We start from the raw sequence: 56,755 nt of genomic DNA on the forward strand, positions 1-56,755 counted from the left end.
AGCTCGGTAGCTCGCTGGGCTCATAACCCAGAGGTCGCAGGTTCAAATCCTGTCCCCGCTACTGCTCACCAAGGCCGGATCCACTGCAGATCGTGCAGCGGGTCCGGCCTTGCGGCGTTTCCGGGCTCCGGGGCCGGTGGCCGGAGGCCCGGACGGGGGCTACGGCAAGATGGGGCGCGGGCCGGTCCGTACCGGAGCGGCCGGGAAACGTGCTGGTGGGAGGCGGTAAGTCGATGTCGGGGTCAGTGTCCGAGGCGATGGCCGGGGCGGGAACAGAGTCGGGGGCAGCGACCGAAGCGAGCTCGCCGCCCGGGTCGAGGGCGACCCAGGAGTGCTGGGTGGTGGCGGGGCTGGGCAACCCCGGGCCGTGGTTCGCCCGGACCCGGCACAACGCCGGGTTCCTGGTCCTGGACCGGCTCGCCGAGCGGCACGGGGCGCGGTTCCGGCTGCGTGGGCTGCGCAGCCGCGTCACGCAGGTCGAGGTCGCGGGCCGGCGGGTGGTGCTGGTCAAGCCGCAGTGGTCGATCAACCTGTCGGGCGGCGCACTGGCCGCCGTCGTGCGCGCGCACGGGGTGGCCGCCGAGCGGGTGCTGGTGGTGCAGGACGACCTCGACTTCCCCTTCGGTGCCGCCAGGCTGAAGCGCGGCGGCGGCCCGGGCGGGCACAACGGCGCGCGCTCGGTGGAGAAGGCGCTGGGCGGCCGTGACCACGCCCGGCTGCGGGTGGGGATCGGACGTCCGCCCAAGGGCCAGACGATCGGCTCGTTCGTCCTGCAGGCCTTCTCCCCCACCGAGGAGGAGCAGCTGCCCGTGCTGCTGGACCGCTGCGCCGACGCCGTCGAGGCACTGATCGCGCGCGGCCTGAACCGCGCACAGGACGCACTGCACGTCGCCGCCGAGGACGCCGAGGGGTAGGGCCCGTTCGCGTCGGCGTCGCCGGCGGGCGCGGGGGCGGTCAGGATGGAGGGGACCGTGCCGCACCACGTCCCGGGAGGCAGGCAGATGTGCCGTCTGTTCGGCATGAGCAGTGCCCCACACCGCGCCCGCGCCACGTTCTGGCTGCTGGACGCGCCCGACAGTCTCAGTGACCAGAGCCACCGCGAACCCGATGGGACGGGGCTGGGCTTCTTCGACGAGGACGGGCGGGCGCAGGTGCGCAAGGCGCCGATCGCCGCCTGGCAGGACCGTGACTTCGCCCGCGAGGCCCGCCAGGTGCGCTCCACCACCTTCGTCGCGCACGTCCGCTACGCCTCCACCGGGGCGCTGGAGACGCGCAACACCCACCCGTTCGAGCAGGACGGGCGGCTGTTCGCACACAACGGGGTGATCGAGGGCCTGGAGGCGCTGGACGCGCAGCTCGGCGCGGACCGCGCGCGGGTGGGCGGCGAGACCGACTCGGAGCGGTTCTTCGCCCTGATCAGCCGCGAGACCGCCGCGCGCGACGGCGACGTCGGCGCCGGGATCGAGGCCGCCGCCGGCTGGATCGCGGCCCACCTGCCGCTGTTCGCGCTGAACCTGGTGCTCGCCACCGCGCGCGAGCTCTGGGCGCTGCGCTACCCCGACACGAACGACCTCTACGTGCTCGAACGGGCGGCCGGCGGCCACCACGGCATCCGCCACCTCGACCACGCGGGCACCGCCGGTCGGCTGCGCGTGCACAGCGCCGACCTGGCCCGCAGGCCCGCCGTCGTGATCGCGAGCGAGCGGATGGACGACAACCCCGCCTGGACGCAGCTGCGTTCGGGGGAACTGCTGCACGTCGGCGCCGACCTGACGGTCGCCCGGCGCCTGGTGCTGCCCGAACCACCCGCACAGCCGCTGAGCCTGGCGGACCTGCACCCCGACGCGGCCGCCTCGCAGCGCGCACGATGAGGCGCGTGGCACCCACCTCTCCACCCATGGCTGTGGCCCGTGCGGCGACGCACCGGGCCACAGCCATGTACAGGGGCGGTTACCAGAGGTAGCCGTCCGCGGGCTTGGGGGCGGCGGGCAGCCGGTCCTCCTGGCCGGTGAGTTCGAGCAGGTCACGCTCCAGCAGCGTGCCGATCGCGGTCACCGGCAGGTCATGGATCGTGTTGCCGAACGGCGACTCCACCACGTGACCGATCTGCTCCAGGATCCGGAACGCGAACGCCACCACCAACGTCGCCGGAATCACCGTCCAGCGGTCGACCGGCAGCGCGGAGATCACCGCGAACGGGAACACCACCACGTACAGGTGCACCAGATACCGCGAGAACACGTCATACGCACGCGGCACCGGCTGCTGCGTCAACCGCTCCGCCAACGCCGTCTGTGTGGACAACGCCGCCAGCGCCGTCTCCATCTGGAAGTTGTCCAGACCCGTCAGGATCTGCTCGACATACGACGCGTGGATCCGGTGACTCTGCAGCGCCAGCAGCATGCTCGCCTTGTTGTCGATCCCCTCCAGCGCCGCACGATCGGCCACACTCAGCCGCGCCTCCAGCTCACGATCCACATCCAGACCACGCAACTGCGCCCGCAACGCGACCGCGTAGGCCACCTGACGACGCGCGATGTCATGCTGGAACGTGCGCACCGCCTTCGGATCCGCGTCGTGCTTGGCAGCCGTCACCGTCACCACCACACGCACCAGGTTGCGCGACAGACCCGTGATCGAACCCCAGATCGCCGACGCCTCCCACCACCGCTGATAAGCCGTGTTGACCCGCACCGCCAACAGGATCGACAACGAGGTACCCAGCACCGTCGCCAGCAGCGAGGGCAACATGAAACCCGTGAACCGGTTCTGATCGATCAACTCCCACGCACACACCGAACTGGCCGCCCCCAGAACCAGCTCGAACCGCGCATAGGGCCACATCGAGACCGGGGTGAACTGACGCTTGAGAATCATGCAGACTCCGGGATCAGGCAGGCGGACACACCAACAGCGCAACCGTACGGCCAGACCCGATCACCGGTCGACTGCGCCGATCAGCTGCTGAAACCGCCAACTCCCGTTATTCACAGCACTTCTGACGGCTCATCAACACGCCGGACAGGATGCGATTCGCTGGTGCTACGTCATGAACGTTTCGCCGCGGTGGCCCGACTCCACGGCCCGGCCCGGCCGAGCCCGGCCCGGCAGCTTGGTGGCAGCTCGGCGGCCGATCGGCGCGGCGCGCGGTCGGCACATGGCAAAGGCAAGGAGGTCGCCCACTCCTTGCCACTCTCAACTTATAGCGCACCGGGGGCCTTGCGGCAAGGCCCCGGTCATGCCGCAGAATCTCCGATCGAAGCCGGGACCTGCGGCAACGCGGGCGGCCGACGGAATGTGATCTTGGTGAAGGGGCGTCTCTCATGATGGCTGACAGTGATACCGACGTGATCGTCGCCGGTGCCGGGCCGACCGGGTTGATGCTGGCGGGCGAGTTGCGGCTGCACGGCGTGCGCGTGCTCGTGCTGGACAAGGCGGCCGAGCCGAACGAGCGGTCCCGCGCGCTCGGCCTCCACGTGCGCACCATCGAGGTGATGGACCAGCGCGGTCTGCTGGAGCGGTTCCTGGCACTCGGCACGCAGTACCGGGTCGGCGGGTTCTTCGCGGGCCTGGGCACGTCATGGCCCGAGCACCTGGACACCGCGCACTCGTACGTCCTGGGCATTCCGCAGCAGAGCACCGAGCGCCTGCTGACCGAGCACGCCGAAGAACTCGGCGCCGAGCTCCGGCGCGGCTGCGAGCTGATCGGCCTGAGCCAGGACGAGGACGGCGTGACCGTCGAGCTCGCCGACGGCACACGGCTTCGCTCGCGCTACCTGGTGGGCTGCGACGGCGGTCGCAGCACCGTGCGCAAGCTGCTCGGCATCGGGTTTCCCGGCGAGCCCTCGCGGATGGAGACGCTGCTGGGCGAGATGGCGGTGACGGCGCCGCCGGAGGAGCTGGCCGCCACGGTGGCCGAGGTGCGCAGGACCCAGCTGCGGTTCGGCGCGATGCCGCTGGGGGACGGGACGTACCGGGTCGTGGTGCCCGCCGAGGGGGTGGCCGAGGACCGCGCCACACCGACCCTGGAGGAGTTCAGGCAGCAGCTGCGGGCGATCGCCGGCACCGACTTCGGGGTGCACTCGCCGCGCTGGCTCTCCCGCTTCGGCGACGCCACCCGCCTGGCCGAGCGCTACCGCAGCGGCCGGGTGCTGCTGGCGGGCGATGCGGCGCACGTCCACCCGCCGATCGGCGGGCAGGGGCTCAACCTCGGTGTCCAGGACGCGTTCAACCTCGGCTGGAAGCTGGCCGCCGAGGTGGCCGGCTGGGCGCCGGCGGGGCTGCTGGACAGCTACCAGGACGAACGGCAGCCGGTGGCCGCGGGCGTACTGGAGCTCACCCGCGCCCAGATGCTGCTGACGTCCACCGAGCCGGGTCCGCAGGCGCTGCGCCGGCTGCTGTCGGAGCTGATGGAGTTCGAGGAGGTGAACCGGCGCGTGATCGAGAAGCTCAGCGCGATCGGGCTCCGCTACGACTTCGGCGACTCCCCCGACGCCGGTGACTCCGGTGAGGGGCATCAGCTGGTCGGCCGGCGGCTGCGGGACGTCGCGCTGAAGCACGGCCGCCTCTACGAGCTGATGCACGGCGGGCGCGGGCTGCTGCTCGACCAGACCGGCCGGCTCTCGGTGGCGGGCTGGGCCGACCGGGTGGACCACGTCGCGGACGTCAGCGAGGAGTTGACGGCCCTGGACGTGCCCGCGGTGCTGCTGCGCCCGGACGGCCACGTGGCGTGGGTCGGTGAGGACCAGCAGGAGCTGCTCGACCGACTGCCCCAGTGGTTCGGCGCCGCCGCCGACGGTGCGGGCGCACTGCCCGACGGTGCGGGCGCACGACCCAATGGTGCGGGCGCACTGTAGCGGGCAGGCTCGGCGTGGCGGGCGCATATGGGCCGAACTCGCCGAACTGGGTGGACTGGACTCCGGGTGGCACCAACCCGGAGGACCATGGACGCGTGGTTGACATGAACGAGCACGACGAGCGTGACGGCAGTTCCATGACGCTGCGGACGTACCGCGTCACCGCGACCGGGCAGCGGATCGAGCTGTCGCGGATCGAGGTCTCCGCGCAGGAGCCGTACGAGCTGCCGATCACCGACCGGTGGCCCGACTGTTCCTGCCCGCGCTGCGATCCGCTGGGCCGCCGCAAGGCCGCCCGCGAGGAGCAGACGGCGGCGCGGCTCGACTGAGCGCCGGCCCCGTGCGGGCCGTCAGCGGCGCACGGCCAGCAGCAGCGCGATGTCGTCGGTGCGCTGCGCGGTGCGGGTGGCGTGCGCGATGAGCAGGTCGGCGAGGGCGTCGGGGGTGGTGGCGGTGTGGTGGGCCAGGGTGGTGCGCAGGCGGTCGATGCCGGTGTCGATGGCGGCGCCGGCCTCCTCCACCAGGCCGTCGGTGTAGAGCGCGAGGATGCTGCCGGGGGTGAGGGTGAGGCAGGTGGCCGGGTAGTCGGCGGTGGGGTCCACGCCCAGCAGCGGGCCGCCGTCCAGGTCGAGGATGTCGGTGTGTCCGTCGGGGTGGCGCAGCAGGGGCGGCAGGTGGCCGGCGCGGGCGCAGCGCACCTGGTGGTTGTGCGGGTCGGGGTCCAGGCGCAGCAGCAGGCAGCTGGCGAGCAGGCCCGGGTCGAGGTCGAGCAGCAACCGGTTGGTGCGGGTCAGGACGGCCTCGGGCACCTCGCCGCTGGCGGCGAACGCGCGTACGGCGGAGCGTAGTTGGCCCATGGTGGCGGCCGCCGCGGTGCTGTGGCCCTCGACGTCGCCGATCACCAGGCAGAGCCCTTCGGGGGTGGGGATGGCGTCGTACCAGTCGCCGCCGATCTCCATGCCGTGGGTGCCGGGCAGGTACCGGGCGGTGATGACCAGGTGGGGCTGGTGGGGCAGGCGGTGTGGGAGCAGGGCCTGTTGGAGGCCGCGGGCCAGTTCGGTCTGGGTGTCGAAGAGACGGGCGCGTTCCAGGGCCTGGGCGATGAGACCGCCGAGGGCGGTGAGCACCGGGCGTTCGGCGTCGGTGAAGCGGCGGGGGTGGTCGAAGCCGAGGATGCAGCTGCCGACGGGGTGACCGGAGGCGATCAGCGGCAGGAAGGCCCAGGCGCCCATCTCGTCCTGGGGGATCCCTGGGTAGGCGGCGGTGAGTTCGCGGGCGGATTCGAAGAAGATCGGGGTGCCGGTGGCCAGCGTCTCGGTGCCGGGCAGGCGGGCCTGGATCGGGGTGCCCTCGAAGCCGTCCAGGAAACCCTCGGGGTAGCCGCGTTGCGCGGCCAGGTGCATGCGGGCGTCGGTGACCTGGTAGATCGCCAGTTCCTGGCCGCCGAAGGCCGGCAGGATCTGGTCGGCGACGGCGTCACAGACCTCGCGCACGGTGGCGGCCTCGGTGAGGATGCCGGCGAGCTGGAGCAGGTGGTGGGTGGCGCCGACGGCCGGCGCGGGCGGTGGGGCCGGGGGCGGTGGCGCGGTGCGGGGGGTGCGCGGGGCGCCGGAACGGTCCGGGCCCTCCTGGCTGCCCGGCCGGTCGTCGGTGGCACCGGCGGTGGTGGCGGCCGGGGTGACGCGGCCGGTCAGGCCGCGGGCGTCGGGGTGCAGGGAGACGGCGAGCCACTGGTCGGGCGGGCGGTGGGCGAGGAAGGCGGTCGGGCGCTGGGTGAGCGCGGCCGAGCGGTAGGCCTCCTCGAAGGCGGCGGCGCCCAGGCCGGGCAGCTCCTCCCACGGGCGCCGGCCGAGCAGGCGTTCGCGCGGGGTGTCCAGGAGGGCTTCCAGCGCGAGGTTGGCGTACCGCAGGCGGCCGTCGGGGTCCAGGGCGAAGAGGCCCTCGGGGAGGCGGTCGAGCGCGGCGGCGGCGTGCGCGGTCGCGGCGGCGTCCAGCAGGGCGCCGTGCACGCGGGTGTGCTCGGGGTCGGTGCGGGCGTAGAGGTCCAGGGTGCGCGGGGCGCCGGTGGCGGGATCGGGCGGGTGTACGGTCCGGGTCAGCCGGCCGGTGGCACGCAGCGCGGCGAGGTCGGCGGAGGTGAGCAGCGCGGCAGGGTCGGCGACGGGGTCGGCGGGGTCAGCGGCGCCGGTGGTGGGGGTGGTGGGGCTGAGCGGCAGCGGGGCCTCGAAGAGCGTGACCTGGATCGCGGGGGCGTCCTCCGCGAGCGCGACCTCCAGCGGCGGGCGGTGCGGGGCTGCGGGCGGTGCGGGTGACTGGGCCAACTGGGTGCCGATCCGGTTGGCCAGCGCCCGCAGGTGGCGGCGCACCGGCGGGGGCGGCGGGCCGGTGGTGGCCGGTCCCAGCACAACCAGCACGCCCAGGGTCCGGTCGGCTCCGGTGATCGGCACGCTCGCCGAGGCGAAGTCGTAGGGCAGTCCGACGGCGGCCTGCGGGAACCGGCGCATCCGCTCCTCGCTGCCGGCCACGAAGACGCTGCGCGCGCTGCGGAACGCGAGCGCCACCGGCAGCCCGCCGGAGACCGGGACCTGCCGGAAGGCACCCAGCACGGCCGGTGCCACCCCCGCGACGGCGGTGAGGGCCAACGCCCGGCCATCCGGCAAGACCAGGTACACCAGCCCACCGTGCCCACCGGCGTCGGCGACAGCCTTGCGCAGCGCGGGGGCCAGCACCGCCTCCCGCGGGTCCTCGGACGCGGCGGACGCGGCAGGGGGTGCGGGCGGGTCCGGGCGCTGCGGTGGCCGGGGCGGGCGCGGACCGGGGTGCTCCGCACGGCTCGCCCTGGGACCGCCGCCGGCGTCCGGGTCCTTCGACCCGCCCGGCCTGCCCTGACGCACCTTCCCTCTGTACGCCGCCGCGCGCAGGGGTGTCAACCGGACAGCCGCCCGGCCGGGCCACACTTCCCCCGCCCCACGAGCAGCCCCTCCCGCCTCCAGCGCTCTCCCCGCCCCGCCTCCCGCGCCCCGTCACCCACCGCCTGCCGCTGCCTCCCGTGCCCCACCTCCCTGACACCCGCGCTCTCCCCCGCCCTCGCCTAACGAGCCCGACCGCCCGCCGCCTGCCTGCCACCTCCCGCACCCCGCCGCCTGCCCCTGCCCCCACACTCGCCCAGCGAGCCCCACCGCCCACCGCCTGCCCCCTGCTTTCCCGCGCACCACCTCCCCGGCACCCGCGCTCTCCCCCACCCCCGCCCCGCGCAGACGGGCGCACGGGCGGCGGCGCAGGCGTGGCGCGCCGAGCGGCGGGGGCGGTGGGCGGTACGGTCCCTGTGGCCGGGGCCGCCTGGGCCGTCAGTCAGGTGGAGGGCACAGCCGATGAGCAGCCGGGCACAGGGCGAGGGCAACCGGGTACGCAACGGTGCACTGTCGGCCGCAGCGGCCGCCTGCACGCTGCTGGGCTGCCTGCTGAGTGCTCCCGCCACCGCCCGGACCACCCCCACCCCCGCCTCCGCCCCCGCCCCCGCCCCCGTCTTCGACGTGGCACCGGCAGCGGCCGCCGTCGACCGGCTGCTGCCCGGGCGGGCCGAACAGTTCGAGCTGGTGCCACTGGCGCGCGACGAGGGCGGCGCCGACCGGTTCGAGGTCAGCGGTGGCGGTGGCGGGCGGGCCGTACGCGTGGCGGGGACCTCGGGGGCGACGCTACTGCGCGGGGTGGGCCGGTACCTGGAGCAGGTCACCGGGGTGGACGCCGGCTGGCCGGGCGACAGCCTGGCGCGGCTGCCGGCGGTGCTGCCCGCGGTGCCGGTACCGGGCACGCTGAGCGGCGGCGCGGCGCTGGCCCACCGCTACGCGCTCAACGACACCGACGCCGGGTACTCCGGTGCCGGCGCCTACCGCGACTTCGCCGCCTGGCAGCACGAGATCGACCTGCTGGCGCTGCACGGGATCAACGAGGTGTTCGTCCAGACCGGCGCCGAGGTGCCGTACCTGCGGGCGCTGCAGGGCTTCGGCTACGGGCAGGACGAGCTGCGCGCCTGGGTCCCCGCGCCGGCGCACCAGAGCTGGTGGCTGCTGCAGAACATGTCCGCCTTCGCCGCGCCCGTCTCCGAGCAGCTGGTCGAGCAGCGGGCCCGGCTGGGGCGCCGGATCGCCGACCAGCTGCGGGCGCTGGGCATGACGCCGGTGCTGCCCGGCTTCTTCGGGACCGTGCCGCCCGGCTTCGCACAGCGCAACCCCGGCGCGCGGGTGGTGCCGCAGGGCAACTGGGTGGGGTTCGCGCGGCCCGACTGGCTGGACCCCACCGGGCCGGTGTTCGCGCGACTGGCGCAGCGCTACTACCAGGCCCAGGCCGAGGAGTTCGGCCCGAGCACGATGTTCAAGATGGACCCGCTGCACGAGGGCGGGAATCTCGGCCCGGTCGACGCCACCGCCGCCACCCGCGCCATCGGTGCCGCGCTGCAGGCCGCGCACCCGGGCGCGACCTGGGTGCTGCTGGGCTGGGAGAACAACCCCACCCCCGCCGAGCTGGCCGGCCTGGATCCGGCGCGCACCCTGGTCCTGGACGGCCTCGCCGACCGTTACCCCGCCACCACCACCACCACCACCACCGCCACCGATACCTCCACCTCCACGCACGCCGCCACCGCCACACAGGCGGGCCGGTTCGGCCCGGTGCCGTACGCGTTCGGGGCGATCGACAACTTCGGCGGCCACACCAGCCTGGGCGCGAACACCGGCGTGTGGCTGGACCGGTTCACCCGGCAGGCGGGCAAACCGGCCGGCATCGCGTACCTGCCCGAGGGCACCGGCGGCAACCCGGCCGCGTTCGAGCTCTTCACCGACCTGGCCTGGCAGCCGGTGCCCACCGACCAGCGGGCCTGGTTCGCCGCCTTCGCCGCCCGCCGCTACGGCGGCCCCGACCCGCACGCCGACACCGCCTGGGACCTGCTGCGCCAAGGCCCCTACAGCGCGCCCGCCGACGGCTGGAGCGAGCCGCAGGACAGCCTCTTCGAGGCCCGCCCCGCACTCGACGCCGTCACCGCCGCCGCCTGGAGCCCGCCCGCGATGCGCTACTGCGCGGCCACTGTCCAGCAGGCGCTGGGTGAACTGCTCCAGGTCGCACCCGAGTTGCGCGGCAGCGACGCCTACCGCTTCGACCTGACCGATGTCGCCCGCCAGGCCCTGAGCAACCAGGCCCGCGTCCTGCTGCCGGCCATCGCCACCGCCTACCGCGCCGCCGACGCCGACGCCCTGGCCACGCTGGCCGACCGGTGGCGCGCCGACCAGGCGCTGCTGGCGCGCCTCGTCGCCGCCGACCCGCGCTTCCTGCTCGGCCCCCGGCTCGCCGCCGCCCGCTCCTACGGCGCCGACGACACCGAGCGGGACGCCCTGGAGTACGACGAGCGGGCGCTGCTCACCACCTGGGGCGGGCGCGGCCCGAGCGAGGACGGGCCGCTGCACGACTACGCCAACCGCGAGTGGGACGGCCTGGTCCGGGACGTGTACGCGCCGCGCTGGGACGCCTTCCTGAACGCCCTGCAGGACGCGCTCGCCCACGGCACCACACCGACCGTCCCCGACTGGTTCGCGCTCGACGACGCCTGGGCCCACCGCACCCTGACCACCGACCGGTACCCGCAGGCGCCCACCGGCGACGCGTACGCGCTAGCCCGTACCGTCGCCGACACCCTGCCGCCACCCGCGCCCTGCCCGACCTGACCCTGCCCGACCTGACCCTGCACGGACGCCAGGAGGGGTTGACCGCCTGTGGCCGGGCAGGCACCGTGGATGCCCGCACCATCGGGGCAAGGGGGAGGGTTCGATGGGACGGGGACAGAGCTGGCTGCGCGCTGTCGCGGCGGCGGTGGTGCTGGTGGCGGCGGGGTCGGTGGCCGGCTGTTCATCGGGCCCCGGGCACAGCACCCGGGCGGTGATCGACGCCGACGCTCCGGACGCGCTGCTCGACCAGCCGGTACACCTGCGGGTCACCAACCTCGCGCCCGGCGACGAGGTCACCGTCACCTCCACCGCGACCGACTACCAGGGCCTGGCCTGGAGCGCGCACGGCCTCTTCCGCGCCGACAGCAGCGGAACCGTCGCCCTGGACACGGCCGTCCCGCTCTCGGGCTCCTACCAGGTCGCCGACGGGATGGGCCTGTTCTGGTCGATGGTCCCGAACTCCGGTGACCCGGAGGAGTCCTGGTTCAGCCCGCCGCTGCCGACTGCGAAGCACTCGTACGCGGTGGGGATCGCCGTCAGCGCGCACGGCCGCTCCCTGGCCACCCGCACCCTGACCCGCCGCCTGGTGACGGACGAGGTCACCGCCAAGGCGCTGACCTCCGCCGAGGACCACGTCACGGGCGAGTTGTTCACTCCGGCGCCGGGAGGCGCCCGCCGCCCGGCCGTGCTCCTGTTCGGCGGGTCGGAGGGCGGGGTGGGCATCGAGCAGCAGATCGCGGCGGGGCTGCTGGCCTCCCGCGGCTACCCGGCCCTCGCACTCGGCTACTTCCACGCGCCCGGGCTGCCCGACGCGCTGCAGGACGTCCCGCTGGAGTACTTCGCCACCGCCGCGCGGCTGCTGGCGGCCCTGCCGCAGAGCGATCCGGCTCAGGTGGTGGCCGTCGGCTACTCGCGCGGCACCGAGGCAGCGCTGCTGCTCGGCGAGGACTACCCGGAGCTGATCCACGGCGTCGTCGCCTACTCCCCCTCCGACCAGGTCAACGTCGGCTTCCCCGACGGTGCCGAGCCCGCCTGGACCAATGGCGGCCGACCCGTCCCCCAGGGCCTGATCCCGCTGGCGGACGTCAACGGACCGGTCCTGGCCATCGCGGGAGCCGAGGACCAGCTCTGGCCCTCCCCGACCGCCGTCCACGCGATCGACCAGCAGCTCGTCACCACCCACGACCCCCACCCGCACCAGGCGCTGGTCTACCCCGGCGCGGGGCACGGCGTGGGCATGGTCCCCTACCTGCCGGCCGGCACCGGCGGCGCCCATCCGATCACCGGGCGGTTCATCCGGCAGGGCGGCACCCGCGCGGGCAACGCCGCCGCGAAGGCCGACGGCTGGCCCAAGGTCCTGGCCCTGCTCGCCGGCCCCAGCCGCTGACGACGCCCGACCGGCGGCGCCGAAATTCGGTTGCGCGGTGGGTGGGGCCCGCTAGCATCGGTGGTGTTCCTGCTGTGCCGGGCCCTTTGCTGCCCGGCCGTGACGACGAGAGCTCCGAGGAGGTGCGTTTCGATGGTCGCCGCCCTGACGCGGCGCGCCCTTGCGTGCGCGCCCTCCGCTGCCCCCTCTCGTTTCCCGCTCGCCGCCTGACACTGCGCCGGCCCCTTGGCCGTACGCCCTGCGGCGGGCCACCCTGTCGCAGGAGATCACCGCAGTGCGCGAACGTTTCGCCGACAACGAGTCCTTCAGCCGCATCCGCCCCAAGGGCGCCGGCCGCCGCGGCCGCGGCGAGGACGCCTCGGAGGCCCTGGACCTGGACGCGGCCTTCGCCCGCTTCCAGCCCCAGCCCCAGCCTCAGTCCCACATGCAGCACGCCCCCGACCACGACCCCGGTACCGCCCTCTCCCCCGCCGCCGTGGACGGGCCGCCCAGCGGTGACCGCTGGTCCACCTGGGACCAGTCCACGCCCAGCGAGAAGGGCCCGCAGCCGCACCCGCGCTGGGTGGTCACCGAACTCGCCGCCGTCGACACCGAACTGGGCATCGTCAAGACCGGCAAGGAGGCCGACGTGTTCCTGCTGGAACGCGCCGTGCCCGGCACCGACCGGCGGACCCTGCTGGCCGCCAAGCGCTACCGCGACGGCCACCACCGCCTGTTCCACCGCGACGCCGGCTACCTGGAGGGCCGCGCGCACAAGGAGTCGCGGGTCAGCCGCGCGATGGCCAAGCGCACCGACTTCGGCAAGCAGGCCATCGCCGGCCAGTGGGCCGGCGCCGAGTTCGCCGCGCTGTCACGGCTGTGGCTGGCCGGCGTCGCCGTCCCCTACCCCGTGCAGATCCTGGGCACCGAGATCCTGATGGAGTTCGTCGGCAACCCCGACGGCACCGCGGCCCCACGCCTGGCCCAACTGCGCCCCGAGGACGGCGATCTGGACGACCTGTGGCAGCAACTCGCCCGCAGCCTGGCCCTGCTGGCGCGCGGCGGCCACGCCCACGGCGACCTGTCCGCCTACAACATCCTGGTCCACCAGGGCCGGCTGGTGATCATCGACGTCCCCCAGATCGTCGACATCGTCGCCAACCCGCGCGGCCGTTCCTTCCTGGAGCGCGACGTGCGCAACGTCGGCGCCTGGTTCACCGCCCGCGGCCTGCCGCAGTCCGCCGTCGAGGACCTCTCACGCGAACTCGCCTTCGAGGCCCGCCTGGACTGACCCCCGGTCCGGTCCCGGCCCCTACCCCTACCCCGGTCCGGCCCCGCACCAGCAAGCGCGGAGCCGGACCGGGGCGGCATCACTACTTCTTGCGGAACATCTCGATGCCGGTGACCGTGCTGGTGGTCCGCTCCGGAGCGTGTCGGAGCGCGAAGCGTAGCGGCGCCCACCGACACCCCCGCACCCGCGCCGCACCGGCACTGTGGGTGATGTGGGGGTGGGGGTGAACTGGGTGGGGGGTGGGGGTGGTTGGGGAGCTGACGTTGTCAGGCTGACCTCGGTGGATCGGGCCGTTTTCGGTGGCCGGGCGGTGTGTGTGGGTGTCAGGCTGTGCTGGACTCGTCACCGATGTGAAAGGCATCCTCATGACCGAGAGCACCCAGTCGAGCCAGCCCATCCCGGTGGGGAAGCTGTACATCGACGGGAAGTGGGTGGATGCGCTGTCCGGGCGTACCGAGCCCACGTTCAATCCGGCCGACGGCTCGGAGATCACCCAGATCGCGCAGGCGGACGAGGCCGATGTGGACCTCGCGGTGGCCGCGGCGCGTCGGGCGTTCGAGGGCGGGGCGTGGCCGGAGCTGACCGTGCACCAGCGGTCGGCGTTGCTGACGAAGGTGGGTCAGCTGGTGGAGCGGGACGCCGATCAGCTGGCGTACCTGGAGAGCGTGGACATGGGCAAGCCGATCGCGTTCTCCTCCACGGTGGACGTGCCGATCGCGGCCCAGTTGCTGTACTACTACGCGGGTGCGGTCACGCGTCTGGACGGGGTGACCCGCGAGACCGCGACGAAGAGCTTCAACTACACGCTGCGTGAGCCGCTGGGTGTGGTGGCGGCGGTGACGCCGTTCAACTTCCCGTTGCTGCTGGCGCTCACGAAGATCGCGCCGGCACTGGCGGCGGGGAACACGGTGATCCACAAGCCGTCCCCGCAGACACCGCTGACCGCGCTGAAGATGGCCGAGCTGTTCGACGAGGCCGGGTTCCCGCCCGGTGTCTTCAACGTCATCACCGGCCCGGGTGTGGAGCTGGGTGAGCAGATCGTCAAGCACCCGGGGATCGACAAGATCGCGTTCACCGGTTCCACCTCGGTGGGTCAGTCGATCATCCGCAACGCGGCCGCGACGCTGAAGAAGACCACGATGGAGCTGGGCGGCAAGTCCGCCAACGTGATCTTCGCCGACGCCGACCTGGACTCCGCCGTCCAGCTCGCGTTCTTCGGGATCTTCTACAACAAGGGTGAGATCTGCACCGCCGGGTCGCGGCTGCTGGTCCAGCGCGAGGTCTACGACGAGGTCATCAGCCGCCTGGTCGAGCGGGCCTCCCAGGTCCAGCCCGGCAACCCGCTGGACCCCACCACGTTCCTGGGCCCGCTGGCCCACCAGGGCCAGTTCGACAAGGTCTCCTCCTACGTGGCGATCGGCCAGCAGGAAGGCGCCAAGCTGGTCTGCGGCGGCGGGGCGTTCCACCCCACCGACACCGCGGACGGCGGCCTGTACTTCCAGCCCACGATCTTCGCCGACGTCGACAACTCGATGCGTATCGCCCAGGAGGAGATCTTCGGTCCCGTCCTGTGCGTGATCCCCTTCGACACCGAGGAGGAGGCCCTGAAGATCGCCAACGACACCTCCTTCGGCCTGGCCGCCGGCGTCCACACCCGCGACCTCAAGCGCGCCCACCGCTTCGCCGCCGGCATCAAGGCCGGCACCGTGTGGGTCAACACCTACAACCAGTTCGACGCCGTCATGCCCTACGGCGGCTACAAGTCCTCCGGCTTCGGCCGCGAAAGCGGCCCCGAGGCACTCGAGAGCTACACCCAGCTCAAGTCCGTCTGGATCGACCTCTCCTGACACCCACACAGCACCACCAATAGCCAGCGCGACACCCCGCAACATCCGCCGCCCGGCGCCCGCCGTAGAACGGGCGCCGGGCAACCCGGCTCGCGGCTCGCGGCTCGCGGTGACCGGGCTCCTGGTGCGCACCCCGCACCAGGAGCCCGCCACCACCCGCCCCCGGGCGACGACGCGGCACCACACCCACCCGCACCCCCGTGCGCGCCCGCACCCGTCGGCGGGCGTGATGGCGCAGGACGTCCGGCGATCCTCAACGGGCCCACCACGCCCGACGGCTGGCCACCCCGCCCCGGCAAGGGTCACCACCCGCCGGCCTGCGGTCCGCTCGGCCGTGCCGCACCGCGCGCTGGGATTCCGGCCGGGTCACCCGGCCGGTGACCGTCCCCGTGCTGTGGCCTGCCGTGTGGCTGTCCCGTTCTTCCCTCTCGCCCCGCCCGTCTTGGGGCTCATGAACTCCCCCGCCCGGCCGGGCCGGCCGCACCCGACGGCCACGACCAGGCGGGGGTCACCAGGGAGCACACGGCATCCGGCACCCACCGGATACCGCCCACACACCACCGTCCACCACCACGCAGGGAGCACCCATGCCGCAGACCGACACCCACCACCCCGTCTTCAACCGCCAGATGGACGCCATCGCCAGCGGTGACATCGACCAGCTGATGGAGAACTACCACCCCGAAGCCGCCCTGCTGCGCTTCGAAGGCGCCTCCGAGGGCATCGACGCCGTCCGTGAGATCCTCACCGGCTACCTCACCCTCAAGCCCACCCTGATCGAGCTCACCGCCTACGTCCACACCGAGGACACCATCTCCTACCGCGCCATCATGAACCTCGGCGGCGAGCCCGAACACGCCTTCGGCACCCTCGTCCTGCGCGACGGCAAGATCTGGCGCCAGACCGCCGGCTTCGGCGCCTAACCACCCCTGGGCACACCCCCAGACACACCCCCGGGCATCCCCCTGTGTACCCGCCACCCACCCCCTGGGCGGCGGGTACACCCACACCCAGCCCCACCCACACATCAACCGGCGGTGCGGGAGGGGCATCTGACGCAATGCCACCCAGCATTCCGGACAGACAACCCCTGGTCAGCCCACACGTTGACGCCACACCCGGCACCCCCGGAGAGTCGGGGCAAGACAATCCCACCGCCCGCCCGCGCCCGAGCACCGCCCCGACCAGCACCGCCCGGCCACGCGAGCACCGGCACAGACCATCCACCGCGCAAGGAGCACCCGATGCCCACCAGCAACCCCGCCCTGACCGAACAGTCCATCCGGACCGTGGCCGAGGAGTGGTACCGGGCCCTGGACCGCCACGACGCACTCGAGACAGTCCTGCCCTACCTCATCGACGAGGGCCTCGAGATGCGCTTCCCCGAAGGCACCTCCCGCGGCCACGCCGGCTTCACCGAATGGTACGAAGCCGTCACCCACCGCTTCTTCGACGAAGAGCACACCGTCACCAAGGTCGAAGCCACCATCAACGACGACGCCCAAAGCGCCACCGTCACCGTCCTCGTCAACTGGCAGGCCAAGATCTGGGACGCCCCCGGCCCCGTCAGCGCCTGGCTCGGCTTCGACGCCGACCAGACCTGGGAGGTCGTCGCCGGCCCCAACGGCCCCCAGATCAAGACCTACATCGTCAACGGCCTCGCCCCCATGCCCGGCTCCGCCGCCCTCTGACCCACCCCCACCAGCCACCGGGCGCCACCACGGCGCCCGGCCCGGCCGGCCCCCCTTGCCTTGTCTTCTTACCCACCACCCGTACCACCGCGGAGGACCGCATGACCACACGCGACGTACTCGAGCAGTACTACACCCTCGCCAACGCCGGCGACTGGGACCGCTGGTGCGACCTCTTCCACCCCGACACCATCATGGACGAACAACTCGCCGGCCACATCACCGGCCAGCAAACCCTGCGCGACATGATGGCCGGCTTCGGCACCATGTACACCTCCTTCCAGAACAAGCCCCTGCACTTCCTCGTCGACAACGACCAGGAACAAGGCGCCGTCGTCTCCCACATCACCGCCACCACCCCCGCCGGCGACACCATCGAAGCCGACGTCATGAACTACTTCCGCATCACCAACGGCCTCATCACCTACATGGCCAACTTCCACGACACCAAGCCCTTCCAACCCCTCTTCAACAACTAACCCCCAGCCCCAAGGCACCCAGACCCAGCCAGGGAACAGGGAAACCAGGGCAACAGGGCACAGAGGACCGGAAGTTCGGCGCCGACCAGGGGACTCACAAAGGGGCGGCGAGGGAACCAGGCCCCGGGAGCTCGCAGAGGCCGAAAGCCCCGAGCAGGCAGAGCCGCCCCCATCACCTCATCGGGCCTGGCCGCCACCGGGTCACCACCGCCAATCGGGCGGCGCCGCCCCCGCCCCGCCCCACCCCGCCATCCGCCCACCCGCGACGAGGAGCAGTAGTTATGGCAGGACCCGGTAACGAGTACGACTACATCATTGTCGGTGCCGGCACCGCCGGCAGTGTTCTGGCGAACCGTCTGACCGAGGACGGGCACACCACCGTGCTGCTGCTGGAAGCCGGTCACGGTGGCATCCCGGCGGAGGTGGACGACCCCTCCTCCTGGTACAAGCTCCTGGGCAGTGGCATCGACTGGAACTACCAGAGCACCCCGCAGGACGCGCTCGGCGGGCGCCGCACCTTCGAGCCGCGCGGCAAGGCCCCCGGTGGCAGCAGCAACCTCTACATCATGATGCACGTACGCGGCCACCCCAGCGACTTCGACAACTGGGCCTACCAGGGCGCGGCCGGCTGGTCCTACCAGGACTGCCTCCCGTACTTCACCCGCCTGGAAGCCCAGGAAGACGTCACCGGCCCCACCACCGGCACCCACGGCCCCCAGCACGTCACCAACGCCTCCCAGCACGAGCCCAACCCCGCCTCACGCGCCTTCATCGACGCCTGCAAGGAACTCGGTCACCACGAGATCGCCGACTTCAACAACGGCACCATGTTCGGCACCGGCTGGCACCACATCGACGTCGCAGGCGGCCGCCGCCAAGGCGCACTCGCCTCCTACCTCGAGCCCGCCCTCAAGCGCCCCAACCTCACCCTGCGCACCGGCGCCCACACCACCCGCCTGCTCTTCGCCGGCGACCAGTGCACCGGCGTCGAATACCTCCAAACCCAACCCGACACCCACACCGGCCAAGGCGCCGCACGCACCCTGGGCACCACCACCACCCCCGGCACCCACACCGCCCACGCCCGCGCCGAAGTCATCCTGGCCGCCGGCGCCATCGAAACCCCCAAACTCCTCCTCCTGTCCGGCATCGGCCACCCCGACCAACTCCGCACCCACGACATCCCCCTGGTCGCAGCCCTGCCCGGCGTCGGCGAGAACTTCCACAACCACGTCCTCACCGGCCTCATGTTCGAAGCCAGCGCCGAACTCCCCCCACCCCACCAGAACCTCTCCGAATCCGCCCTCTTCCTGCCCTCCACCCCCGGCCTGCCCGCCCCCGACCTCCAAATCGCCTTCGTCCACGTCCCCTTCGACGTCATCATCGGCCAACAACACCCCAACACCGTCTCCATCCTGCCCGGCGTCGTACGCCCCGTCTCCCGCGGCTGGATCCGCCTCACCGACAACAACCCCCTCACCCACCCCCAAATCAACCCCAACTACCTCGCCGACACCTGGGACCTCGAACGCCTCGTCCAAGGCATCACCATCGCCCGCGACATCGCCGACACCAACGCCTTCACCCCCTACAACAAAACCGAACTCCCCCCCACCAACACCCACACCACCCACGAACAACTCCGCACCCTCGCCCGCAACCGCGCCGAGTCCTACCACCACCAAGCCGGCTCCGCCCGCATGGGCATCGACGACCTCGCCGTCACCGACCCCCAACTGCGCGTCCACCACACCCGCGGACTACGCATCATCGACGCCTCCGTCATGCCCGCCGTCCCCTCCGGCAACTGCCACACCGCCATCACCATGATCGCCGAACGCGCCGCCGACCTCATCCGCACCACCAACTAACACCCCCAAACAACACGACAGTTACGGAAACGGGCGCCGGCACACACCACCACCGGCGCCCCCACCAAAGGAGCAGCCACCATGCAGTGGTCCCACGTCGGCCTCAACTGCCACGACCAACAGAAAACCGAAGACTTCTACACCCGCTACCTCGGCTTCACCCGCGCCCGCACCGTCAAAACAGGCGACACCGAAATCATCTTCCTCCGCAAAGGCAACGCCTACCTCGAACTCTTCGCCACCCCCGACCAACCCCCCACCACCACCCACACCAACGACGGCCCCACCACCCCCGGCCACACCCGCCACATCGCCTTCCAAACCGACAACATCGACGACTTCCTCACCACCATCGGCCCCGACGCCGACATCACCCTCGGCCCCCTCGACTTCGACGACTTCATCTGCGGCTGGCGCACCGTCTGGCTCCGCGACCCCGACGGCACCATCGTCGAAATCAGCCAGGGCTACACCGACGAAAACCCCACCACCTAAAACCCCAAACACACACCAGGCCCCGCCGCTCAGCCCACATCGAAGGTGTTCGGCAGGCCGAGCTGATAGCGCAGCTCGTCAACTCGCTTCAGTGGTTCCAGCTCCGGCGCGCGGAACAGCGTCCAGATCCGGCACCGTTCCGCACCGGAGGAATCCGCATCGAGCAGCGCGTTGACGGCCCGTCTGGCCGACTCGTTCGCACCCTCCATCGTGGCCAGATCCACGTCCGTGCGCACGTAGTCGCCGGCCAGGAAGAAGTTGGGGATGGCAGTGGCGGCGGAGGGCCGGTTGTAGAGGGTTCCGGCGGGGTGGACGAGCAGTTGCTCGCGGTTGCGCGGTGCCGGGCCGCCGATGCCCGTGACGGCCGGGTCCATGAACCAGGAGTGCAGGTCCGCGTCGTCCAGCACCACCCGGCCGGTGTCGTTCAGCGCGTCCTTGCACTGCGCCCAGGCCTCCTGTGCCACCTGCTCGCGGGTGCACTCCTTGGCGGTCCTGCCGTACAGGATTCCGGGCAGGTTCCACTCCGACACGCACACCGAGAAGCAGTCGGCGACCGTCCCGTCGCCGTAGTCCGCCGCGAAGTCGCGGACGTCCCAGAACTGGGCCTGATTGACGCTGGTGACCGACCAGGGGGAGTCGATGTAGTCGGCGTGTCCGTGGACGATCTTCACGGGCTTCTTCAGATAGAACTGCACGCCGACCATCCAGTCGGTGCGCAGTTCGTCGCAGCGCGCCAACTGCGGATCAGCGGCCCGCAGTTCCGGACCCCAGGTGGTGCGGGCGTGCTCCACCGGCAGCGCCGAGACGTAGTAGTCGGCGGTGACGGTCCGGGCCGCATCGCCGGAATCCCCGTCGCCGGAATCCGGGGCGGCGACCCGCACGCCCGCGACGCGACCGTCGCGGTACACCACCTCCTGCACCTCGGTGCCGAGTTCGAAGACCACGCCGAGCGAGCGCAGATGAGCTGTCCAGGGCTCGATCCAGGCCTCACTCGTCGGTGCGTTGAGCACCCGGTCGGGCTCGCCGTCCACACCCCGGCCCAGGATTCCGTTGAGGACGAAGGCCTCGAGAACGGTCCGGGCGACCGTGCGGGTGCTGGCCTCCTCCGCCTTGGTGGCGACGAGGTTGCGGGTCAGACCGATGCCGAGCAGCCGCTGGTAGTCCTGCGACATCTCCGCCGCCCGGATGAAGTCCCACCAGGGCACCTTCTCCCACTGCTCCTCCCGGCGCTGGTCGCAGCTGGTGAGGTGGACCAGGACCCGAGCCGCGAAGTAGGCGATCTCGGTGACGGGCAGGTGGAGCGCGGTGTCGAGCAGACCACTGATCGTCTGCAGCAGGGCCTCCGGCGCGAGTTCGCTCGGATCCGGCGGTGTGGTGAGGGTCCGGAACGGCAGTCGGAGATCGGGGCGGCCGCCGTTGCGGGCGACCAGTTCCTCGGTGCCGTTGCGCAGATTGCCGTGCACACCGTCGGCATTTCCGGCGAACGGGATCCGGCGCATCGCGTCGGGCAGGTTGCGGTAGAAGCCGGGGAAGAACCGGAAGCCGTGCTCGCCCGGCAACGGCTTGCGGCCTCCGCGGCCCGTCCCCGGCACGTCCATGCTGCGGGCCTTGCCGCCGAGCGACGTGTAGTACTCGTACACCGTCACCGCGTAGCCGCGCTCGGCGAGTTCGTGCGCGACGCTCAGCCCCGACACACCGCCGCCCAGCACTGCGACGCTGGTGCGAGTACCGGCGGCGGGGACAGGAGCGCTTGCGGCAGCGGTTGCCGCAGCCGCCTGGGCTTGCGGGGACGCTGCCGCCCCCAGCGCGACCGCGCCGCCGATGCCGCCGGCCGCGGAGAGGAACCGGCGCCGTGATTGACCCGCCGTCATGGCAGATGCCCCCTTACTCCGACTTGTCGTCATTTTCAGGGCGCAGCATACGAACAACCAGGCCTACCGGAGCGCCGGACCGCCACCGGCGTACAGCACCCTCACACCGCGTTCGACGCCCCGAGCGGGCGTCCGATTCGAGCGGCTCGACGAGGGGACGCCGGGTCGGATGTCAGACCGGTGCGTTCGCGCCGAAGTCCAGGTCGGCGGTGCCGACGGTGCCGGCCGTCCGGCCGGGGGCCCGGTGGTACTGCCAGTAGAGGTTCGTGTGGGCGATCACCTTGTCCGGCGACGGCGCGCCGAACCGCGACAAGTCCTCGGTGGTGTGGGCGTCGGCGACCAGCGTCGCGTCGTAGCCGCGCGCGATCGCACCGTGCAGCGTCGCGCGGATGCACGCATCGGTCTGCGCCCCCGTGACGAAGAGCCGGCCGACACCGCGCGCGGCGAGCACCGATGCCAGGTCGGTCTCCTCGAAGGAGTCGCCGTAGGTCTTCTCCACCAACACCTCGGCGCCGGCCCGCACGAGTTCGGGAACGTACTGCCACCCCTCGGTGCCCCGGGGCATCTCGTCGCTGTTGTGCTGCACCCAGACGACATCGACGCCGGCCGCGCGCGCCCGGTCGACCAGGGTGGCGATATTGGCCACCACCGCATCCCGCTCGTGTGCCCGTTCCACGACGGCGTTCTGCATGTCGATGACGAGCAGCGCGCTGTTCGGTCGGTCGGCAAGTGTGGTCATGGCTTCCCCTCGGCGTGTGCGGATCGCAGGTCGCGGAACGATGCCACGGATGCTATGCCTGCGCACCGACACTGCCCGTTCTCGGCGGGCAGCGGCGAGTCCGCAATCGGCTCAGCGGCGGAGCGGCCGCCATCCCAGGACGTCGCGCGCCTTGCTCTGGTCCCAGCAACGGCCGGAGTCGTCGCCGGTGACGTGGAAGAGGTCGAACCCGTTGCGGTGGTCCAGCGCGGCCAGCACCGCTCGGGACAGATCGCCCGCCGCCATCGCCGGGAGCGGCGTGCCGTCGGCCGCGCGGTTCAGCACCGGTTCGCGGCCGGGCAGGGCCCAGGCCGGCCAGGCCTCCTCGGTGGTCGGCCAGGCGAGCCGCAGCACGGTCACCGACATGTCCCACTCGGCCACCACCGCCGCGCACACCTGCTCGGCCAGCCGCTTGGTCAGACCGTAGACGTCGGTCGCGTCGGGCGGCACCGACTCGTCCAGCCGACGATCGGTCAGGTCGTTGTAGACGGACAGGCTGCTGATGTGTACGGCGTGGCGGACGCCGGCCTGGTGCGCCGCGAGCAGCGTCAGATGGACCGACGTCACATTGACGTCGAACGCGCCGGTGTCGGCGCTGAACCCGGCCGGCCCGCCGCCCGCCATCGCGGCGTGCAGCACCACGTCGACGCCGCGCATGGCCCGCGTGAGCACCGCCGGGTCGGTCGCGTCGCCCGCGACATGCTCGTGGCCGCCGGCCGGCCGTCGCGGATCGAGCACCCGGATCTCGTGCTGCGCCGCGAGTGCCGGCAGCATCAGACCGCCGACGTACCCTGCTCCCCCTACCACCAGAACACGCATTCGACGACGCTAGCAGGATTCTGACGCTGCGCGAGTGATCCGAACCGGACTGCCGGGCGAGCGGCGCAACCAGGGCCGGCGCAGCGGTGAACAGGCAGTTGAAAGGCGCAGGTCAGGTAAGGTCGTATTCGAATTTATGCCAACCTGAGCCTGACATGCCGTAGGTTCGTACAGGACCAGGAAGGCCAGCGGAGGGGACAAACTGCACATGATGGTACGAATACCGCCAACCGCACTGCGACGAACAGCGAGCGCGGCGGCGGCAGTCGTCGCCGTGGCAGCGCTGACAGGATCGCAAGTGACGACTCAGAGCCGGAACTTGGCGGCAGTGTCGTCCCCGGAGGGGAGCAACACCCCGGGCTCGGCGGCCTCCGGCACCGGCTCCTCCAGCGCCTCGGCGACCGGTCAACCGCCGGTGGACGGCGGCGGCACCCTCCCGCTGTCCCAGCCCCCCGGTGCGCCCGCCACCCCCACGCCGGGTCCGATCCCGCCCACCGCGTCGCCCGTGCCGACCACCGGCGGCGGCGCCGCGCTGCCGGCCACGGTGTTCGCGGCGTACCGCAACGCGGAGGCCTCGCTGGCCGCGTCGCAGCCGGGCTGCCACCTGCCGTGGCAGCTGCTCGCGGGAATCGGGCAGGTCGAGTCGGGCCAGGCCGACGGCGGCCGGGTGGACGCGAACGGCACGACGCTCACGCCGATCCTCGGCCCGGCCCTGGACGGGAACGGCTTCGCGGCGATCGCGAACACCGGCGGCAGCGTGAACGACGGCAACGGGCCCTGGGCACGCGCCGTCGGGCCGATGCAGTTCATCCCCTCCACCTGGGCGGTCTGGGGCGTGGACGCGAACGGCGACGGCCGCGCGGACCCCAACAACATCTTCGACGCCGCGCTGTCGGCCGGGCGCTACCTGTGCGCGGACGGCCGTGACCTCTCCGTCGGAACCCAGCTCGACCGGGCGATCCTCGGCTACAACGACTCGACGGACTACCTGAACACCGTCAAGAGCTGGATGGTGCACTTCCAGTCCGGGGCAGCGGTCGTGCCGGACGACCCGTTCGCGGCGCCCGGAACGCCCGACGCGCCTGTGTCGCTGCCCATCTCGCTGCCTATCTCGGTGCCGTCGTCGGTGCCGACATCGGTGCCTTCGCCGTCGGCTTCGGCAACGCCGTCCCCCGTGCTGCCGGCGCCTTCGATGACGGCCGTGCCTTCGCTGTCGCCCGCGTCGCCGCAGTCTCCGGCGCCGTCCCAGTCGCCGTCGGCCTCGGCTTCGGCTTCGCCCTCGGCTTCGGCTTCGGCTACTCCTGCTCCCTCGCGGTCCACCGGCGGTACGCCGACCCCGAGCCCGTCCGACACGCCCAAGCCCTCGGCCACGCCTACGCCGAGCTCCCCGTCGCCCACGCCGGCCGGCCCGACGACGGCGCCGCCGAGCGCTTCGCCGAGCCCGTCCGCCACTCCGAGCGGGACGCCGACCGGCTGCCCCTCCCCCAGCCCGACGACGACGGCGCCCAGCGCTTCTCCGTCGGCCTCCGCCTCGGCTTCGGCGTCGGCGTCGGCATCGGTCACGCCTTCGCCGTCGGCTTCGGCGACGCCGTCTCCCTCCGCGACGCCGTCCGCCTCGGCCTCCGCCTCCGCGACGCCGTCTGCTTCGGCTTCGGCTTCGCCGTCTGCGGCGCCGTCCTGTGACGTGCCGTCCCCCTCCCCGACGCCGTCCGCCGGCGCGCAGCACCACTGACCTGGTCAGCCCCGGCACACCACACGGCAGATGATCGGTGCACGGCACGCCGTCCGTCCTCACGACGGGCGGCGTGCCGTGCACCGTCTGCGTTCCGGGCCGGGCCGGGGCGCGCCACGCTCGCGGATAGCCGCCGACACGCCGATGGCGGCGCCAGGGCCTCTCTTTCGGATCTTGCCGGGCGCGCGACGCCGGCCCGCAGCGCCAGCTGCTGATGTCGCTGCCCGGCTGGACGCACCGGCGAAGCATCCAAGTACGACCCAGTGCGAGGACGCTCCGCCGGCACGCCCAGCCGGGCGCCACCCGGCCGAAGGCTGGGTGTTGGGGGCACCTCCCGGCCGAAGGCTGGGGGAACCGCGCGCTGATCCGACAAGATCCATAAGAGAGGCCCTAGGATCTCCCCGTGTCGGGCCCGACGTGGTGAGGAGAGCCGCCCATGGAGTTCCTGGTCGATATGGTGACCACCGTCCCGGACGGTACGTCCGAGGAGGCGGTGGCGGAGATCCGGACCCGGGAGGCCGCGCGGTCGCGGGAACTGGCCGCCCAGGGAAGCCTGTTGCGGCTGTGGCGGCCACCGCTCGGGCCTGGCGAATGGCGCACCTGGGGCCTCTTCAGCGCGCCCGACGCCGAGCAGCTGGAACAGGTGCTCGCCTCGATGCCGCTGCGAGTGTGGCGGCACGACACCGTGACACCGCTGTCGCCGCACCCGAGCGACCCGGGCCTCGCGTGATCCCGCGCCCACCAGTCGATCGCCGAGAAGGAGACCCCCGATGACCACCCCGATGCCCGGCCCGCCCAACGACCCGGCGGGCCGTGAAGCCGTCCTGCGCGGCGTCCTCGACCGCTGGAAGGCGGCCGTCGATGCGCACGAACCGGATCAGGTCGCATCCTGCTTCACCGAGGACGCGATCTTCCAGGGCCTGCACCCCTACAGCGTCGGGCGTCAGGGCGTCGCCGACTACTACGCCTCCCAGCCGTTCGGCATGGCCGCCGCCTACCGCATCCTCGAAACCCGGCAGCCCGCCGCCGGTCTCGTCCTCGGCTACCTCGACGTGGACTTCTCCTTCAGCGACCGGCCCACCCTGACCGTCAAGCTGAGCCTGCTGCTCACGCGCACGGCGGACGGCTGGTCCATCAGCCACTACCAGGTCTCCAAACTCGACTGACGAGCGCCGGGGCAACGCACGCCAGGCAACGCCACCGTCAGTGCCACGGCGCGGGGCCGGTGCGGGACGCCCAGCCGGCGAGGGCGTGCTGGTCGTACGCGCGGATGCCGACCCGCCGCGCGAGATCGAGCGCCGGCCGGGTGAACCGGGACGTCGTCACGATCGCCGCCAACTGCCCGTGGTGGACGTCGCGGTAGGTCCCGTTGACCTTCTGGACGTCGCCGCTGCCGACGGTACTGCTCGGCCCGAACCGCTTCGCCTGGATGACGATCCGCCGCCCGTCCGGCACCGTGGCGATCACGTCGGCGGCCAGATCACCCGCACCGCCCACCACTTGGACGTCCCGGCAGCCGTCCCGCCGGCAGAGGTACGCCAGCGCGTGCTCGAACTCCCTCGGGGTCATCTGGTGGTAGGGGGCGATCTCGTACGAGCGGGCGGCCTGGATCTGCTGCATCGCCCGCTGCCGCCGGACCCACCGGGCGAGGAACGCGCCGCCGACGGCGGCCACCGCGAGCAGCAGCAGCGCGGACACGACGGGATGCGCGGCCATCGCACGCAGGATCCCCACCAGCGCCAGGAGCAGCAGGCCGACCGCGATGATCGGCCCGTAGTTGACGGTGTTGCGGCGTACGGGTCGGCGTGCGGGTCGGCGTGATGCCACAGCGTGTCCCCCTCCGGGTCGAGCACCATTGTCGGCCACACCGCCGTCACCTGGGGCGACTTCTCCAGGACTGCCGCCACACAGCGCGGCCGAACCCTGGCTCCCTCCCCCTCCGCACGCACTGTGGGAGGATCTGCGGGCCGAGGGCCCGCCGGCCCAGGGCACGCCGAACCGGGAGGGAGGGCCCGTGCGCGTAGCGCTCTTCATCACCTGCTTCAACGACACGCTGCACCCGCAGACCGGCCGGGCCGTGGTCCGGTTGCTGGAGCGGCTGGGCCACACCGTGGAGTTCCCGCTCGCCCAGACCTGCTGCGGCCAGATGCACTTCAACACCGGCTATCGGCAGGAGGCGGTGCCGCTGGTGCGCCGCTTCGCCGAGGTCTTCGCCGGATACGACGCGGTGGTCACCCCGTCCGGCTCCTGCGCGGGGATGGTCCGCCGGCACCACTCCGTGCTGGCCGGGAGCGACGCGGGTCTGGCCCGGGCCGTGGCCGAGGTCGCGCCCAGGGTGTACGAGCTCGCCGAGTTCCTGGTCGACGTGCTCGGCATGACCGACGTCGGCGCGTACTACCCGCACCGGGTCACCTACCACCCGACCTGCCACTCGCTGCGGATGCTGCGGGTCGGCGACAAACCGCTCCAACTGCTGCGCGCGGTCCGGGGCATCGACCTGGTGGAGCTCGCGGGGGCCGAGGAGTGCTGCGGCTTCGGCGGCACGTTCGCGCTGAAGAACGCGGACACCTCCGCCGCGATGCTCGCCGACAAGATGCGCCAAGTCCTCGACACCGGCGCCGAGGTGCTGTCGGCCGGCGACAACTCCTGCCTGCTGCACATCGGTGGCGGGCTGGCCCGCCTGCGCACCGGCGTCCGGACCGTGCACCTGGCCGAGATCCTCGCATCGACCGAAGCCGACACCCAGGAGGATGCACGGTGACCGGAACACCGGGCGGCGTGGTCTGGCTCGGCGCGCCGGCCTTCCCCGAGGCCGCGCGCACCGCGCTCGCCGACACCCAGCTGCGCCGCAACCTGCACAAGGCCACCGGCACGATCCGCGACAAGCGCCTCAGGGTCTCGGCCGAACTCGACGACTGGGAGCAGCTGCGGGACGCCGCGGCCGCGCTGAAGCTCCGCACCCTGCGCCATCTCGATCTCCATCTGGAGCGGCTGGAGGCCTCGGTGACGGCGGCCGGCGGCACGGTGCACTGGGCGGCGGACGCGGCCGAGGCCAACCGGATCGTCACCGAACTGGTGCGCGCCACCGGGGAGTCGGAGGTGGTCAAGGTCAAGTCGATGGCCACCCAGGAGATCGGCCTGAACGAGGCGCTCGCCGCCGAGGGCATCGCCGCGTACGAGACCGATCTGGCCGAGCTGATCGTGCAGTTGGCCGACGACCGGCCCTCGCACATCCTGGTCCCGGCCATCCACCGCAACCGGGCCGAGATCCGGGAGATCTTCCTGCGGCACATGGAGCCGGCCCCGGTCGGCCTGACCGACGAGCCCCGCGCGCTGGCCGAAGCCGCCCGGCTGCACCTGCGGGAGAAGTTCCTGCGCGCCCGGGTCGCGATCTCGGGCGCCAACTTCGCGATCGCCGAGACCGGCACGGTGCTGGTGGTCGAGTCCGAGGGCAACGGCCGGATGTGCCTGACGCTGCCGCAGACGCTGATCACCGTGATGGGCATCGAGAAGGTGCTGCCGAGCTTCGCCGACCTGGAGGTCTTCCTCCAGTTGCTGCCGCGCTCCTCCACCGGCGAGCGGATGAACCCGTACACCTCCGCGTGGACCGGCGTCACCCCCGGCGACGGCCCGCAGGAGTTCCACCTGGTGCTGCTGGACAACGGCCGCACGGCCACGCTCGCCGACCAGGTCGGCCGCCAGGCGCTCGGCTGCATCCGGTGCTCGGCCTGCCTGAACGTCTGCCCGGTGTACGAGCGCACCGGCGGCCACGCGTACGGCTCGGTCTATCCGGGCCCGATCGGTGCCGTGCTGACCCCGCAGCTGGTCGGCGTCGGCAGCGGCACGAACGACGCGGCGGACTCGCTGCCGTTCGCCTCGACGCTCTGCGGTGCCTGCTACGACGCCTGCCCGGTGAAGATCGACATCCCCGAGGTGCTGGTGCACCTGCGCGCGGCCGTCGTGGACGCCAAGCGCCGCCGCCGGGTGCCGACCGCCGAGGCGCTCGCGATGAAGGCGGCCGCGCAGCTGCTCGCCTCCCCCGAGCGGTTCGCGCGGGCGCAGCGGGCGGGAGCGCGTGGCGGGCGGCTCCTCGGCCGCAGAGGTCGGATCGGCCGACTTCCCGGGCCGCTGCACGGCTGGTCGGACACGCGCGACACGCCGGTGCCGCCCGCCGAGTCGTTCCGGGCCTGGTGGCAGCGCACCCGTGGAGAGGAGAAGCCGCGATGAGCTCCCGTGAGACGGTGCTGCGCCGGATCCGCGCCGCGCTCGCCGACGTGCCGGGCGACGAGCACCCCGAGGACGTCCCGGTCCCCCGCGCGTACCGGCGCAGCCACGCCGGAGCCGACGTGCTCGGCCTCTTCGCCGAGCGGGTCGCCGACTACCGGGCGACCGTCCACCATGCGACGGCCGCCGAGCTGCCGGCCGTGCTCGCCGCCCGGCTCGCGGAGCGCGCGGTGGGCACGGCGGTGATCCCGACGGGCTTCCCCGAAGCCTGGCTGCCGGCCGGCCCGCTCCGCCTGCTGCGCGACGATCCGGAGCTGACGGTCGGTCAACTCGACCGGGCGGATGCCGTGCTGACCACGGCCACCGTCGGCATCGCGGTGACCGGCACGCTCGTGCTGGACGCCGGCCCCGGCCAGGGGCGTCGGGCGCTGACCCTGCTCCCGGACTACCACCTGTGCGTGATCCGCGCCGAGCAGATCGTCGGGGACGTACCCGAGGCGCTGGAGCGCCTCGATCCGAGGCGCCCGCTCACCTTCGTCTCCGGCCCCTCCGCCACCAGCGACATCGAGCTCGAACGGGTCGAGGGCGTGCACGGCCCTCGCACCCTTGACGTCGTCATCCTCGCCGCCGTCGACACTGCCGCCGACCGCGCATGATCCCCCTCACATCCGGCCCAGGCACTACTGCCGCGCCTCGCGGATCGCTACGGTCTGAGCATGCCTGAGAAGATCATCAACCCGACGGCGGAAGCCCGTGAGCAGCTGCGTCTGGCTTTCGAGCGCGCGGGCGAGTTCGTCACGTCCCCGCTCTACCGGTCGCTGAGCCAGACCGTGGCCGCCAACGACCGGCTGCTCGACCTCGCCTCGGGCGGGCGTCCCGGCCAGTATCCGACGTTCCTGTTCTTCGGCGCGGTCCACCGGCTGCTGCTGGCCGGGGTCGATCATCCGCTGGCGGCATACTTCCCGTCCGTGGTCGGCGCGGCGGCGGCGCCCGCGAGCGAGGCCGGACCCGCGCTGGTGTCGTTCTGCGAGGCCCACGAGGCGGAGCTGGCCGAGCTGATCGGCACCCGGCTCGTGCAGACCAACCAGGTCCAGCGGGCGCTGGCCCTGCGGATCGGCCTGAGCGAGATCGCCGGCCAGGTCGGCGGCCCCGTGCACCTGATCGAGGTCGGCACCAGCGCCGGCCTCAACCTGCGTTTCGACCGGTACGGCTACCAGGTCGGCGGCCGGCAGTACGGCGACCCGTCCTCCCCGGTCCAGCTCATCGCCGAGCTGTACGGCGACGCTCCGCTGCCCGACCTGGACGTGCTGCCCGAGCTCGCCTCCGTGCAGGGCCTGGACCTCAACCCGATCGACGTGCTCGACGCCGACGCGCGCCACTGGCTGGAGGCGCTCATCTGGCCCGAGAACCACGACCAGCGCGCGCTGCTCGCCGCCGCGCTGGACGTGGTCGTGGCCGATCCGCCGCCGGTCCGGGGTGGGGACGCGATCGACGTGCTGCCCGAGCTCGCGAAGGAGCTTCCGGCCGGCGAGGCGCGCGTGGTGTACCACTCGGCGGTGCGCATGCACGTCCCCGCGGACCGTCTGGACGCCTTCGACGCGGCGATCGCCGCGCTCGGCGACACCGGCCCGCTCTGGTGGATCTCCCTGGAAGACGCGCCCGACCCCGACCCGCGCGCCGACACCAGCCGCGGCGGGGCGGCGCTGCGACTGCGGACGCCCGATGGCGAGGAGCGGGTGCTCGCCGTCGTCGAGGGTCACCTGCGCTGGGTGGAGACGCTTCCCGCCGGCTGACGCGCTGCCGCGCCCGGCACGTTTCGCCCCGCACCGGTGTCGGTGCGGGGCGAAACGGCGTCGGCGTGCGTTACGGGATCAGAACGGCTTGGTGGGCAGGTACTTGCCGTCCAGGGTGATCACGGCCCGCTCGCCGCCGTCCGGGTCGGCGACCTTCTTCACGTCGAGCTTGAAGTTGATGGCGCTGATGATGCCGTCGCCGAGCTGCTCGTGAACCAGGGCCTTGAGGGTGGTGCCGTAGACCTGGAGCATCTCGTAGAAGCGGTAGATGGTCGGGTCGGTCGGGATGCGGTCGGTGATGCTGCCGCGCATCGGGATGGTCTGCAGCAGCAGCGCGTCGTCCTCGTCCAGGCCCAGGAGCCCGGCGACGGCCTTGGCCGAGGCCTCGGGCAGCGGGTGCTGGCCCAGCACGGCGGCGGTGACGAAGGCGACCGACAGCTCGGCGGCGTCGGCGATCTGCTGCCAGGTCAGGTCCTTGCGGATCTTGGCATCGACGGCCTTGTTGGCCAGGGTCTGACGGGCGGCGGGGTCGAACTGGGCGTGCACCATGAGAAGGATGTCCTTTCGGGCGTTCAGGATGTTCAGGCGTTCAGGATGTTCGGGCGTTCGGGGCGTTCGGCGTGTGGAGGCCGGGGTCAGGCCGCGAGGGCAGCCGGGCGGCCGGTGCTGTCGAGCTCCTCGACGGTCCCGGTGGGGATGGAGTAGACCCAGCCGTGCAGGGTGACCGCGTTCGCGGCCAGGGCGCGGGCCACCGAGGGGTGGGTGGCCAGGTTCGCGAGCTGGGCGCGCACGTTCTCCCGGACCAGTGCGTCCACCGTCGCCGCACCGTCGTGGCCCGCGGCGCGGGCCAGCGAGGCGTCCGCGTGGCGCAGCCAGTCGGCGATGGCCGGCGCACCGCTGAGGTCGTGCTGCTCGGCGAGGGCGGTCATCGCGCCGCAGGCGGAGTGGCCGCAGACCACGATGTCGGTGACGTTCAGGACGGCGACGGCGTACTCGATGCTGGCCGCGACCCCGTCGGGGCCGGGGGTGTGGGCGGGCACGAGGTTCCCCGCGGTGCGGATGACGAACAGCTCACCCGGCTCACTCTGGGTGATCAGCTCGGGCACCACGCGGGCGTCGGAGCAGCTGATGAACAGCGTCGTCGGCCGGTGGGTGGCGGCGAGGTGGGCGAAGAGGCCCGCCTTTGCCGGGTAGACATCCCGCTGGAAACGTGTGACGCCCTCGGTGAGGTCTTGCATGGTCACTCCCTTCGGTGGCTGTCGGCCCCTCGGGGGCTGACGAGATCCACCATGCACGACCTGGACCTATAGCGTCCAAGACGCAATACCCATGACATCCATCGATGCCACCTATAGTTGGCTCATGGCCCTGGAACTCCGTCATCTGCGCTATCTGCTCGCGGTCGCCGAGCAAGGCAGCTTCACCCGCGCCGCCGAGGAGCTGCACGTCTCCCAGCCCACGCTCTCCCAGCAGGTCAGGCAGCTGGAGCAGACGGTGGGCGCCCAGCTGCTGGACCGCGGCGGCCGCGCCGTCCGGCTCACCGACGCCGGCCAGGTCTACGTGCGGTACGCGCGCAGCGCCCTGCGCGACCTCGCCGCCGCCGAGCGCGCGCTCGCGGACGTCGCCGACCTGTCCCGCGGCACGCTGCGCCTGGCGACCACCCCCACCTTCACCACCTACCTGGTCGGTCCGCTCGCCGCCCGGTTCCACACTGCCCATCCGGGAATCTCGCTGAACATCAGGGAGATGACGCAGAGTCAGATCGAGTCGGCGCTGCTCGCCGACGAACTCGACCTGGGCATCGCGTTCCTGGGCCTGCACCTGAACGGCATCGCCGCCACCGAGCTCTTCACCGAGACGCTGAGCCTGGTCGTCGGCGCCGGGCACCCGCTGGCCGCTCAGCCCGAGCCGCTGCCGGTGGCCGAACTCGCCGCGCACCCGATGGCCCTGCTCAGCGCCGACTTCATCACCCGCAGTCACATCGACGAGCACCTGAGGGCGCATCAGGTCCGGCCGCGCATCACCGTCGAGGCCGACTCGATCACCGCCCTGACCGAGATCGTCCAACGCACCGACCTGGTGACGGTGTTGCCCGACGCCGTCACCACCGACCACCCGCGCCTGCGCCCCGTTACGCTGCAACCGGCGTTCCCGGCGCGCGCGGTGGCACTGCTGCGCCGCGAGGGTGCATACCAGAGCGCGGCCGCCGACGCGTTCACTCGACTGATCCGCCAGTGGGTGGGCTGAACGCCGGACGCCGCCGATCGGCACACGTTAGCGTGCAGCTGACCGTCCCGCATCGGGCCGGTCGGGGGCCCCGGCCGCCACGCCGGAACGCGGCAGGTACGGCGGGGCCCGGAACTCTCCGGGAGGGATGCCCACCATGTCCGACGACCTGCTCACCGCGAAGATAGGCCACGGCTTCGACCACCTCGACGCGGACGGCGACGGAAAGCTCACCGAGCACGACCACGTCCTGATGGGCATCTCGGTCGCCCGGTCCCTGGGCTACCCGGAGGGCTCCGACGCCGAGGCCGGCATCGTGGCCGCCTACAGCGCGATCTGGCGCGACCTGCACCTGCCCCACCTGCCGGCCGGCGCGGACGGCATCACGCGCGCGCAGTTCATCACCTCCACCCGCTCGCTGGCCGGCGACCCGGTGGCGGCCAGGGCCACGCTGGGCTCGCTCGCCGAGGCGTTCCTGGCCATCGCCGACACGGACGGCAGCGGGACGATCGACGCGGAGGAGTTCTACGTCTTCCAGCACGGCCACTTCCCCGGCCTCACCCGGGAGGCCGCGGCCGAGGCGTTCCTCCGGCTGGACCGCGACGGCGACGGCGCGCTCTCCAGCGCGGAGTTCGTCACCGCCATCATCGAGTACTGGACCAGCGACGACCCGAAGGCCCCGGGCAACTGGTGGGCGGGAAACCCGGCGTTCGCCCTGGACATCTAGCCGCGCTCCTCCCGGCCCTGCGGCCCGGCAAACCACTCGCCCGAGGAATCCGCAGAACCTTTCCCAGTTACCCACAACCACCACTGCGCGCCCAGGATTTGAGGCCGTTCAACTGCCGCTTCCGGCGCTCTCACAAATGCTTCACCGGATTCGCTTGCGCCCCCCATCGGGCCTGTGGGCAGAATCTGACCCATTCATGCCACACCATGACAGCTTCCGGGGGGAGGACAGCTGGACAGGAGAGCCGCACTGTGAAGTTCCGCGCCAGGCGTTCCACCGGCGTCGTCGTTCCATCGTCCGACACGGAGAACGGGTGGCAGGTACCGGACCCGGCGGCCTACGGGGCAGCGCACCGGCCGACGGCGCAGGCGCCCTTGCCGCAGCCCTGGGCAACCCAGCCGGCAGTGCCTTCACAGGCGCAACCCGCACAGGCACAACCCTCACAAGCACAGGACAGCGCCCTGATCCGGGCCAGCCTGGCCGTCGTGAAGCCCTACGCCGCCGAGCTGCCGGTCTTCTTCTACGCGACGCTGTTCGGCCGCCACCCGCAGGTCCGCGAGTTGTTCCCGCCGGACATGGACGCCCAGCACGACCGCCTGCTCCGCGCCCTGCTGCTCATCGTCGAGCTGGTGGACGACCCGGAGAACCTGGTCGCCTTCTGCTCCCACCTGGGCCGTGACCACCGCAAGTTCGGCACCCAGAGCGGGCACTACGCGGCCGTCGGCGAGAGCCTGCTCGCCACCCTGGCGCATTTCGCCGGCCCCGCCTGGACCCCGGAGATCGCAGGCGCCTGGACCCGCGCGTACAGCACGGTCGCCCAGGTCATGGACCAGGCCGCCGTGGCCGACGCCGCGCACTCGCCGGCCACCTGGCAGGCCAGGATCGTGGACCATCGCCGGCACGGCCGGGACATCGCCGAGATCACCGTCCGGCCCGACCAGCCCTACCCGTTCACCGGCGGGCAGTACGTCAGCATGGAGACCCCCTGGCGGCCGAAGGTCTGGCGCTACTACTCGCCCGCCAACGCCCAACGACGGGACGGCACCCTCACGTTCCACGTCCGGGCGGTGCCCGCCGGCCGGATCAGCAGCGCCCTGGTGCACCGCGCCGTGGTCGGCGACCTGCTGCGGCTCGGCGCGCCGCAGGGCGACATGGTCCTCGATCCGGCCTCATCCCGGGACGTCGTCTGCGTCGCCGGCGGCACCGGCCTCGCCCCGATCCGGGCGCTGGTCGAACAGGCCGTGCTGGACGGCGTCCAGCGGCGCATGGACCTCTTCCTCTGCGCCCGCACCACGCAGGAGCTGTACGGCCTCGACGACCTGCTGCGGATGTCCCAGCGGCACCACTGGCTCACCGTACGGGCGGCCGTCGCCGACGACGAGGTCCGTGGCGGCAGTGGCAGCCTGACCGAGGTGCTTGCCGAGTCCGGGCCCTGGGGCCGACACGAGGCGTACCTGAGCGGGCCGGGCCCGATGATCGTCGCCGCCGCGCGGGTGCTGACCCGCGGCGGCATCGCGCTGCACGACATCCATCACGACCCGTTCGTGACGCTCGACGATCCCACCTCCTGAGACCCGTCCACCCGCTATCTCCGAGGACGTCGTCGTGACCCAGTCCGCCCTCCACTTCGGCTCGGCAGGCGAGCACCAACTGCAGCGGCAGTTGGGCACCGCCGACCGCGCCGCCGTCTTCTACGACCGTCAGATGCACGCGCAACTGACCTCGCAGATGCGCACCTTCATCGCCCGGCAGACCATGGTCTTCCTGTCCACCGCGGACGCCGAGGGCGCCTGCGACGCCAGCTTCCGCGCCGGACCGCCCGGGTTCGTACAGGTCCTGGACGACCGCACGCTGGCCTACCCCGAGTACAAGGGCAACGGCGTCCTGGCGAGCGCCGGGAACATCACCGAGAACCCCCATCTCGGGCTGCTCTTCATCGACTTCACCCATGACCACATCGGGCTCCACGTCAACGGCACCGCGCACCTGCGTCCGGATGACGCACTGCGGACCGCCCACCCGGAGCTGCCGGTGGAGACCGCTCCGGGACGCCGGGTGGAGTTCTGGATCCACCTCACGGTGGACGAGGCCTACATCCACTGCTCCAAGCACATACCGCACCTGGAGCCCGCAGCGCGCAGCGCCCGTTCGCGCGCCGACCGGCCGAAGGACGCCGACTACTTCACCGCGGCGGCTCCGGCAACCGCGGTGCCCGCTGCGATCGGGGCGATCGCCGCAGGCACGCCGGCCGCGGTCCGCACGCCGGAGGCCCCCGACGGACCGCCGGCCGCGCGGCCGAGCTGGTCGGCGCCGGCCGCGCCACCGGCCCCCCGCCGCTGGGGGTGGGCCGCCCGGCGGGGCTGACCAAACCCGCCGGGCGGCCCCCCTCCGTGTTGGCCCTTAGCCCGGTTCGCCCCACGGGAAAAACAGGCGTACGGTCCGCTTCCAGGTGCTGTTGGTGACGATCGCGAAGGACGCGTACCAGGCGATCGCCGCGGTCACCAGGCCGGTCCAGCCACCGGTCTTGTCCCAGCCGGTGGACTGGGCGAAGGCGCCGATGGTCAGGACCAGGAACGTGATCGTCAGCATCACGAACACGCCGAGCACGGCGACGTTGGTCCGCATCGCGGCCACCGCCATGTAGGCGGTGAAGATCGTCCAGGCCAGCAGGAACACGCCGGTCGCCTGGTAGAGCTGGTGCACCAGGAGCAGCCGCGGGAGCTCGATCTTGATGTACGCCCAGTAGGCCAGCCAGAAGGCCCCGAACGAGGCGAAGGCCGTCGCCGCGAAGGTGTTGTTCCGGCGGAACTCCCACATGCCGGCGAGCAGTTGGACGATGCCGCCGTAGAACAGCGCCAGCGGGAGCACCACGGCCATGACCTTGACGTTGATCAGCCCGGCGTTGAAGCAGCTGAGCACGAACGTGGTCATGGCGAAGGCCGCGAGGCCCAGCGCGCCCGGGTCCGCGACCCCCGTGGCGGGGGCCGGGCTGCTGACTGCGGTGGCGGCGGGTTCCGGACCCGTCCGGTCGGCGTCTGCCACGATGACTCCTTACCCGCGGCGCGCCGAGCATGGCCGGAGTGCGCCGATGGTGACCGACGGCAGCCCCGCCCGCGCCGTGCGCAGCGGTTGGCTCGGGTATCCGTCAGGCGGCGGGTACCGGCGTGACCAGCGTCTCTCAGGATAGGTCCGACACGCCGGGCCGTCCTGCGGAACGCTTCGCCACCACTGCGGCACCAGCACCCCCATCGCCATGTCCGGCCGGACACCGTTACTGCAGCTCATCACCGATGCCACCGGAATGATCGTCAACTGCCATGAGAGCAAGCGGGCATAGGCAGATGAACAGAATCTGACGCCACCTCAGAATCGAACACTTCCACACGCGAGAGGATTGACATGGACGCGCAATCCGGGCTTAACCTGTGGGGCACTACCGATCGGTAGCGTCAGCGTAGACCCGAACAGCGGAAGACCGAAACCATGCCGTGGCGCCCCCGACCCAGGGGAGGGCCGCCTCGCGGCTTGCCGTTCGGGAGTCATACGTCCCCCCACGTGCGCCACGATGCATACCGGAGTGCCCATGAGGCCCACTTTGCCGCCGGTCGATCTCGTCATCGGGATGACCCCGTTCCAGGAGCCCGACGCCGCGCTCGTCGAGGCCGTGTGCCGCGCGGGCGCACTGGGCGTTCTGGACCTCGGGGTCGGCGACCGCCGCTCGCGCGAGGAGTTCGACCGGCTGCGCGAGAGCGTCCCCGGCCGGTTCGGCGTTCGGGTCGGCCCGAACTGCCGCCTCTCGCCGGGGGATCTACAGCTGACCGAGCCCGGCGCGCCGAACACCCTGCTGGTCGCGCCCGAGTTGCCCGGCTGGGAGCCGGCGGCGCTCGCCGGGGCGGGCCGCGGAGCCCGAACGGCCGGGCCCCGCCTGCTGGTCGAGGTCACCGACCTGGCACAGGCGCTGGCCGCCGTCCGGGGCGGCGCGGCCGGCCTGGTCGCACGCGGCTGCGAGAGCGGCGGCCCGGTCGGCGAGCTGAGCACCTTCGTGCTGCTTCAACTCCTTCTGGAATCAGCCGAGATCGACGTTCCTGTGTGGGCTGCCGGCGGCATCGGCCTGCGCACCGCGGCGGCGGCGATCGCGGGCGGCGCGGCCGGAGTGCTGCTGGACAGCCAACTCGCGCTGCTCGCCGAGTCCGGCGCGTCCGAGCAGGCCGCGGCGGCGGTGCGCGGCATGGAGGGCTCCCAGGCCACCGTCATCGACGGGTACCGGGCACTGCGGCGCAGCACGCCCACCGGCGGGCCGGCCAGCGGGGCGACCGGCGGGGCGAGCTCCGAGCCGGAACGTGAACTGACGGTCGGTCAGGACGGATTCCTCGCTGCGCGCTTCGCCGCCCGCTGGGCAACCGTCGCGCGGACCGTGCAGGCCGTCCGAACGGCCGTCCTTGATGCGCTGCAGGCGGTGGCCTCGCCTGCTGCGGCCACCGCGCTACTCGGCTCCGAGGCGCCGCTGAGCCGCGCGCTGGGCACCCGGCTGCCGGTCGCCCAGGGGCCGATGACCCGGGTCAGCGACCAGCCCGCCTTCGCCGCGGCGGTGGCCGCGGCCGGCGCGCTGCCGTTCGTCGCGCTCGCCCTGGCCGACCAGGAGCAGACCCGTGAGCTGCTCGCCCGGACCAGCCGGGCCACCGAGGGACTCCCCTGGGGCGTCGGCGTGCTGGGCTTCGCACCGGAGGCGGTCCGCGGCGCCCAGCTGGCCGAGGTGCTGGCCGCGCGGCCGACCCACGCGGTGATCGCCGGCGGCCGTCCGTCGCAGGCGCGGGTGCTGGAGGAGGCGGGGATCAGCACGTTCCTGCACGTGCCCTCGCCCGGACTGCTGCGGCAGTTCCTGGACGACGGCGCGCGCCGGTTCGTCTTCGAGGGCTCCGAGTGCGGCGGGCATGTCGGACCGCTGCACAGCTTCCCGCTCTGGGAGGCGCAGTTGGGGGTGCTGGAGGAGTTCCTCGACACGCCGGCCGGCCGGCCCGCCGGCGACGACCGGCCGATCGTCGAGGTGCTGTTCGCGGGCGGCGTGCACGACGAGCGTTCGGCGGCGATGGTGGCGGCGATGGCCGCACCGCTGGCGGAGCGCGGGGTCGCGGCGGGCCTGCTGATGGGCACGGCGTACCTGTTCACCGAGGAGGCCGTGGCGCTCGGCGCCGTGCAGCCGCAGTTCCAGCGCCAGGTGCTCGCCGCCGACGGGACGGAGCTGCTGACCTCGGCGCCCGGGCACGCCACCCGCTGCGTGCCGAGCCCGTTCACGGCGGAGTTCCGGCAGACCCGGGAGCGGCTGCGCGAGCAGGGCGTGCCGGACCGCGAGGCGTGGGAGCAGCTGGAGCGGCTGAACGTCGGGCGGCTGCGGATCGCCAGCAAGGGCGTCGACCGGGTCTCGGGCGAGCTCGCCGCGGTGGACGAGCAGGCTCAGCTGGAGCGGGGCATGTTCATGGCCGGGCAGGTCGCCGTGCTGCGCTCGGCGACCACGACGCTGGCCGAGCTGCACGCCGCCGTGAGCACCGGCGCGAGCGCCTTCCTCGCCGCCCGGGCGGCCGAGCTGACCGGCCCGCCGGCGAGCGACCCGGCGGCGGTCGAGCGGCCGCTGGAGATCGCGGTGATCGGCATGGCGGGCATGTTCCCGCAGGCCCCCGACCTGCCCGCGTTCTGGGCGAACGTGGTGGCCGGCGTGGACGCGGTGACCGAGGTGCCGGTCGAGCGGTGGGATCCGGCGGTGTACTACGCGGCGGACGGCGATCCGGGGACGGCGCCCGGGGACAGAGTGTCTCCCACCAGAGTCCCGTCAAACACAGTGCCGTCCAAGTGGGGCGGCTTCCTGCCGCGGATCCCCTTCGACCCGCTGAGCTACGGCATCCCGCCGGCCGCGCTGGGCAGCATCGAGCCGGTGCAGCTGCTCGCGCTGGAGGCGGCCCGCCGGGCGCTGGTGGACGCGGGCTACGACAGCGGCGCGGGCGACGGCGGACGGGCCTTCGACCGCTCCCGGACCAGCGTGGTGTTCGGCGCGGAGGCGGGCAGCGACCTGTCGAACGCGGGCGTGCTGGGCGCCGTGCTGCCGGCCTATCTCGGCACCGTCCCGGCGCCGATCGCGGAGCAGTTGCCCACACTCACCGAGGACTCGTTCCCGGGCATGCTGGCGAACGTCATCTCGGGGCGGATCGCCAACCGGCTCGACCTGGGCGGCGCGAACTTCACCGTGGACGCGGCGTGCGCCTCCTCGCTCGCCGCGCTCGACGTGGCTTGCAAGGAACTGGTCTCCGGCACCAGCGATCTGGCGCTCTGCGGTGGCGCGGACCTGCACAACGGGATCAACGACTTCATCCTCTTCGCCTCGGTGCACGCGCTCTCCCCGACCGGCCGGTCCCGCCCGTTCGACGCCTCGGCCGACGGCATCGCGCTCGGCGAGGGCGTCGCCTGCCTGGTGCTGAAGCGGCTCGCCGACGCGGAGCGGGACGGCGACCGGGTGTACGCGGTGGTGCAGGGGGTCGGCAGCGCGAGCGACGGCCGGTCGCTGGGTCTGACCGCCCCGCGCCCCGAGGGCCAGCGGGCGGCGCTGGAGCGCGCCTACCGCGCGGCCGGCATCGCGCCCGCCGAGGTCGGCCTGGTGGAGGCGCACGGGACCGGCACGGTGGTCGGCGACCGGACCGAACTGGCCACCCTGAGCAAGGTGTTCACCGAGGCCGGGGCAGCGCCCGGCAGTTGCGTGCTGGGGTCGGTCAAGTCGCAGATCGGGCACACCAAGTGCGCCGCCGGGCTGGCAGGCCTGATCAAGGCCTCGCTGGCGCTGCACACCGGGGTCAAGCCGCCGACCCTCCACCTCGATCAGCCGAACCCGGCCTGGCAGGCCGGGGAGAGCCCGTTCGCGTTCCACACCGAGGCCAGGCCGTGGGCCAAGCCTGCGGCCGAACGCGTGGCCGGGGTCAGCGCGTTCGGCTTCGGCGGCACGAACTTCCATGCCGTGCTGCGCGGTTACGACGGCCCGCCGCCGGTGCACGGGCTGCAGGAGTGGCCGGCCGAGCTGTTCCTGTTCCGGGGCACCGATCGCGAGCGGGCGCTGCGCGGCGTCGCGGAGCTTCTACGGCTGACAGTGGCGCAGGGTACGCCGTGGCGGCTGCGCGACCTGGCGCTCGCCGCGTCCCGGCGGGCCGAGTCGGCGCACGGACCGGTCCAGGTCGCCCTGGTCGCCACCGACCTCGACCGGCTGGCCGCGTTGCTGCGCCGGGCGGCGGCCGGCGAGCACGCACCGGCCGATGGGCTGTACCTGGCCGAGCCCGACCCGGCCGTGGACGGCGGCGACCTGGCGTTTCTCTTCCCCGGGCAGGGCAGTCAGCGCCCGGGCATGTTCGCCGAGCTGTTCGCGGCCTTCCCCGGCCTGCAGCGGCAGCTGCGGCGCGGCAGCGGGTACGCCGACGTGCTCTACCCGCCCGCGGCCTTCACCGCCGAGGCCCGCGCGGCGCAGCGGTCCGCCGTGACCGACACCAGGGTGGCCCAGCCGGTGCTGGGCATGACCGGCCTCGCGGCGGCCGAGCTGCTCGGGCTGGCCGGGGTGCGCCCGCGGCTCGCCGCCGGCCACAGCTATGGCGAGCTCGTCGCGCTCTGCGCGGCGGGGGTGATCGCGGCGCAGGACCTGCCGGCGCTCAGCGCCGAGCGGGCGCGGTCCATCCTGGACGCCGTCGGCCGCGGCCCCGGCGACCAAGGCAGCGTCAACCAAGGCAGCGACCACGAAAACGCCACCGGCCAAGACACCGACCCCGGCACGATGGCCGCGGTGGCCGGCCCGGCCGAGGAGGTCGAGCGGGTCCTGGCGGCGGCCGAACTGGCCGGCCGGGTGGTGATGGCGAACCACAACGCGCCTCGCCAGACGGTGATTTCTGGCCCGACCGAGGAGGTCACGGCCGCCACCGGGCTGCTGCGCGAGGCCGGCTACGGGGTGAAGCCGCTGCCGGTCGCCTGCGCGTTCCACAGCCCGCTGGTCGCGGGCGCGGGCGAGCGGTTCGCCGCCGCGCTCGCGAGCCGGACGCTGCGCGCACCGGAGTTCCCGGTCTGGTCGAACCGGACGGCCGCCGTCTACCCCGCGGACCCGGCCGCGATCCGGGCCGAGCTCGCCGCGCAGATCGGCGCCCCGGTGCGGTTCGTGGCGCAGATCGAGGCGATGTACCAGGCCGGCGCCCGGGTGTTCGTCGAGGCCGGACCGGGCACGGTGCTGACCCGGCTGGTCTCCGAGGTGCTCGGCGAGCGCCCGCACCGGGCCGTTCCGCTGGAGCGGCGGCGCACCGGGCTGCCCGGCTTCCTCGACGCCCTCGCCGAACTGGCCGTCGCGGGTGTGGCGGTGCGGACCGACCGGCTGTTCCGCGGCCGCGACGCCATCGACGCCGGCCGGGCCAAGGCGGCGCGACAGCCCGGCTGGACGGTCGACGGGCAGCTGGTCCGCACCGCCGCAGGAGAACTACTGCCCGGTGCGCTGGCACCGGCCCGACCCGTACCGGAGGCCCTGGTGAGCACGGAAGAACCGCGTCGAGACGAACAGCAGGCGCTGGTCTCGGAGTTCCTCAGCAGCAGCCGGGAGCTGATCGCGGCTCAGCGGGACGTGCTGCTGACGTACCTCGGCGCGGCGGGGATGCCCCAGGCGGCGGCCGGCCCGATCGCCTCGCCCATCGCCTCACCGATTGCCTCGCCGGCCGCGCTGCCGCCGCTGGCGCGGCCCGCGACGACGACGGCAGCGACGGCGACAGCAGCAGCCACCGCAGCATCGCCCAGCACGCCGTCCGCTGCCTCACCGGCCGCCGCGGCGCCGGGAGAGCAGCCGGGCGGCGGCGCGGCGGCGGAGGCCGTCGATCTGCTGGCGACCGTGGTCGAGGTGATCAGCGAACGCACCGGCTACCCGGCCGACATGATCGAACCCGATCTCGACCTGGAGGCCGACCTCAGCATCGACTCGATCAAGCGCACCGAGATCATCGGCCTGCTGGTCCGCCGCCTCGCCGACCAGACGGACGCCGACCACAGCTCGCTCGGCGACGAGGAGGTGGAGCAGCTCTCCCGGGCGCGCACCGCCACCGCCATCGCCGACTGGCTGACCGACCGGCTCGGCGCGCCGACGGCCACCGTTACGCCCGCTGCGACGGCGACGGCAACGGCGACGGCCGCGCCCGTCCCCGCCACGGCGCCCGCACCGGTGGCCGTGCCAGCGCCCGCGCCGGTGACCACGCCCGCCGCCGACCCCGTCCCGGCGCCGCCCGTCCTGGTGGGCCACGAGCCGGTCCGGCTGGAGTTCGCGCCCGTGCCGCTGCCCGCGCCGACCGCCCGGCCGCAGTTGCTCGCCGGGAGGCGCTTCGCCCTGCTCGGCGACGACGGGGAGGGCACCGCCCAGGCGGTGACCGACCGGCTCGTCGCCGCCGGGGCCGAGGCCACCGCCCACCACGCGGCGTACGAGCTCAGCGAGGCCGACGGCCCGGTGGACGGCGTGCTGCTGCTCGACCCGCTCGCCGCCCACGGCGCACCGGTGCTGCCCGGCTGCGTCCCCGCGCTGAAGGCCGCCCTCGCCCGCTCGCCCCGCTGGCTGCTCGCCGTCCGCACCACGCAACCGAGCGACCCGTCCGCGGACCCCACCACCGGCCCGTCCGCCGGCCCCACCACCGGCCCGTCCACCGACCGGCCCGGCGACAACGGCCGCACCGACGGGCTGCGCGGCCTGTTCCGCACGCTGGCCCGCGAATACCCGGACACCACCGCCCGACTCATCGAGCTGCCCGACCCCACGCAGGCCCCGGCCGCACTGCTCGACGAGCTGGCGGCCGAGGACCGCGAGCCGGTGGTGCTGCACGGCCCGGCCGGGCGCCGGGGCCTGGCCCTGGCCGAAGCCGGTCTCGGCCTGCTCGGCAGCACCGGCGCCGGTCCGGCCGGCGAGGGCGTGGCCGAGGCGGCCGCGCTGGGTCTGGACCAGGACGCCGTGGTGCTGCTGGTCGGCGGCGCGCGCGGGATCACCGCGCAGTTCGCGGCCACCCTCGCGGCGGCCGCCCGCTGCAACCTCGAGCTGCTCGGCCGCACCGCGCCGCCGGAGGGCCCCGAGGACCCGGCGACGGCCGCCGCCGCCGACCGCTCCGCGCTGCGCGCCGTGCTCGCCCGCCAGGGCGTCCCGCTGCCGGAGATCGACGCCACCGCGTCCCGCCTGCTCGCCGGCCGCGAGGTCGCCGCGACGCTGGCGGAGCTGTCCGCGCTCGGCGCGCAGCCCCACTACCGCGCGGTGGACGCGGCCGACCCGGCCGCGCTCCGCCAGGCGGTCAAGGAGGTCTACGCGGAGCACGGCCGGCTGGACGGCGTCGTCTTCGCAGCGGGCGTGATCGAGGACAAGGTGCTCGCCGAGAAGGACGTCGAGTCGTTCCGACGGGTCTTCGCCACCAAGGCGGACGGTGCCCGGGCCCTGCTGGAGGCGCTCGCCGAACTGCCCGGCGGACCGCGCTTCACGGTGCTCTTCGGCAGCATCGCCGCCGCCCTCGGCAACCGCGGCCAGGCCGACTACGCGGCGGCCAACGACGCCCTGGAGGGGCTGGGCGCCCGCTGGGCCGCGCAGACCGGGCGCCGGGCGCTGACGGTGCACTGGGGCCCGTGGGCGCCGTCCCTGCGGCACGGCGGCATGGTGTCGCCGGAGCTGGCCCAGGACTACGCGCTCCGCGGCATCAAGCTGATCGACCCGGACGCGGGCACCCTCGCGCTGCTGCGCGAACTGGCCTGGGGCGACCCGCAGCTGCGGGCCGTCGTCTACACCGCGTCGGGCTGGTGACGGGGTGAGAGACGGGGTGAGTAGCGGGCTGGCGCACGCTCAGCTGCCGCCGGTGGCGGTGGTCGGGATGGCGGTGCTACTGCCCGGCGCGCCGGACCTGGCGACCTACTGGCAGAACCTGCTCCACGGGGTGGACGCGATCACCGACGTCCCGGCCAGCCGCTGGGACCCGGACTACTACGACCCGTCGGCCGCCACCGGACCGGCCGAGCCGGACCGGCTCTACTGCCGGCGCGGCGGCTTCGTGGACGATCTGGCCCAGGCGCAGCCGACCCGCTTCGGCATCATGCCGAACGCGGTGCCGGGCACCGAGCCTGACCAGCTGATCGCGCTCCAGGTGGCCGCCGCCGCGATCGCCGACGCCGGCGGCCCGGAGCGGCTGCCCGACCGGGACAAGGTCGGCGTGGTGCTCGGCCGCGGCGGCTACCTGACGCCCGGCATCGCCCGGCTCGACCAGCGGGTGCGCGGCGCACACCAGCTGGTGCGCACCCTCGGCGAGCTGCTGCCCGAACTGACGGACAGTCAGCTTGCCCGAGTACGGACTGCGTTCACCGATCGCCTCGGCCCGGACCGGCCCGAGTCGGCGATCGGCCTGGTGCCCAACCTGGCCGCCTCCCGGCTCGCCAACCGGCTTGACCTGCGCGGCCCGGCCTACACGGTGGACGCGGCCTGCGCGTCCTCGCTGGTCGCCGTGGACCAGGCGGTCGGCGAGCTGGCCACCGGGCGCTGCGACGCGGTGCTGGCGGGCGGCGTGCACCACTGCCACGACGTCACGCTGTGGAGCGTCTTCGCGCAGCTGAGAGCGCTCTCGCCGAGCCAGCGCAGCCGGCCGTTCCACCGTGGCGCCGACGGCCTGCTGATCGGCGAGGGCACCGGCGTCGTGCTGCTCAAGCGGCTCGCCGACGCCGAACGCGACGGCGACCGGGTGTACGCGGTGATCCGCGGCACCGGCGTGGCCGGCGACGGCCGCACGGCGGCCCTCGCCAGCCCGGACCCGGGCGGCCAGAGCCGGGCGGTCCGGGCGGCCTGGCGCGCCGCCGGACTCGACCCGGCGGCGCCCGGCTCACTCGGCCTGCTGGAGGCCCACGGCACCGCGACACCAGCCGGCGACGCCGCCGAACTGGCCACCCTGGCCGAGGTGTTCGGCCCCACCGACGCGAGGCGCCAGCGCGCGGTGATCGGCTCGGTGAAGTCGATGATCGGCCACACCATGCCGGCCGCCGGCGTGGCCGGCCTGGTCAAGGCGGCACTGGCCGTGCACCACGGCATGCTGCTCCCGACCCTGCACTGCGACGACCCGCACCCGGCGCTGGCCGCCACCCGCTTCCACACCATCGCCACCGCCCGCCCGTGGCCGGGCGACGGGCCACGCCGGGCCGCGGTGAACGCCTTCGGCTTCGGCGGCATCAACGCCCACGTGGTCCTGGAACAAGCGCCTCCCAGCCCCCGCCCCACCCCGGCCACCGTTCACCCCGTCACCAGTTCCTCCGCCATCACCCCGGCCACGGCCTCCCTGCAGCAAGCGGCTCCCACCCCGCGACCCACCCCGGCCACGGCGTCCTCCCCCACCAGCCCCTCTCCCGCCGTCTCCCCCGCCGACCTCCGGCCGGTCATCGTGGCCGAGCCCGAGCTGGTGTTGCGGCTCGCCGCCGACACGCCCGAGCAACTCGCCGAGCTGCTGGCAGGCGAGGACTCAGCGGTGTTGGCCGCCGGTCTGCCCGAGCACGCCGGCCGGGCGCCGCGCTGCCGGCTGGCCATCGTCGCCCCGACGCCGAAGCGGCTCGCGCTGGCCCGCCGCGCCGTGTCCCGTGGACGGGCCTGGCGCGGGCGCGGCGAGGTCTGGTTCTCGCCCAGCCCACTACTCCTTGCTGAAGGCACCGGCACCCACGGCCGGATCGCCTTCCTCTTCCCGGGCCTGGAAGGCGAGTTCACCCCCCGGGTGGACGATGTCGCCGACCACTTCGGCCTGCCCCGCCCACCCACCGCCGCGGCCGCCCAGGTCGGCGACATCGGACGGCACGGCGCCGGTGTGGTCGCCGTCGGGCGGCTGCTCGACGCGGCGCTGCGCCGGATCGGCGTGCGGCCGGACGCCGTGGCCGGGCACAGCGTCGGCGAGTGGACCGCGATGATCGCCGCCGGCCTGTACTCCGGTGCCTCGATCGACGCGTTCCTCGACGCCTTCGACCCCGACGCGCTGCGCGTCCCCGGGCTCGCCTTCGCGGCGCTCGGCGCGCCGGCAGCCCAGGTGCTCGACGCGCTGGCGAGCGTGGCCGGGATGTCGGAGGTGGTGCTGTCGCACGACAACGCGCCGCAGCAGTCGATCGTCTGCGGCCCGGAGCAGCCCGTCACCGAGCTGGTGCGCTGGTTCCGGGCGCGCGGTGTGCTCGGCCAGGTACTGCCGTTCCAGTCCGGTTTCCACACGCCGATGCTGGCGCCCTACCTGGCGCCGATCCGGCAGGCCGCCGAGCGCTTCGAGCTGCACCCGCCGACCGTGCCCGTCTGGTCCGGGACGACCGCAGCACCATTTCCGGCGACCGAGGCGGCCGTGCGGGCGCTGTTCATCCGCCACCTGCTGGAGCCGGTCCGGTTCCGCCCGCTGGTCGAGGCGATGTACGCGGCCGGGTTCCGGGCGTTCGTCCAGGTCGGCACCGGACAGCTCGGCTCGCTGGTCGGCGACACGCTGCAGGACCGACCGCACCTGGTCGTCGCCGCGAACTCGCCACAGCGCGACGGCATGGCCCAACTGCGCCGGTGCGCGGCAGCGTTGTGGGTGGAGGGCGCCGAACCGGACACGGCCGCCCTGGCGCCCGGACGCCGTCCCGGACAGCGTTCGCACCCGTCGGTCCCGCTGGACATGAGCAGCTCGTTGGTCTCGCTGGACCCCACCACACTCGGCGAGCTGCGCGCCGAACTCGCCCACGCCAACGCCCCGGCTACCAGCGCCCCGGCACCGGCCGCACTCGGAGCACTGGCCGCCCGGTTCCCGGTCGCTGCCGAACTCGACGCGCTGCTGCGCGAGACCGAGCACACGGCCCTCGAACTACTCACCGCAGCCCAGCAACAGCCGCTCCAACCACCACCACACCAGCCTCAACCCAAGATCCACCAGACCAGCAAGCTGCGCGTCTCACTCGACACCATGCCCTACCTGCGCGACCACTGCTTCTTCCGCCAGCGCCCCGGCTGGCCCGACCCCTCGGACCGTTGGCCCGTCGTCCCGGCCACCACGATCGTCCAGCACCTGATGGACGCCGCCGAGCAGGCCGCTCCCGGCCAACTCGCCTGTGGAGCAAGCGACCTGCGGTTCGGCCAGTGGGTGCCGGCCGCAACTCCGCTGGACGTGGAGATCACCGTCCAGCAGGCCGGCCCGGGTCAGCTCACCGCTGACTTCGGTCAGTTCGCCCATGGCGTTGTCGAACTGACGGATCGTCGGCAGCCCCGGGAGCAACCCCCCGCCCCCTGGCCGGTGGACCGGGCGAGCGAGCGGGCGCCCGAGCTGTCCGCCGCCGGCCTCTACGAGCAGCGGTGGATGTTCCACGGCCCGGCGTTCCAGGGCCTGACCGAACTCACCGCGCTCGGCGAGAAGCACGTCCGCGGCGTGATCACCGCGCCGGCCGCACCCGGCGCGCTGCTGGACAACGTGGGCCAGCTGCTGGGCTACTGGATCATGGCCACCCGCACCGACCGGACCGTGGTCTTCCCGGTCGGCATCCGGCAGTTGCGCTGCTACGGCCCCGCACCGCGGCCCGGCACCGAACTGCAGTGCCACATCAGGATCACCGCGCTGACCGACACCGTGCTCGAAGCCGACGTCCAACTCCAGGCGGGCGGCACGGTCTGGGCCCAGGTGCACGGCTGGCAGGACCGCCGCTTCGACAGCCACCCGGACACCCGGCCGGTCGAGCGCTTCGTCGAGCGCAACACGCTCTCCAAGCCGCAGCCCGGCGGCTGGGTGCTGCTGCACGAACGCTGGCCGGACCTCGCCTCGCGTGACCTGATCATGCGCAACCACCTCGGCGCCGCCGAGCGCACCCGGTACGAGCAGCAGCCGCCACGCGGCCGCCGCGCCTGGCTGCTGGGCCGGATCGCGGTCAAGGACGCGGTGCGCCAGTGGCTCTGGGAGCACGGCGAGGGTCCGGTCTTCCCCGCCGAGATCGAGGTGCGCAACGCTCCGAGCGGCCGCCCGTACGTCGTCGGGCTGCACGGCCGGGTGCTCCCGGAGCTGGACGTCTCACTCGCGCACCGCGCTGAGGCCGCGGTGGCGCTGGTCCGAACGCCCGGCGCGGGCCTCGACACCAGCACCGGCACCGGCATCGACCTCGAAGAGGTCACCGAACGCCCGGCCGAGACGCTCGAAGTGGCGCTCGGCCCGGCCGAGTCGGAGCTGCTGACCGCCTGCCGCACCTCGCACGGCGGCTCGGCTGCGCTCTGGTTCACCCGCTTCTGGGCAGCCAAGGAGGCCGTGGCCAAGGCCGAGGGCACCGGCCTGCAGGGGCGGCCGCGCGACTTCGCCGTGCTCGCCGCCGAGCCGTCCGCCCTGCTGGTGGCCGTCGCGGACCGCACCCACTGGGTCCGGTGCGCCGAGGTGCGCAGCCCGTCCGGCCTGCCGGCCCGGCACTACGTCGCAGCCTGGACCGCCCCCGATCCGCACCACCCGGAAGACCCCCAGTACGCCCAGTACCCCGACCACGCCGCACACCCCGAAGGGACGACGCCCAAGTGACCACCAGCGAACAGACCGTGGACCGCACCCCGCCCACCGCGCAGCAGGTCCTCGACGAGATCACCGCCATGCTGGCCGCGGTGCTCGACGAGTACGGCCTGGACGACGCCGAGGTCACCATGACGACCCGGTTCACCGAGGACCTCGAACTCGAGAGCATCGACCTGGTGACCCTCGCCGGCCAGCTCCAGGACCGCTGGGGTGACCGGATCAACTTCGCCGAGTTCATCGCCGGCATGGAGCTGGACGAGATCATCGACCTGACGGTCGGCCGCCTGGTCGACTACGTGGTGGGCCGGTTGCAGCCCGCCGAGCAGACCGCCGAGCGGAGCTGACCATGGCCTTCCTCGACCTCGGGGGCCGCCGCTTCCACGTGCAGCGGCTCGGCCCGCAGGACGGCGAACCGCCCGCCGCGACGGCGGTGTTGGTGCACGGGCTGCTCACCGACAGCCTCGCCAGCTACTACTTCACCCTGGCGCCGGTGCTCGCGGCCGCCGGGGTGGAGGTGCTGATGTACGACCAGCGCGGCCACGGCCGCTCCGAACGGCCGCCGGGCGGCTACCGGTTGGAGGACTTCGCCGACGACCTGGCGGCGCTGCTGGACCGGTTCGCGGTGACCGCTCCGGTCCACCTGCTGGGGAACTCCTTCGGCGGCACGGTCGCGTTCGAGCTGGCCGCCCGCCACCCCGGGCTTGTGGCCGGGATCCTGGCCATCGAGTCCGAACCGGCCTCGCGCGCCTGGGCCGTGAAGCTGGACGGCATCCTGCGCCGCGCCGAGACCGAGCTCGCGGACGAGCCCACGCTGGCCTGGGTCGCCGCCGAGCGCGGTGCCCACACGGCCAGGCTGGCCCGCGCGGCCGGTCGGCTGCTGGCCGGCACCTCGCTCGCCCGCGACATCCCGACCAGCCGGCTGCCGAGCGAGGCCGAGCTGCGCTCGATCCGCTGCCCGGTGCTCGCCGTGTACGGCACCGAGTCGGACCTGGCCGACCAGGCGGCCTGGCTGGACGCCCTGCTGCCCGACTGCCGTAGCACCTTCGTGCCGGGCCAGGAACACTCCGTGCTCGTCGAGGCGCCGGACGCGGTCCGCGAGCTCAGCCTGCGCTGGCTGCACTCGCTCGGCGTCGACCTGCGCGGACCGCTCGCTGACGGGCTGCGCGAGCCGATCGCCGCCCAGCGGCACCAGCCCACCGCCGCTCGCTGGCATGGGTCGGCCACCACCCTGCTGCGCGAACCACCCGCCGCCGAGCGTGAGCTGGTGGCGGAGCGGGGCACCCGATGAGCCGGTTCCTGTTCGTCGTGCCTCCGCTGGTCGGGCATGTGAACCCGGCGGTGGGCGTCGCCGCCGAGCTGGCCGCCCGCGGGCACGACACCGCCTGGGCCGGGCTGCCCGAACTGGTCGGCCCGCTGGCCGGCCCGGGCGCCGAGCTGTTCCCGTGCGCCGTCCCGGCCCGGACCCCGCAGCGGCCGCCCGAGCTGCGCGGGCCCGCTGCGCTGAAGTTCCTCTGGGCGGAGTTCCTGGTCCCGCTCGCCGAGGCGATGGCGCCGGGTGTCGCGGCGGCGGTCGAGCGCTTCCGCCCCGATGTGCTGGTGGTGGACCAGCAGGCCGTGGCCGGCGCGCTGGTCGCCGAGCGGCTCGGCCTGCCGTGGGCCACCTCCGCCACGACCTCGGCCGAGCTGACCGGCGCGCTGGACGGCATGCCGCTGGTCGCGGCCTGGGTCCGCGATCTCCTCACCGAGCTGCGCGGACGCCTCGGGGACCCGGCGGCCACCGCCGACCCGCGGTTCTCGCCGCACCTGCTGCTCGCCTTCACCACCCCGGAGCTGGCCGGCCCGACCACCGCGCCACCCCACCAGGCGTCAAGCCCGCTCCGCTTCGTCGGCCCGTCGATCACGGCCCGCCCGAGCGCCGCAGCCTTCCCCTGGGAGTGGCTGGACCCGGGCCGCGCCACCGTGCTGGTCAGCCTCGGCACGGCCAACACCGACGCGGGAGCGGCCTTCCTGACGCTCTGCCGCCAGGCGCTGCGGGACCGCGCCGCCCGGCTGCAGGGCGTGATCGTCGACCCGGGCGGCGTGCTCGGGCCCGCCGCGCCCGCCGCGCACGACCCCGACGTGCTGGTGCTGCCCGCCGTCCCGCAGCTGGCGCTGCTGCCCCGCACGGCCGCCGTGGTGTGCCACGCCGGTCACAACACGGTCTGCGAGGCGCTCTGGCACGGCGTGCCACTGGTCGTCGCGCCGATCCGCGACGACCAGCCGGTGATCGCCCACCAGGTCGCCGAGTCCGGCGCGGGCGTCCGGGTCAGGTTCGGCCGCACCAGCGCCGACCGGCTCGGCCAGGCCCTGGACGCGGTGCTCCTCGACCCGGCCCACCGAGCGGCCGCCCAGCGGATCGGCGCCTCGTTCCGGGCCGCGGGGGGGGCAGACCACGCCGCCGACCACCCCAAACGCCTGCTCCGAACAGAACACACGCAGCCGCAACCGCAACCCCAACCGACCGTCAGGGGAACCCGATGACCGATCCGGCCCCCCGCGCTCGGCGGATCGCCGAACTGCGTCCCGACTACCAGGCCGAACTCGCCGACGGCACCGACCGGTTCTTCGAACCGCGCCGCGCCGACTGCCCGTGGTGCGGCAAGACCCGGCTGCGGGTCCGGCTGCGCACCACCGACCTGCTCCAGCACAAGCCCGGACACTTCGTGCTGGACGAATGCGCCGACTGCGGCCACATCTTCCAGAATCCCAGGCTGACCGGTCCCGGACTCGCCTTCTACTACCGCGACTTCTACGACGGCCTCGGCGAACAGCGGCTCGGCGGCGCGTTCGGCACCCGCGCCGCGACCTACCGCGGTCGCGCCCGCTCGGTCACCCCCTTCGCCGCCGCACCGGGCCGCTGGCTGGACGTCGGTACCGGCCACGGACACTTCTGCGAGACCGCCCGCGAACTCTTCCCGGGCACCACGTTCGACGGCCTCGACCTCAGCGAGGGCGTCGAGCTGGCCGCCCGGCACGGCCGGGTGGCGCAGGCCTACCGTGGCGCGTTCCCCGAGCTCGCGCCCGAACTGGCCGGCCGGTACGACGTGGTGAGCATGTTCCACTACCTGGAGCACAGCACCGACCCGCGCGCGGAACTGGCCGCCGCGCACCACGCCCTGCGCCCGGACGGCCTGTTGCTGATCGAGGTCCCCGACCCGCAGAGCCGCTACGCCCGGCTGCTCGGCCGCTGGTGGCTGCCCTGGCTGCAACCGCAGCACCTCAACCTCGCCCCCGCCGCCAACCTGCGCGCTCGGCTGAGCGAGCTGGGCTTCACCGTGCTGCTGGAACAGCACGGCGAGCCGCACGATCCGATCGACCTGCTCGCCGCCGGCTGGCTGCTGCTGGACGCGGTCGCCCCACGCGAGGACGCGCCCTGGCTGCCGGGCACGCCGCCGAACCGGCTGCACCGCCTGCTGCGCGGCGCCGCCTTCCTGGCCGGCGCACCGGCCCTGCTGCTCGCGGCGCTCGCCGACCGGCTGATCGCCCGCTTCGCCGGCCGGGCGGGGCTGTCCAACGCGTACCGCCTGCTCGCCCGCCGCGACGCGAGCCCTGATCCCGCTCCCACTCCCGCTCCCCCGAGCTGACCCGATCCTGACCCCCGCCTGACCGTAGCGGTGGCACTGAGCTGGACATTTGCTCATGTCCGGCTGCCGTTAGGATCGTCGAATGTTCGATCCTCGGAAAGCGCTGACCGCCCGGGAACCGGTGCTGCGCCGCCGGCTGCCGATCGCATTCCGCGCGGCCGGCCTGCTCCTGCTGCCCTGGATCGTGGTGCTCGGGCTCAACGTGAAGGGCCACTTCGGCGCGCGCAACCTGTCCAACTCCTGGGTCTGGCTGGACGTGATGGAGGTGGCGGCGCTGTTCCTGCTCGCCTCGCTGGTCCGCCGCCGACACCGCGCCACCAGCCCACTGGCCGCCGCGACCGCGGTGCTGCTCGCGATGGACGCGTTCTTCGACCTGTGGTCCGCCCACCGGGGTTCGGCGTACCAGCTGGCGCAGCTGCTCGCCTACTGCGCCGAGCTGCCGAGCGCGGCCGTGCTCGCCGCGCTCTCCTGGTACTCGCTGGCCTGGGCGGCCGAGCCGCCGCCACTCGGCTGAGCGTCATGGCAGCAGCCGGACGTCCACCGGTGTGCGCAACTCCTGGTGCCCGCCGGTGGCGAGCATCCGTACCTCACCGCGGTCGCTGATCTCGGCCCGGACGATCCCGGACGCGTCCGCGTACACCGGGTGACCGCCCGGTCCGGTGGTCCCGGTCGCCTCGACGACGACGGCGTCCTGTGGAGCCTGCGTCTCGGGCTCCCCGGGCGCGTCGGGGAACGTCAGCGCGTAGCGCCGGCCGTCTGCCATGAGCAAGCCTCCTCGGTCGCCCCGTTCCTCATCCTAGGGCCTGTGCGCGGCGTCGCTCAGGTGGGCGGGCGTGCCGCCCACCGCCGTCTTCCGGACGAACGCCGAGCGCAGCGCGTGGTACGGCGCGGCCGGATCGTCGAAGCTGAGCCGCATCCGGTCCAGCTCCGCCGCCCGGTACGCCGCCAGCGGCCTGGCGGCCTCCGCCCGCTCGCGCTCGGCCTTCTTGGCGGCGATCCGCTGCTGCACGGCCGGACCGGCGGCGAGCAGCCCGGCCAGCCGGGCCACCGCCGGGCCGAACTCCTGCGGAGTGGCCGGCACGACCTGGTCCACCAGTCCGAGCCGGTGCGCCGTCGCCGCCGTCACCGGCAGCGCGCGCTCGGTGAGCCGGTCCGCGACGGCGGCGCCGACCCGGCGCGGCAGTGTGTACGTCCAGTACTCAGATCCGTAGAGGCCCATCAGCCGGTAGTGCGGGTTGAGCAGCGCGCCGTGTCGGCACCAGACCTCGTCGGCCGCGAGCGCGAGCATCGCGCCACCGGCCGCGGCGTTGCCGCCGAGCGCGGCGACGACCAGTCGGTCGGTGGTGGTGAGGATCTCGGCGACCAGGTCGTCCATCGCGATGATGTTCGCCCAGGACTCCGCCGCCGGGTCCGGCGCGGCCTCGATCACGTTGAGGTGGATGCCGTTGGAGAAGAAGTCCCGCCCGCCGCCCAGGACGAGCACCGAGGTGGGCCGGGCGGCCGCGTGGCGGTAGGCGTCCAGCAGGCGGCGGCAGTGGTCGGTGCTCATCGCACCGCCGGGGAAGGCGAAGCGCAGGAAGCCGACCGGGCCGACTTCCCGGTAGCGGATGTCCGTCCAGGTCCGGCGGGCCTCGGGCAGGTCGAGCGGGGCCGGGACCTCGGGCAGCGCGGGCAGCCGGTCCCCGAGTGCGAGGGTGGCGGGCAGCTTGAAGGTCGCCGGGCCATCGGGCCGTCGGCGCGCGCGCAGCTCCGGCAGCCAGACCGCGCCGTCCACCGTGGCCCGGCAGACGGCGCCCGCCCGGGTGGCGATCAACTCACCGGGTTCCCCGCGGAGTTCGTCCTCGGGATGCCCGCCGTGCAGGAACCACCGGTCGCCGAGCAGCTCGTCCTGCACGCCCGGCTGGGAGTCGGCGGCGCGCAGCTTGCGCAGCACCGTCGCGGTCGGGTCGGCGGACCAGTCGATCCGCCGGGCGTCCTGCCGCAGGTACGGCCGGGTGTGGTCGGGCACCTCCCAGTCGGCGCCGTGCTGCGGGCGCGGGACGTGGCTGCCCGAGGCGACGCGCTGCACGGCGAGCAGCACGGCCCGGAGCGCGGCGTCGGAGATCTCGTTGCGGTACAGGTCGCTCTTGCCGACCGGCGGCACCGGGCAGTCGGCCTCCGCCCAGATGTCGCCGCCGTCCATCACCTCGTTCGCCTGGAGCACGGTCACGCCCCAGCGCTCGGCTCCCTCGTGGATCGCCCAGTCCAGCGAGGACGGCCCGCGGTCGCCGGGCGGTCCCGGGTGGACGATCAGGCAGGTGTGCGCGGACCAGACGTCGCGCGGGAGAGCCGACTTCAGCAGCGGCGCCAGCAGCAGCTCGGGCTCGTGCCGCTGCACCGCGGCCCGCAGCGCGTCGTCAGCGGCAGCGGAGCCGTCGCTCAGATGAACGGCCAACTGGTGACCATGGTCACGCAGTTCGGCGTACACGCGTTGGGTGAGACTGTTGAACGCGCTCGCCACCAGCAGGATCCGCACCATGACCTCCACCCTGGCCGCACCGGCCTGGCGGGTGCGCACCGACGCTGGCGATCGTCCCGTACCCGACGACGGCGCCCGTCCGCGAACCGCCGGGAGCTCACCCGATCGGCGCCAACCGCGCGTGCCGCCGCGCACCCGGCCCGTACGCCCGGCCCGCCCGGCCCGTACCTCTGGACAGCGCGCCGGTAGTGCGCCAGGCTTCGTCGCCATGACCGAGTCCGCCATGCGCACGCAGTCGATCGAAGCGAACCTCGCGACCGCCGAGGACATCGCCCGGCTGCTCCGCTCACGCCCCGATGCGACCGCCCGGATACCCGGAGCGACCTGGTCCGTCGGCGAGGCGGCGGCGCACCTCGCGCTGGCCAACGAGCTGATGGCCGACGTCGCCGGCGGCCTGGACCGCCCGTACGGCGACGGCACGCCCGGTGGCCTCGCGGCGGCCAACACCGACTCGCTCGCCGCCTACCCCGAGCGCGACCCGGCCGTGCTCGCCACCGCGATCGTCCGGCACACCCGCGCCTTCGCCGAGCGCAACGCCGCCCGCCCGGCGGCCGAACCCGTCCGGACGCCGATGGGCCCGATGGACCAGGCGACGCTGTCGAGCTACCTGCTCACGCACATGCTCGGCCACGGCTACGACCTGGCCCTGGCGCTCGGGCGGCCGCACATGATCGACAGCGCCCGGGTCGCTCTCACCTTGCCGTTCCTGCGCACCGCGATGCCCCGGGTCGTCGATCCGCGCGCCGCCGCCGGACGGCACATCCGGTTCGCGGTCGGCGTGCGCGGCGGCGCGCGCTTCGGCGTCACGATCGAGGACGGTACGGCCACCGTCAGCGAGCAGCCACCGGCCCGGCCCGACTGCACGATCGTCGTGGAGCCCGTGACGTTCTTCCTGATCGCCCTCGGCCGCTGTTCGCCGGTGCAGGCGATGGCTCGCGGCAGGATCCTCGCCTGGGGCCGCAAGCCCTGGCTGGCGCCGAGCTTCCCGACGTACTTCCGGGCGCCGTGAGGGCGGTACTGACGGTGTCGACGTCGAAGGGGCCCGGCTCGCGCGGTTGGCGCGTGCCGGGCCCCTTCGGGCACAACTGGTGACGGGGTGGGTCAGTAGTTGTGGTGGATCTGCCAGTAGGCCCAGGCCTGGTTGGGGCTGCCGTAGCGGCTGTTCATGTAGTCGTAGGTCCACTTGATCTGGGTGGTGGCGTTGGTCTGCCAGTCGGCGCCGGCGGTGGCCATCTTGTTGCCGGGCAGGGCCTGGCCCAGGCCGTAGGCGCCGGAGCTGGGGTTGGTGGCGGTGACGTTCCAGCCGCTTTCGTGGCTGATGA

45 protein-coding genes and 1 pseudogene are annotated in these 56,755 nt (G+C 73.4%); 32 read left to right on the top strand and 14 right to left on the bottom strand.

Annotated features, from left to right (window positions below):
- Positions 1–338 precede the first annotated feature (338 nt).
- On the top strand, positions 339–914 hold the full coding sequence (gene pth, locus AC060L_RS34130) for an aminoacyl-tRNA hydrolase (protein WP_483802365.1): 576 nt from the start codon (positions 339–341) through the stop codon (positions 912–914).
- An 87-nt stretch (positions 915–1,001) separates the two neighbouring features.
- Positions 1,002–1,871 (top strand): class II glutamine amidotransferase, encoded by an 870-nt coding sequence (locus AC060L_RS34135; protein WP_483802366.1) that lies wholly within the window; start codon positions 1,002–1,004, stop codon positions 1,869–1,871.
- Positions 1,872–1,950: 79 nt separating this feature from the next.
- Here AC060L_RS34135 and AC060L_RS34140 read toward each other — a convergent pair whose 3' ends face one another.
- Positions 1,951–2,877, bottom strand: coding sequence for a bestrophin family protein (locus AC060L_RS34140; protein WP_483802367.1), 927 nt, complete (start codon positions 2,875–2,877; stop codon positions 1,951–1,953).
- Between the two features lie 446 nt (positions 2,878–3,323).
- Between AC060L_RS34140 and rox the strand changes: the two genes are divergently transcribed.
- Positions 3,324–4,856, top strand: coding sequence for a rifampin monooxygenase (rox, locus tag AC060L_RS34145; RefSeq protein WP_483802368.1), 1,533 nt, complete (start codon positions 3,324–3,326; stop codon positions 4,854–4,856).
- A 95-nt stretch (positions 4,857–4,951) separates the two neighbouring features.
- Positions 4,952–5,185, top strand: a complete 234-nt coding sequence (locus AC060L_RS34150; protein WP_483802369.1) for a hypothetical protein — start codon at positions 4,952–4,954, stop codon at positions 5,183–5,185.
- 21 nt (positions 5,186–5,206) lie between these two features.
- On the opposite strand, the gene AC060L_RS34155 is transcribed toward AC060L_RS34150, so the two are convergent.
- A complete protein-coding gene (locus tag AC060L_RS34155) occupies positions 5,207–7,750 on the bottom strand; it encodes a SpoIIE family protein phosphatase (RefSeq protein ID WP_483802370.1) in 2,544 nt (847 codons plus the stop codon).
- 477 nt (positions 7,751–8,227) lie between these two features.
- Here AC060L_RS34155 and AC060L_RS34160 point away from each other — a divergent pair, with 477 nt between their 5' ends.
- From AC060L_RS34160 to AC060L_RS34200, 9 genes are all read left to right on the top strand, one after another.
- Positions 8,228–10,570, top strand: a complete 2,343-nt coding sequence (locus AC060L_RS34160; RefSeq protein WP_483802371.1) for an alpha-N-acetylglucosaminidase — start codon at positions 8,228–8,230, stop codon at positions 10,568–10,570.
- Between the two features lie 103 nt (positions 10,571–10,673).
- On the top strand, positions 10,674–11,957 hold the full coding sequence (locus tag AC060L_RS34165; protein ID WP_483802372.1) for an acyl-CoA thioesterase/BAAT N-terminal domain-containing protein: 1,284 nt from the start codon (positions 10,674–10,676) through the stop codon (positions 11,955–11,957).
- A gap of 274 nt (positions 11,958–12,231) precedes the next feature.
- Entirely contained in the window at positions 12,232–13,227 is a 996-nt protein-coding gene (locus tag AC060L_RS34170; RefSeq protein ID WP_483802373.1) for a serine protein kinase RIO, read from the top strand.
- A 365-nt stretch (positions 13,228–13,592) separates the two neighbouring features.
- The gene (locus AC060L_RS34175; RefSeq protein WP_483802374.1) at positions 13,593–15,074 is read left to right on the top strand and encodes an aldehyde dehydrogenase family protein; all 1,482 of its coding nucleotides are present in this window, start codon (positions 13,593–13,595) and stop codon (positions 15,072–15,074) included.
- Positions 15,075–15,661: 587 nt separating this feature from the next.
- Entirely contained in the window at positions 15,662–15,997 is a 336-nt protein-coding gene (locus AC060L_RS34180) for a nuclear transport factor 2 family protein (RefSeq protein WP_483802375.1), read from the top strand.
- A gap of 321 nt (positions 15,998–16,318) precedes the next feature.
- The gene (locus AC060L_RS34185) at positions 16,319–16,765 is read left to right on the top strand and encodes a Cif family virulence factor (protein WP_483802376.1); all 447 of its coding nucleotides are present in this window, start codon (positions 16,319–16,321) and stop codon (positions 16,763–16,765) included.
- A complete protein-coding gene (locus AC060L_RS34190; RefSeq protein WP_483802402.1) occupies positions 16,762–17,244 on the top strand; it encodes a nuclear transport factor 2 family protein in 483 nt (160 codons plus the stop codon). The genes AC060L_RS34185 and AC060L_RS34190 overlap by 4 nt, the downstream gene beginning before the upstream one ends.
- 281 nt (positions 17,245–17,525) lie before the next feature.
- Complete coding sequence (locus AC060L_RS34195) at positions 17,526–19,115, top strand: GMC family oxidoreductase (protein ID WP_483802377.1); 1,590 nt, start codon at positions 17,526–17,528, stop codon at positions 19,113–19,115.
- An 81-nt stretch (positions 19,116–19,196) separates the two neighbouring features.
- Entirely contained in the window at positions 19,197–19,610 is a 414-nt protein-coding gene (locus AC060L_RS34200; RefSeq protein ID WP_483802378.1) for a VOC family protein, read from the top strand.
- 29 nt (positions 19,611–19,639) lie between these two features.
- On the opposite strand, the gene AC060L_RS34205 is transcribed toward AC060L_RS34200, so the two are convergent.
- From AC060L_RS34205 to AC060L_RS34220, 4 genes are all read right to left on the bottom strand, one after another.
- Complete coding sequence (locus tag AC060L_RS34205; protein WP_483802868.1) at positions 19,640–21,481, bottom strand: hydroxysqualene dehydroxylase; 1,842 nt, start codon at positions 21,479–21,481, stop codon at positions 19,640–19,642.
- A gap of 172 nt (positions 21,482–21,653) precedes the next feature.
- On the bottom strand, positions 21,654–22,220 hold the full coding sequence (locus AC060L_RS34210) for a cysteine hydrolase family protein (protein WP_483802869.1): 567 nt from the start codon (positions 22,218–22,220) through the stop codon (positions 21,654–21,656).
- Positions 22,221–22,331: 111 nt separating this feature from the next.
- Positions 22,332–23,057: an NAD-dependent epimerase/dehydratase family protein gene (locus tag AC060L_RS34215; protein WP_483802870.1), complete on the bottom strand. Its 726-nt coding sequence runs from the start codon at positions 23,055–23,057 to the stop codon at positions 22,332–22,334.
- Positions 23,058–23,462: 405 nt separating this feature from the next.
- Positions 23,463–23,867, bottom strand: a complete 405-nt coding sequence (locus tag AC060L_RS34220; protein ID WP_483802896.1) for a hypothetical protein — start codon at positions 23,865–23,867, stop codon at positions 23,463–23,465.
- On the opposite strand from AC060L_RS34220, the pseudogene AC060L_RS34225 reads away from it, so the two are divergent.
- Positions 23,857–23,919 (top strand): annotated as a pseudogene (locus tag AC060L_RS34225) (hypothetical protein); the annotation flags it as partial. The gene AC060L_RS34220 and the pseudogene AC060L_RS34225 sit on opposite strands and share 11 nt — an antisense overlap.
- A gap of 122 nt (positions 23,920–24,041) precedes the next feature.
- Here AC060L_RS34225 and AC060L_RS34230 read toward each other — a convergent pair.
- Positions 24,042–24,620: a hypothetical protein gene (locus AC060L_RS34230; RefSeq protein ID WP_483802897.1), complete on the bottom strand. Its 579-nt coding sequence runs from the start codon at positions 24,618–24,620 to the stop codon at positions 24,042–24,044.
- Positions 24,621–25,225: 605 nt separating this feature from the next.
- Here AC060L_RS34230 and AC060L_RS34235 point away from each other — a divergent pair.
- Complete coding sequence (locus tag AC060L_RS34235) at positions 25,226–25,519, top strand: muconolactone Delta-isomerase family protein (protein WP_483802871.1); 294 nt, start codon at positions 25,226–25,228, stop codon at positions 25,517–25,519.
- 40 nt (positions 25,520–25,559) lie between these two features.
- A complete protein-coding gene (locus tag AC060L_RS34240; RefSeq protein ID WP_483802872.1) occupies positions 25,560–25,955 on the top strand; it encodes a YybH family protein in 396 nt (131 codons plus the stop codon).
- A gap of 37 nt (positions 25,956–25,992) precedes the next feature.
- Here AC060L_RS34240 and AC060L_RS34245 read toward each other — a convergent pair whose 3' ends face one another.
- Positions 25,993–26,616: a restriction endonuclease gene (locus AC060L_RS34245; protein WP_483802873.1), complete on the bottom strand. Its 624-nt coding sequence runs from the start codon at positions 26,614–26,616 to the stop codon at positions 25,993–25,995.
- A gap of 187 nt (positions 26,617–26,803) precedes the next feature.
- On the opposite strand from AC060L_RS34245, the gene AC060L_RS34250 reads away from it, so the two are divergent.
- From AC060L_RS34250 to AC060L_RS34265, 4 genes are read left to right on the top strand one after another with little or no spacing between them, the layout of a single operon-like run.
- A complete protein-coding gene (locus AC060L_RS34250; protein ID WP_483802874.1) occupies positions 26,804–27,550 on the top strand; it encodes a (Fe-S)-binding protein in 747 nt (248 codons plus the stop codon).
- Entirely contained in the window at positions 27,547–29,016 is a 1,470-nt protein-coding gene (locus AC060L_RS34255; RefSeq protein ID WP_483802875.1) for a LutB/LldF family L-lactate oxidation iron-sulfur protein, read from the top strand. Before AC060L_RS34250 ends, AC060L_RS34255 begins: the two co-directional genes overlap by 4 nt.
- Positions 29,013–29,669: a LutC/YkgG family protein gene (locus tag AC060L_RS34260; protein ID WP_483802876.1), complete on the top strand. Its 657-nt coding sequence runs from the start codon at positions 29,013–29,015 to the stop codon at positions 29,667–29,669. Before AC060L_RS34255 ends, AC060L_RS34260 begins: the two co-directional genes overlap by 4 nt.
- Positions 29,670–29,729: 60 nt before the next feature.
- A complete protein-coding gene (locus tag AC060L_RS34265; RefSeq protein ID WP_483802877.1) occupies positions 29,730–30,806 on the top strand; it encodes a DUF2332 domain-containing protein in 1,077 nt (358 codons plus the stop codon).
- Positions 30,807–30,884: 78 nt separating this feature from the next.
- Here the strand turns inward: AC060L_RS34265 and cynS are convergent, their stop codons facing one another.
- Both cynS and AC060L_RS34275 read right to left on the bottom strand, forming a co-directional pair.
- A complete protein-coding gene (gene cynS, locus AC060L_RS34270) occupies positions 30,885–31,355 on the bottom strand; it encodes a cyanase (protein WP_483802878.1) in 471 nt (156 codons plus the stop codon).
- A gap of 86 nt (positions 31,356–31,441) precedes the next feature.
- Positions 31,442–32,044, bottom strand: coding sequence for a carbonic anhydrase (locus AC060L_RS34275; RefSeq protein ID WP_483802879.1), 603 nt, complete (start codon positions 32,042–32,044; stop codon positions 31,442–31,444).
- A gap of 124 nt (positions 32,045–32,168) precedes the next feature.
- Here AC060L_RS34275 and cynR point away from each other — a divergent pair, with 124 nt between their 5' ends.
- From cynR to AC060L_RS34295, 4 genes are all read left to right on the top strand, one after another.
- The gene (gene cynR, locus AC060L_RS34280) at positions 32,169–33,053 is read left to right on the top strand and encodes a transcriptional regulator CynR (RefSeq protein ID WP_483802880.1); all 885 of its coding nucleotides are present in this window, start codon (positions 32,169–32,171) and stop codon (positions 33,051–33,053) included.
- A 136-nt stretch (positions 33,054–33,189) separates the two neighbouring features.
- Positions 33,190–33,759 carry an EF-hand domain-containing protein gene (locus AC060L_RS34285; RefSeq protein ID WP_483802881.1) on the top strand — a complete coding sequence of 190 codons (570 nt, stop codon included), beginning with the start codon at positions 33,190–33,192 and terminating at the stop codon, positions 33,757–33,759.
- Positions 33,760–34,244: 485 nt separating this feature from the next.
- Positions 34,245–35,330, top strand: a complete 1,086-nt coding sequence (locus AC060L_RS34290) for a globin domain-containing protein (protein ID WP_483802882.1) — start codon at positions 34,245–34,247, stop codon at positions 35,328–35,330.
- Positions 35,331–35,364: 34 nt separating this feature from the next.
- Positions 35,365–36,123 carry a pyridoxamine 5'-phosphate oxidase family protein gene (locus tag AC060L_RS34295; RefSeq protein ID WP_483802883.1) on the top strand — a complete coding sequence of 253 codons (759 nt, stop codon included), beginning with the start codon at positions 35,365–35,367 and terminating at the stop codon, positions 36,121–36,123.
- A 36-nt stretch (positions 36,124–36,159) separates the two neighbouring features.
- Here AC060L_RS34295 and AC060L_RS34300 read toward each other — a convergent pair whose 3' ends face one another.
- A complete protein-coding gene (locus tag AC060L_RS34300) occupies positions 36,160–36,801 on the bottom strand; it encodes an acetate uptake transporter (protein WP_483802884.1) in 642 nt (213 codons plus the stop codon).
- Positions 36,802–37,342: 541 nt separating this feature from the next.
- Here AC060L_RS34300 and AC060L_RS34305 point away from each other — a divergent pair.
- From AC060L_RS34305 to AC060L_RS34335, 7 genes are all read left to right on the top strand, one after another.
- Positions 37,343–44,578: an SDR family NAD(P)-dependent oxidoreductase gene (locus AC060L_RS34305; protein ID WP_483802885.1), complete on the top strand. Its 7,236-nt coding sequence runs from the start codon at positions 37,343–37,345 to the stop codon at positions 44,576–44,578.
- A gap of 16 nt (positions 44,579–44,594) precedes the next feature.
- Positions 44,595–49,301, top strand: a complete 4,707-nt coding sequence (locus tag AC060L_RS34310) for a beta-ketoacyl synthase N-terminal-like domain-containing protein (protein WP_483802886.1) — start codon at positions 44,595–44,597, stop codon at positions 49,299–49,301.
- A 68-nt stretch (positions 49,302–49,369) separates the two neighbouring features.
- Positions 49,370–49,636 (top strand): acyl carrier protein, encoded by a 267-nt coding sequence (locus AC060L_RS34315; RefSeq protein WP_483802894.1) that lies wholly within the window; start codon positions 49,370–49,372, stop codon positions 49,634–49,636.
- A 2-nt stretch (positions 49,637–49,638) separates the two neighbouring features.
- Positions 49,639–50,580 (top strand): alpha/beta fold hydrolase, encoded by a 942-nt coding sequence (locus AC060L_RS34320; protein WP_483802887.1) that lies wholly within the window; start codon positions 49,639–49,641, stop codon positions 50,578–50,580.
- Positions 50,577–51,812, top strand: coding sequence for a glycosyltransferase (locus AC060L_RS34325; RefSeq protein WP_483802888.1), 1,236 nt, complete (start codon positions 50,577–50,579; stop codon positions 51,810–51,812). The genes AC060L_RS34320 and AC060L_RS34325 overlap by 4 nt, the downstream gene beginning before the upstream one ends.
- Positions 51,809–52,915, top strand: coding sequence for a class I SAM-dependent methyltransferase (locus tag AC060L_RS34330; RefSeq protein ID WP_483802889.1), 1,107 nt, complete (start codon positions 51,809–51,811; stop codon positions 52,913–52,915). Before AC060L_RS34325 ends, AC060L_RS34330 begins: the two co-directional genes overlap by 4 nt.
- Before the next feature lie 82 nt (positions 52,916–52,997).
- Positions 52,998–53,429, top strand: a complete 432-nt coding sequence (locus tag AC060L_RS34335; protein ID WP_483802890.1) for a hypothetical protein — start codon at positions 52,998–53,000, stop codon at positions 53,427–53,429.
- A gap of 3 nt (positions 53,430–53,432) precedes the next feature.
- Here AC060L_RS34335 and AC060L_RS34340 read toward each other — a convergent pair whose 3' ends face one another.
- Complete coding sequence (locus AC060L_RS34340) at positions 53,433–53,678, bottom strand: DUF6296 family protein (protein ID WP_483802891.1); 246 nt, start codon at positions 53,676–53,678, stop codon at positions 53,433–53,435.
- 33 nt (positions 53,679–53,711) lie between these two features.
- Positions 53,712–55,430 carry an enoyl-CoA hydratase-related protein gene (locus AC060L_RS34345; RefSeq protein WP_483802895.1) on the bottom strand — a complete coding sequence of 573 codons (1,719 nt, stop codon included), beginning with the start codon at positions 55,428–55,430 and terminating at the stop codon, positions 53,712–53,714.
- A 211-nt stretch (positions 55,431–55,641) separates the two neighbouring features.
- On the opposite strand from AC060L_RS34345, the gene AC060L_RS34350 reads away from it, so the two are divergent.
- Positions 55,642–56,442 carry a maleylpyruvate isomerase family mycothiol-dependent enzyme gene (locus AC060L_RS34350; RefSeq protein ID WP_483802892.1) on the top strand — a complete coding sequence of 267 codons (801 nt, stop codon included), beginning with the start codon at positions 55,642–55,644 and terminating at the stop codon, positions 56,440–56,442.
- A gap of 92 nt (positions 56,443–56,534) precedes the next feature.
- On the opposite strand, the gene AC060L_RS34355 is transcribed toward AC060L_RS34350, so the two are convergent.
- Positions 56,535–56,755 (bottom strand): aggregation-promoting factor C-terminal-like domain-containing protein (locus AC060L_RS34355; RefSeq protein WP_483802893.1); only part of this gene is annotated, 221 nt, incomplete at its 5' end.

The organism is Kitasatospora sp. NEAU-69 (assembly GCF_057158765.1).

Coding starts and splice junctions, on each gene's coding strand:
- AC060L_RS34135 (WP_483802366.1), top strand. CDS start 1,002: ATGTGCCGTCTGTTCGGCATGAGCAGTGCCCCACACCGCGCCCGCGCC.
- AC060L_RS34140 (WP_483802367.1), bottom strand. CDS start 2,877: ATGATTCTCAAGCGTCAGTTCACCCCGGTCTCGATGTGGCCCTATGCG.
- rox (WP_483802368.1), top strand. CDS start 3,324: ATGATGGCTGACAGTGATACCGACGTGATCGTCGCCGGTGCCGGGCCG.
- AC060L_RS34160 (WP_483802371.1), top strand. CDS start 8,228: ATGAGCAGCCGGGCACAGGGCGAGGGCAACCGGGTACGCAACGGTGCA.
- AC060L_RS34165 (WP_483802372.1), top strand. CDS start 10,674: ATGGGACGGGGACAGAGCTGGCTGCGCGCTGTCGCGGCGGCGGTGGTG.
- AC060L_RS34175 (WP_483802374.1), top strand. CDS start 13,593: ATGACCGAGAGCACCCAGTCGAGCCAGCCCATCCCGGTGGGGAAGCTG.
- AC060L_RS34180 (WP_483802375.1), top strand. CDS start 15,662: ATGCCGCAGACCGACACCCACCACCCCGTCTTCAACCGCCAGATGGAC.
- AC060L_RS34185 (WP_483802376.1), top strand. CDS start 16,319: ATGCCCACCAGCAACCCCGCCCTGACCGAACAGTCCATCCGGACCGTG.
- AC060L_RS34195 (WP_483802377.1), top strand. CDS start 17,526: ATGGCAGGACCCGGTAACGAGTACGACTACATCATTGTCGGTGCCGGC.
- AC060L_RS34200 (WP_483802378.1), top strand. CDS start 19,197: ATGCAGTGGTCCCACGTCGGCCTCAACTGCCACGACCAACAGAAAACC.
- AC060L_RS34205 (WP_483802868.1), bottom strand. CDS start 21,481: ATGACGGCGGGTCAATCACGGCGCCGGTTCCTCTCCGCGGCCGGCGGC.
- AC060L_RS34210 (WP_483802869.1), bottom strand. CDS start 22,220: ATGACCACACTTGCCGACCGACCGAACAGCGCGCTGCTCGTCATCGAC.
- AC060L_RS34215 (WP_483802870.1), bottom strand. CDS start 23,057: ATGCGTGTTCTGGTGGTAGGGGGAGCAGGGTACGTCGGCGGTCTGATG.
- AC060L_RS34220 (WP_483802896.1), bottom strand. CDS start 23,867: ATGAACTGCATCGGCCCGACGGCGCGTGCCCAGGGCCCGTTGCCGTCG.
- AC060L_RS34235 (WP_483802871.1), top strand. CDS start 25,226: ATGGAGTTCCTGGTCGATATGGTGACCACCGTCCCGGACGGTACGTCC.
- AC060L_RS34240 (WP_483802872.1), top strand. CDS start 25,560: ATGACCACCCCGATGCCCGGCCCGCCCAACGACCCGGCGGGCCGTGAA.
- AC060L_RS34260 (WP_483802876.1), top strand. CDS start 29,013: ATGAGCTCCCGTGAGACGGTGCTGCGCCGGATCCGCGCCGCGCTCGCC.
- AC060L_RS34265 (WP_483802877.1), top strand. CDS start 29,730: ATGCCTGAGAAGATCATCAACCCGACGGCGGAAGCCCGTGAGCAGCTG.
- cynS (WP_483802878.1), bottom strand. CDS start 31,355: ATGGTGCACGCCCAGTTCGACCCCGCCGCCCGTCAGACCCTGGCCAAC.
- AC060L_RS34275 (WP_483802879.1), bottom strand. CDS start 32,044: ATGCAAGACCTCACCGAGGGCGTCACACGTTTCCAGCGGGATGTCTAC.
- cynR (WP_483802880.1), top strand. CDS start 32,169: ATGGCCCTGGAACTCCGTCATCTGCGCTATCTGCTCGCGGTCGCCGAG.
- AC060L_RS34285 (WP_483802881.1), top strand. CDS start 33,190: ATGTCCGACGACCTGCTCACCGCGAAGATAGGCCACGGCTTCGACCAC.
- AC060L_RS34305 (WP_483802885.1), top strand. CDS start 37,343: ATGAGGCCCACTTTGCCGCCGGTCGATCTCGTCATCGGGATGACCCCG.
- AC060L_RS34315 (WP_483802894.1), top strand. CDS start 49,370: ATGCTGGCCGCGGTGCTCGACGAGTACGGCCTGGACGACGCCGAGGTC.
- AC060L_RS34320 (WP_483802887.1), top strand. CDS start 49,639: ATGGCCTTCCTCGACCTCGGGGGCCGCCGCTTCCACGTGCAGCGGCTC.
- AC060L_RS34325 (WP_483802888.1), top strand. CDS start 50,577: ATGAGCCGGTTCCTGTTCGTCGTGCCTCCGCTGGTCGGGCATGTGAAC.
- AC060L_RS34330 (WP_483802889.1), top strand. CDS start 51,809: ATGACCGATCCGGCCCCCCGCGCTCGGCGGATCGCCGAACTGCGTCCC.
- AC060L_RS34335 (WP_483802890.1), top strand. CDS start 52,998: ATGTTCGATCCTCGGAAAGCGCTGACCGCCCGGGAACCGGTGCTGCGC.
- AC060L_RS34340 (WP_483802891.1), bottom strand. CDS start 53,678: ATGGCAGACGGCCGGCGCTACGCGCTGACGTTCCCCGACGCGCCCGGG.
- AC060L_RS34350 (WP_483802892.1), top strand. CDS start 55,642: ATGACCGAGTCCGCCATGCGCACGCAGTCGATCGAAGCGAACCTCGCG.